The organism is Citrobacter sp. XY323, assembly GCF_025106035.1.
Lineage (GTDB): Bacteria > Pseudomonadota > Gammaproteobacteria > Enterobacterales > Enterobacteriaceae > Citrobacter > Citrobacter braakii.
The window spans coordinates 692,057-739,163 of the sequence record NZ_JANYUK010000001.1; the positions used below are offsets into that span (position 1 = coordinate 692,057).

Annotated in this window: 43 protein-coding genes, 1 tRNA gene and 7 pseudogenes (1 of these 51 only partly in view); 28 read left to right on the forward strand and 23 right to left on the reverse strand. The window is 51.3% G+C overall.

Annotation, left to right across the window (positions count from 1 at the left end; genetic code table 11):
• Positions 1-699, forward strand: the 3' portion of a protein-coding gene (gene gsiC / locus N0B36_RS03235; protein WP_016152391.1) for a glutathione ABC transporter permease GsiC. The gene continues 222 nt to the left of window position 1, outside the view; the window shows 699 of its 921 coding nt (coding positions 223-921); the start codon falls outside the window, past its left edge; its stop codon occupies positions 697-699.
• A gap of 2 nt (positions 700-701) precedes the next feature.
• Positions 702-1,613 (forward strand): glutathione ABC transporter permease GsiD, encoded by a 912-nt coding sequence (gene gsiD, locus N0B36_RS03240; protein ID WP_103766081.1) that lies wholly within the window; start codon positions 702-704, stop codon positions 1,611-1,613.
• Positions 1,614-1,670: 57 nt separating this feature from the next.
• Here the strand turns inward: gsiD and rimO are convergent, their stop codons facing one another.
• Positions 1,671-2,996: a 30S ribosomal protein S12 methylthiotransferase RimO gene (gene rimO / locus N0B36_RS03245; RefSeq protein ID WP_016152393.1), complete on the reverse strand. Its 1,326-nt coding sequence runs from the start codon at positions 2,994-2,996 to the stop codon at positions 1,671-1,673.
• Positions 2,997-3,226: 230 nt separating this feature from the next.
• Here rimO and bssR point away from each other — a divergent pair, with 230 nt between their 5' ends.
• Both bssR and N0B36_RS03255 read left to right on the forward strand, forming a co-directional pair.
• Positions 3,227-3,610 carry a biofilm formation regulator BssR gene (gene bssR / locus N0B36_RS03250; protein ID WP_235116573.1) on the forward strand — a complete coding sequence of 128 codons (384 nt, stop codon included), beginning with the start codon at positions 3,227-3,229 and terminating at the stop codon, positions 3,608-3,610.
• A 102-nt stretch (positions 3,611-3,712) separates the two neighbouring features.
• Positions 3,713-4,810 carry a PQQ-dependent sugar dehydrogenase gene (locus N0B36_RS03255; protein ID WP_259686060.1) on the forward strand — a complete coding sequence of 366 codons (1,098 nt, stop codon included), beginning with the start codon at positions 3,713-3,715 and terminating at the stop codon, positions 4,808-4,810.
• A gap of 5 nt (positions 4,811-4,815) precedes the next feature.
• Here the strand turns inward: N0B36_RS03255 and N0B36_RS03260 are convergent, their stop codons facing one another.
• Positions 4,816-5,442 (reverse strand): glutathione S-transferase family protein, encoded by a 627-nt coding sequence (locus tag N0B36_RS03260; RefSeq protein ID WP_259686061.1) that lies wholly within the window; start codon positions 5,440-5,442, stop codon positions 4,816-4,818.
• Between the two features lie 328 nt (positions 5,443-5,770).
• Between N0B36_RS03260 and dacC the strand changes: the two genes are divergently transcribed.
• Positions 5,771-6,973: a serine-type D-Ala-D-Ala carboxypeptidase gene (gene dacC, locus N0B36_RS03265; protein ID WP_065554553.1), complete on the forward strand. Its 1,203-nt coding sequence runs from the start codon at positions 5,771-5,773 to the stop codon at positions 6,971-6,973.
• Positions 6,974-7,018: 45 nt separating this feature from the next.
• On the opposite strand, the gene deoR is transcribed toward dacC, so the two are convergent.
• Both deoR and ybjG read right to left on the reverse strand, forming a co-directional pair.
• Complete coding sequence (deoR, locus tag N0B36_RS03270; protein ID WP_019076372.1) at positions 7,019-7,777, reverse strand: DNA-binding transcriptional repressor DeoR; 759 nt, start codon at positions 7,775-7,777, stop codon at positions 7,019-7,021.
• Positions 7,778-7,841: 64 nt separating this feature from the next.
• On the reverse strand, positions 7,842-8,450 hold the full coding sequence (ybjG, locus tag N0B36_RS03275) for an undecaprenyl-diphosphate phosphatase (RefSeq protein ID WP_181545950.1): 609 nt from the start codon (positions 8,448-8,450) through the stop codon (positions 7,842-7,844).
• 297 nt (positions 8,451-8,747) lie between these two features.
• Between ybjG and N0B36_RS03280 the strand changes: the two genes are divergently transcribed.
• Positions 8,748-9,980, forward strand: coding sequence for an MFS transporter (locus N0B36_RS03280; protein ID WP_047501216.1), 1,233 nt, complete (start codon positions 8,748-8,750; stop codon positions 9,978-9,980).
• A gap of 28 nt (positions 9,981-10,008) precedes the next feature.
• Here the strand turns inward: N0B36_RS03280 and N0B36_RS03285 are convergent, their stop codons facing one another.
• From N0B36_RS03285 to N0B36_RS03295, 3 genes are all read right to left on the reverse strand, one after another.
• Positions 10,009-10,290, reverse strand: a complete 282-nt coding sequence (locus N0B36_RS03285; protein WP_047415290.1) for a hypothetical protein — start codon at positions 10,288-10,290, stop codon at positions 10,009-10,011.
• A gap of 106 nt (positions 10,291-10,396) precedes the next feature.
• Positions 10,397-11,212 carry a Cof-type HAD-IIB family hydrolase gene (locus N0B36_RS03290; protein ID WP_049282702.1) on the reverse strand — a complete coding sequence of 272 codons (816 nt, stop codon included), beginning with the start codon at positions 11,210-11,212 and terminating at the stop codon, positions 10,397-10,399.
• On the reverse strand, positions 11,212-12,420 hold the full coding sequence (locus N0B36_RS03295; protein WP_259686062.1) for an MFS transporter: 1,209 nt from the start codon (positions 12,418-12,420) through the stop codon (positions 11,212-11,214). Before N0B36_RS03295 ends, N0B36_RS03290 begins: the two co-directional genes overlap by 1 nt.
• Positions 12,421-12,505: 85 nt before the next feature.
• Here N0B36_RS03295 and N0B36_RS03300 point away from each other — a divergent pair, with 85 nt between their 5' ends.
• Positions 12,506-13,066, forward strand: coding sequence for a TetR/AcrR family transcriptional regulator (locus tag N0B36_RS03300; protein ID WP_029139468.1), 561 nt, complete (start codon positions 12,506-12,508; stop codon positions 13,064-13,066).
• On the opposite strand, the gene N0B36_RS03305 is transcribed toward N0B36_RS03300, so the two are convergent.
• Positions 13,053-13,850: an SDR family NAD(P)-dependent oxidoreductase gene (locus N0B36_RS03305; protein ID WP_216403604.1), complete on the reverse strand. Its 798-nt coding sequence runs from the start codon at positions 13,848-13,850 to the stop codon at positions 13,053-13,055. The genes N0B36_RS03300 and N0B36_RS03305 overlap by 14 nt on opposite strands.
• Before the next feature lie 274 nt (positions 13,851-14,124).
• Entirely contained in the window at positions 14,125-14,436 is a 312-nt protein-coding gene (gene bamE, locus N0B36_RS03310) for an outer membrane protein assembly factor BamE (RefSeq protein ID WP_052951303.1), read from the reverse strand.
• Between the two features lie 916 nt (positions 14,437-15,352).
• On the opposite strand from bamE, the gene N0B36_RS03315 reads away from it, so the two are divergent.
• Positions 15,353-16,486, forward strand: coding sequence for an FRG domain-containing protein (locus N0B36_RS03315; protein ID WP_259686063.1), 1,134 nt, complete (start codon positions 15,353-15,355; stop codon positions 16,484-16,486).
• Between the two features lie 84 nt (positions 16,487-16,570).
• Here N0B36_RS03315 and N0B36_RS03320 read toward each other — a convergent pair.
• Positions 16,571-17,319, reverse strand: a pseudogene (locus N0B36_RS03320) (phage portal protein); the annotation flags it as partial.
• Here N0B36_RS03320 and N0B36_RS03325 point away from each other — a divergent pair.
• Positions 17,320-17,550 (forward strand): annotated as a pseudogene (locus N0B36_RS03325) (phage virion morphogenesis protein); the annotation flags it as partial.
• Here the strand turns inward: N0B36_RS03325 and N0B36_RS03330 are convergent.
• The gene (locus tag N0B36_RS03330) at positions 17,532-18,350 is read right to left on the reverse strand and encodes a DUF6216 family protein (RefSeq protein WP_259686064.1); all 819 of its coding nucleotides are present in this window, start codon (positions 18,348-18,350) and stop codon (positions 17,532-17,534) included. The pseudogene N0B36_RS03325 and the gene N0B36_RS03330 overlap by 19 nt on opposite strands.
• A 103-nt stretch (positions 18,351-18,453) precedes the next feature.
• On the opposite strand from N0B36_RS03330, the pseudogene N0B36_RS03335 reads away from it, so the two are divergent.
• The 4 genes and pseudogenes from N0B36_RS03335 to N0B36_RS03350 all read left to right on the forward strand — a co-directional run bounded on the left by N0B36_RS03335 (position 18,454) and on the right by N0B36_RS03350 (position 20,299).
• Positions 18,454-19,032 (forward strand): annotated as a pseudogene (locus N0B36_RS03335) (phage baseplate assembly protein V).
• Positions 19,029-19,387, forward strand: a pseudogene (locus tag N0B36_RS03340) (GPW/gp25 family protein). Before N0B36_RS03335 ends, N0B36_RS03340 begins: the two co-directional pseudogenes overlap by 4 nt.
• A 136-nt stretch (positions 19,388-19,523) precedes the next feature.
• A pseudogene (locus N0B36_RS03345) lies at positions 19,524-20,018 on the forward strand (contractile injection system protein, VgrG/Pvc8 family); the annotation flags it as partial.
• Positions 20,019-20,083: 65 nt separating this feature from the next.
• A complete protein-coding gene (locus N0B36_RS03350) occupies positions 20,084-20,299 on the forward strand; it encodes an ogr/Delta-like zinc finger family protein (protein ID WP_259686065.1) in 216 nt (71 codons plus the stop codon).
• A gap of 286 nt (positions 20,300-20,585) precedes the next feature.
• Here the strand turns inward: N0B36_RS03350 and N0B36_RS03355 are convergent, their stop codons facing one another.
• Entirely contained in the window at positions 20,586-22,271 is a 1,686-nt protein-coding gene (locus N0B36_RS03355) for an aspartate:alanine antiporter (protein WP_016152406.1), read from the reverse strand.
• A 269-nt stretch (positions 22,272-22,540) separates the two neighbouring features.
• Between N0B36_RS03355 and N0B36_RS03360 the strand changes: the two genes are divergently transcribed.
• Positions 22,541-22,921 (forward strand): inner membrane protein YbjM, encoded by a 381-nt coding sequence (locus N0B36_RS03360; protein ID WP_016152407.1) that lies wholly within the window; start codon positions 22,541-22,543, stop codon positions 22,919-22,921.
• Between the two features lie 34 nt (positions 22,922-22,955).
• On the opposite strand, the gene N0B36_RS03365 is transcribed toward N0B36_RS03360, so the two are convergent.
• Positions 22,956-23,219, reverse strand: coding sequence for a GrxA family glutaredoxin (locus N0B36_RS03365; RefSeq protein ID WP_016152408.1), 264 nt, complete (start codon positions 23,217-23,219; stop codon positions 22,956-22,958).
• A 172-nt stretch (positions 23,220-23,391) separates the two neighbouring features.
• Between N0B36_RS03365 and N0B36_RS03370 the strand changes: the two genes are divergently transcribed.
• Positions 23,392-23,682, forward strand: coding sequence for a YbjC family protein (locus tag N0B36_RS03370; protein ID WP_016152409.1), 291 nt, complete (start codon positions 23,392-23,394; stop codon positions 23,680-23,682).
• Positions 23,666-24,403, forward strand: coding sequence for an oxygen-insensitive NADPH nitroreductase (gene nfsA / locus N0B36_RS03375; protein ID WP_141875027.1), 738 nt, complete (start codon positions 23,666-23,668; stop codon positions 24,401-24,403). Before N0B36_RS03370 ends, nfsA begins: the two co-directional genes overlap by 17 nt.
• Before the next feature lie 411 nt (positions 24,404-24,814).
• Here the strand turns inward: nfsA and N0B36_RS03380 are convergent, their stop codons facing one another.
• Complete coding sequence (locus N0B36_RS03380) at positions 24,815-26,134, reverse strand: YadA C-terminal domain-containing protein (protein ID WP_259686066.1); 1,320 nt, start codon at positions 26,132-26,134, stop codon at positions 24,815-24,817.
• Positions 26,135-26,865: 731 nt separating this feature from the next.
• On the opposite strand from N0B36_RS03380, the pseudogene N0B36_RS03385 reads away from it, so the two are divergent.
• The 9 genes and pseudogenes from N0B36_RS03385 to rlmC form a co-directional block, all read left to right on the forward strand.
• Positions 26,866-26,943: pseudogene (locus N0B36_RS03385) on the forward strand (oxygen-insensitive NADPH nitroreductase); the annotation flags it as partial.
• Between the two features lie 59 nt (positions 26,944-27,002).
• A complete protein-coding gene (gene rimK / locus N0B36_RS03390) occupies positions 27,003-27,905 on the forward strand; it encodes a 30S ribosomal protein S6--L-glutamate ligase (RefSeq protein ID WP_047501202.1) in 903 nt (300 codons plus the stop codon).
• 89 nt (positions 27,906-27,994) lie between these two features.
• Entirely contained in the window at positions 27,995-28,471 is a 477-nt protein-coding gene (locus N0B36_RS03395) for a YbjN domain-containing protein (RefSeq protein WP_029139469.1), read from the forward strand.
• Between the two features lie 433 nt (positions 28,472-28,904).
• Positions 28,905-30,017, forward strand: coding sequence for a spermidine/putrescine ABC transporter substrate-binding protein PotF (gene potF / locus N0B36_RS03400; protein ID WP_016152414.1), 1,113 nt, complete (start codon positions 28,905-28,907; stop codon positions 30,015-30,017).
• A gap of 138 nt (positions 30,018-30,155) precedes the next feature.
• A complete protein-coding gene (potG, locus tag N0B36_RS03405) occupies positions 30,156-31,289 on the forward strand; it encodes a putrescine ABC transporter ATP-binding subunit PotG (protein WP_016152415.1) in 1,134 nt (377 codons plus the stop codon).
• Between the two features lie 9 nt (positions 31,290-31,298).
• Complete coding sequence (potH, locus tag N0B36_RS03410; protein ID WP_016152416.1) at positions 31,299-32,252, forward strand: putrescine ABC transporter permease PotH; 954 nt, start codon at positions 31,299-31,301, stop codon at positions 32,250-32,252.
• Entirely contained in the window at positions 32,249-33,094 is an 846-nt protein-coding gene (gene potI / locus N0B36_RS03415; RefSeq protein ID WP_016152417.1) for a putrescine ABC transporter permease PotI, read from the forward strand. The genes potH and potI overlap by 4 nt, the downstream gene beginning before the upstream one ends.
• Before the next feature lie 59 nt (positions 33,095-33,153).
• Positions 33,154-33,642, forward strand: coding sequence for a YbjO family protein (locus N0B36_RS03420; RefSeq protein WP_047501197.1), 489 nt, complete (start codon positions 33,154-33,156; stop codon positions 33,640-33,642).
• A gap of 41 nt (positions 33,643-33,683) precedes the next feature.
• Complete coding sequence (gene rlmC, locus N0B36_RS03425; RefSeq protein WP_259686067.1) at positions 33,684-34,811, forward strand: 23S rRNA (uracil(747)-C(5))-methyltransferase RlmC; 1,128 nt, start codon at positions 33,684-33,686, stop codon at positions 34,809-34,811.
• Between the two features lie 144 nt (positions 34,812-34,955).
• On the opposite strand, the gene N0B36_RS03430 is transcribed toward rlmC, so the two are convergent.
• From N0B36_RS03430 to N0B36_RS03440, 3 genes are all read right to left on the reverse strand, one after another.
• A tRNA-Ser gene (locus N0B36_RS03430) sits at positions 34,956-35,043 on the reverse strand.
• Positions 35,044-35,192: 149 nt separating this feature from the next.
• On the reverse strand, positions 35,193-35,870 hold the full coding sequence (locus N0B36_RS03435) for an isochorismatase family protein (RefSeq protein ID WP_016156101.1): 678 nt from the start codon (positions 35,868-35,870) through the stop codon (positions 35,193-35,195).
• Positions 35,871-35,886: 16 nt separating this feature from the next.
• Positions 35,887-36,747 carry a pirin family protein gene (locus N0B36_RS03440; protein ID WP_103766086.1) on the reverse strand — a complete coding sequence of 287 codons (861 nt, stop codon included), beginning with the start codon at positions 36,745-36,747 and terminating at the stop codon, positions 35,887-35,889.
• A 108-nt stretch (positions 36,748-36,855) separates the two neighbouring features.
• Between N0B36_RS03440 and N0B36_RS03445 the strand changes: the two genes are divergently transcribed.
• Positions 36,856-37,767, forward strand: a complete 912-nt coding sequence (locus N0B36_RS03445) for a LysR family transcriptional regulator (protein ID WP_016152423.1) — start codon at positions 36,856-36,858, stop codon at positions 37,765-37,767.
• A gap of 79 nt (positions 37,768-37,846) precedes the next feature.
• On the opposite strand, the gene infA is transcribed toward N0B36_RS03445, so the two are convergent.
• The 6 genes and pseudogenes from infA to trxB form a co-directional block, all read right to left on the reverse strand.
• Positions 37,847-38,065, reverse strand: a complete 219-nt coding sequence (gene infA / locus N0B36_RS03450; RefSeq protein ID WP_002211347.1) for a translation initiation factor IF-1 — start codon at positions 38,063-38,065, stop codon at positions 37,847-37,849.
• A pseudogene (locus N0B36_RS03455) lies at positions 37,993-38,350 on the reverse strand (hypothetical protein). The gene infA and the pseudogene N0B36_RS03455 overlap by 73 nt, the downstream one beginning before the upstream one ends.
• The gene (aat, locus tag N0B36_RS03460; RefSeq protein ID WP_046274664.1) at positions 38,351-39,055 is read right to left on the reverse strand and encodes a leucyl/phenylalanyl-tRNA--protein transferase; all 705 of its coding nucleotides are present in this window, start codon (positions 39,053-39,055) and stop codon (positions 38,351-38,353) included. It lies immediately after the preceding pseudogene.
• Between the two features lie 44 nt (positions 39,056-39,099).
• Positions 39,100-40,821 carry a heme ABC transporter ATP-binding protein/permease CydC gene (gene cydC / locus N0B36_RS03465; protein WP_019076386.1) on the reverse strand — a complete coding sequence of 574 codons (1,722 nt, stop codon included), beginning with the start codon at positions 40,819-40,821 and terminating at the stop codon, positions 39,100-39,102.
• Entirely contained in the window at positions 40,822-42,588 is a 1,767-nt protein-coding gene (cydD, locus tag N0B36_RS03470) for a heme ABC transporter permease/ATP-binding protein CydD (RefSeq protein ID WP_016156105.1), read from the reverse strand.
• Between the two features lie 114 nt (positions 42,589-42,702).
• Positions 42,703-43,671 (reverse strand): thioredoxin-disulfide reductase, encoded by a 969-nt coding sequence (trxB, locus tag N0B36_RS03475; RefSeq protein WP_016152427.1) that lies wholly within the window; start codon positions 43,669-43,671, stop codon positions 42,703-42,705.
• A 547-nt stretch (positions 43,672-44,218) separates the two neighbouring features.
• Between trxB and lrp the strand changes: the two genes are divergently transcribed.
• The gene (lrp, locus tag N0B36_RS03480; RefSeq protein WP_002439523.1) at positions 44,219-44,713 is read left to right on the forward strand and encodes a leucine-responsive transcriptional regulator Lrp; all 495 of its coding nucleotides are present in this window, start codon (positions 44,219-44,221) and stop codon (positions 44,711-44,713) included.
• Positions 44,714-44,847: 134 nt separating this feature from the next.
• The coding region (locus N0B36_RS03485) for a DNA translocase FtsK 4TM domain-containing protein (protein WP_259686069.1) at positions 44,848-47,107 on the forward strand (2,260 nt) is incomplete at its 3' end.

Below are 47,107 nucleotides of genomic sequence, written 5' to 3' on the forward strand. Positions count from 1 at the left end.
GGCGATTTTGGAACCTCAATGGTTTCTCGTCGCCCGGTCTCCGAAGAGATAGCCAGTCGTTTTATGCCATCGCTATGGCTGACCATTGCCAGCATGGCGTGGGCGGTGTTATTCGGCATGACGGCAGGGATTATTGCTGCTGTATGGCGCAATCGTTGGCCGGACAGATTGAGTATGACGCTCGCCGTCACCGGGATCTCTTTCCCGGCGTTTGCGCTCGGCATGCTGCTCATGCAGATATTCTCCGTTGAGCTTGGCTGGTTGCCCACCGTTGGCGCTGATACCTGGCGGCACTATATCCTCCCGTCTATTACCCTGGGTGCGGCGGTGGCTGCGGTGTTAGCCCGGTTTACCCGCGCTTCGTTTGTCGATGTGCTCAGTGAAGACTATATGCGTACCGCGCGGGCCAAAGGGGTGAGTGAAACCTGGGTGGTGTTAAAACATGGTTTGCGCAATGCGATGATCCCGGTGGTCACCATGATGGGGCTACAGTTTGGCTTTTTGCTTGGCGGCTCGATTGTGGTTGAGAAGGTGTTTAACTGGCCAGGGCTTGGGCGGCTGTTGGTGGACTCAGTCGAAATGCGCGACTACCCGGTGATTCAGGCCGAGGTGCTGTTGTTTTCTCTGGAGTTTATTCTTATTAACTTAGTGGTGGATGTGCTCTATGCCGCCATTAATCCGGCTATCAGGTACAAGTAAGGATGCGATTTTTTAACTGGCGCCGACAGGCGATTTTAAATGCGATGCCCCTTGTTAAGCCTGAGCAGATACGCACGCCGTGGCATGAATTCTGGCGTCGTTTCCGTCGCCAGCGCATGGCGATGTTAGCGGGGTTATTTGTCGTGCTGTTGATAATGGTGGCGATTTTTGCTCGCTGGTTAACGCCATTTGATGCCGAGAATTACTTCGATTATGACCGTCTGAATGACGGACCGTCGATGCTGCACTGGTTCGGCGTTGACTCGCTGGGGCGGGATATTTTTAGCCGTGTGCTGGTGGGGGCGCAAATCTCGCTGGCGGCGGGGGTCTTTGCCGTATTTATTGGCGCAGCGATTGGCACTGTGCTGGGGCTGCTGGCGGGATACTTCGAAGGCTGGTGGGATCGACTGATTATGCGTATCTGCGATGTGCTGTTTGCCTTTCCTGGTATTTTGCTGGCGATAGCCGTGGTCGCCGTGCTGGGCAGCGGCATTGCAAACGTGATTATTGCCGTGGCCATTTTCTCCATTCCGGCCTTCGCGCGGCTGGTGCGCGCAAATACGCTGGTGCTAAAGCAGCAGACCTTTATTGAATCCGCGCGCAGTATTGGCGCCAGCGATGCGACCATCATCTTCAACCATATCTTGCCGGGTACGGTTTCATCGATCGTGGTCTTTTTTACCATGCGAATTGGCACGTCGATTATCTCTGCCGCGAGCCTGTCATTTCTGGGATTGGGTGCGCAGCCGCCGACCCCGGAGTGGGGGGCAATGCTCAATGAAGCCCGCGCTGATATGGTGATCGCGCCGCACGTGGCGATTTTCCCGGCGGTGGCGATATTCCTGACGGTACTGGCGTTTAACTTACTCGGAGATGGTCTGCGCGACGCGCTGGACCCGAAAATTAAAGGATAAATCACAGGGCCGGATAAGGCGTAACGCTTATCCGGCCTACAGTTGGGTTGCGCTTATTTAAACGCGGGTGCCCCACAGATCGTATTCATCAGCGTTTTCGACCTTCACGCGGATGATATCGCCAGGTTTCACCTTGGTTTCGCCATTCAGGTATACCGCGCCGTCGATTTCCGGGGCGTCAGCCATGCTGCGGCCAATCGCGCCTTCTTCGTCAACTTCATCAACGATAACCAGAATTTCGCGGCCCACTTTCTCCTGCAAACGTTCAGCAGAGATTTGCTGTTGCAATTGCATAAAGCGGTTCCAGCGTTCCTCTTTCACCTCTTCCGGGATTTGGTCCGGCAGGTCATTGGCACCAGCGCCTTCTACCGGGCTGTATTTAAAGCAGCCCACGCGGTCCAGACGCGCTTCCTTCAGGAAGTCGAGCAGCATCTGGAAGTCTTCTTCCGTTTCACCCGGGAAACCGACAATGAAGGTTGAGCGCAGCGTCAGTTCAGGGCAGATTTCACGCCACTGCTTGATGCGTGCCAGTTGTCTGTCCACGGAGCCTGGGCGTTTCATCAGCTTAAGAATACGCGGGCTGGCATGCTGCAGCGGGATGTCCAGATACGGCAGGATTTTCCCTTCCGCCATCAGTGGGATCACGTCATCAACGTGCGGATAGGGATAGACGTAATGCAGACGAGTCCAGATCCCCAGTTTTGATAACTGCTCGCACAGATCAACCATGCTGGTTTTGACCGGCTCGCCGTTATGGAAACCGGTGCGATGCTTCACATCCACGCCGTACGCGGAAGTATCCTGAGAAATGACCAGTATCTCTTTTACGCCCGCATCCACCAGACGTTTGGCTTCGCTGAGGACGTCGCCAATCGGACGGCTCACCAGATCGCCACGCATCGACGGAATAATGCAGAACGTACAGCGGTGGTTGCAGCCTTCAGAAATTTTCAGATAGGCATAATGACGCGGAGTGAGCTTGACGCCCTGTTCAGGAACCAGGCTCAGGAACGGGTTGTGCTTTGGTTTGGGCACATAGTGGTGAACGTGCTCCAGAACCTGTTCGTAGCTATGCGGCCCGGTGATTTCCAGCACCTTCGGGTGGACTTCACGGATCTGATCGACTTTCGCGCCCAGACAGCCGGTGACGATCACCTTGCCGTTTTCGTTCAGCGCTTCGCCGATTGCTTCCAGCGACTCCTGAACCGCGCTGTCGATAAAGCCACAGGTGTTAACGATAACCATATCCGCGTCGTCGTAGCTTGGCACAACGTCATAGCCTTCGGTACGAAGTTCGGTCAGGATGCGTTCAGAATCGACGAGGTTTTTCGGGCAGCCGAGGGAGACAAAGCCGATTTTCGGCTGGTGGGTTACATTGCTCATAGCGTAAAAATTGTTCAGTTATTGGAATATTCAGGGCACGGATTCTACAGAGTTCTGAATAAAAATTGTATCGCAATCTCATACCATCAGTCGCCACGCCCGGCGTGGAATTAAAGATTATTTGTAAATTGTGTTAATTTTCGGTGATGGATTGATCCTGGACACGACTTTGTTCAAAAAATGACCATACTATTAAGTTGCACCATAGTTGGAAAGAGGAGGAACAAAGTATGGTTGTTGACAGACTGAGAACCGATCTTCTCAACAAATTGATAAACGCCCGTGTCGAACTTGCCGCTTATCTGCTGTTGAGAAAAGCGAAAGGCTACATGTCAGTCAGCGAGAGCGATCGTCTGCGTGATAATTTTTTTGCACTGAATCGCGAATTGCACGAGCAATCACAGCTTCACGGTAGGCATCTTGATCAGGAAGAGTGGAATGCCCTTCATCGTGCTGAAGGGGCGTTAGCCGCCGCCGCTGTTTGTCTTATGAGTGGACATCACGATTGTCCAACCTTTATCGCCGTTAACGCAGAGAAACTGGAAAACTGCCTGACAACGCTGACGCTAAGTATCCAGTGTTTGCAATCTTATTCAACGCTGGAACACGTCTGAATCAGGGGGAGGGCGCTCCCCCTTTTCGTTAATATTATGTAAATGTGGCGGGATAATTCCCCTTGCTGGCTACGCTTTATGCAGAGCCATTAAGGAGGTGTTATGCGTCGACTCTTTCTCTGTGCTGCCCCACTCGCGCTATTTTCCTCTTATGCCGCCGCGGTAGAGGTGGAAGTGCTGCAAACGAAACTCGATCATCCGTGGTCGCTGGCGTTTTTACCCGACAATCGCGGCATGCTCATTACGCTCAAAGGCGGCCAGCTTCGACTTTGGCAGACTGGAAAGGGGCTTTCCGACCCGCTAACCGGCGTACCCAAAGTCTGGGCGAATGGTCAGGGGGGATTGCTTGATGTGGCATTAGCACCGGATTTTAAACAATCTCGCCGGGTGTGGCTTAGTTTTGCTGAAGCTGACAGTGAAGGTAATGCCGGGACAGCGGTTGGTTACGGACGACTGAGCGACGATCTCAAACATCTGCAAGGGTTCCAGACCATTTTTCGCCAACAGCCGAAGCTCTCCAGCGGAAACCATTTTGGCGGACGTATGGTTTTTGATGGCAACGGTTATCTGTTTATTGGTCTTGGTGAAAATAATCAACGTTCTACCGCACAGGATCTGGATAAGCTGCAGGGCAAGGTCGTACGACTGACCGATGAGGGAAAAATTCCGCCGGATAATCCGTTTGTGAAGAGGGCAGGAGCGCGGGCAGAGATTTGGTCATATGGTATCCGCAACCCGCAGGGGATGGCGATGAATCCCTGGAGCGATACGCTGTGGCTTAATGAGCATGGTCCACGCGGGGGCGATGAAATCAATATCCCCGAGAAAGGGAAAAACTACGGCTGGCCGCTTGCGACCTGGGGCGTTAACTACAGTGGTCTTAAAATTCCCGAAGCAAAAGGCCCAATTGTTGCTGGAACAGAGCAACCCATCTTTTACTGGGAAAAGTCACCGGCGGTCAGCGGAATGGCTTTTTATAATAGCGATACCTTCCCACAGTGGCGGCAGAAGTTATTCATTGGCGCGTTGAAAGAGAAAGAAGTGATCGTGCTGAGCGTCAAAGGGAATGCCGTCACCGAAGAGGGTCGTCTGTTGCAGGAAAGGGGACAACGGATCCGTGATGTGCGCGTCGGACCAGACGGGTACTTATACGTACTAACCGACGAGTCCGACGGGGAATTACTGAAAGTGAGTCCCTGATTTAGTTAGCTGACCGGGATCATCACGACTTTTTGAAACGCCGGACGTTCGGTCAGTTGCTGATACCAGTGCTCCAGATGTGGGCGCGGGGTCCAGCTCAGGCCAACGTTGAACAGGTTATAGATAAACGGCGCAACGGCGATATCGGCAGTGCCAAATTCAGCCCCGGAGAACCATGGCTGGTCCGCCAGCGCGTTATCCAGAATGGCAAACAGGTTATCGCACACCTGACTACCCGCCTCGATTGCCGCCATGTCGCGTTTCTCGGCAGGGGTTCTGACCAGGCCAAACAAGATAACCCGATGCGTAGGACTTAGCGTCTGGTTTGCCCAGTCCATCCATTTTTCACCGACGGCGCGCGCGGCCGGGGTGTCAATCCACAAACGCTTTTGTCCGTACTGAGCTGCCAGATAGCGGACAATGGTATTGGATTCCCACAGAACAACGTCCGTTTCATCATCACGTAGCAGCGGGACCAGTCCGTTCGGGTTGAGTGCCAGATAGTCGGCATCGCGGTTACCGCCATGCTGTCCGCCCGCCAGAATTTGGTTATACGGCAGTTCCAGTTCCTCGAGCGTCCACAATACTTTTTTTACGTTGGTCGAGTTATTGCGACCCCACAGTGTAATCATAGTAACCCCGCAAATTAATTGAGCAGCTTTATGGCTGCAGATGCCATCTGACTAGCCCACATGGTGGGGTAAACCTAATATTTACGCAACAAAGTCTAAAAAAATCGTGCCGGGAGCAGCGCAGCGCGGTGTTATTGCATAAACTTTAAAAACTTTACCAACTTACGGTTTCTTTAAGCTCGTTAGTGCGTTATTACTCACCGCACTTATTTTACACGTCATCCATCAGACCTTTTCTGCATGGGTTGGCCAGGGTCGCTTGGCTGGTTTTGTGTAAACACGGTGTGGTATGACGTGGTTTTTTGGAATGGATACTCGGGTGGCATTTATGACGCAATACTTCTCTTCACTTCGCAGCTTTGCTGCAGGTTCTGCACTCTTAATCCTTTTGTCGCCGAGCGTACAGGCGGCGGAGCAACCAACGGCCCCACCGAGCGTCGACGCGCGCGCGTGGATCCTAATGGATTACGCCAGCGGTAAGGTACTGGCGGAAGGTAATGCTGATGAGAAACTGGATCCTGCCAGTCTGACCAAGATCATGACCAGCTATGTAGTCGGTCAGGCGCTGAAGGCCGGGAAAATTAACCTCAACGATATGGTCACCGTGGGCAAAGACGCCTGGGCGACCGGTAATCCGGCCCTGCGCGGTTCGTCGGTTATGTTCCTCAAGCCCGGCGATCAGGTTGCAGTGTCCGATCTGAACAAAGGCGTTATCATCCAGTCTGGTAACGATGCCTGTATCGCACTGGCTGATTACGTTGCCGGCAGCCAGGAATCTTTCATTGGTCTGATGAACGGCTACGCGAAAAAACTGGGGCTGACCAATACCACTTTCCAGACCGTGCATGGCCTGGATGCGGCAGGACAGTTCAGTACCGCACGTGATATGGCCCTGCTCGGGAAGGCGCTAATCCACGATGTACCGGAAGAGTACGCTATCCACAAAGAGAAAGAATTTACCTTTAATAAAATCCGCCAGCCGAACCGCAACCGTTTGTTGTGGAGCACCAACCTGAACGTGGACGGTATGAAAACCGGTACCACGGCCGGGGCGGGATACAACCTGGTCGCTTCCGCGACCCAGGGGGATATGCGCCTGATCTCCGTGGTATTGGGGGCGAAAACCGACCGCATTCGTTTTAATGAGTCAGAAAAGCTGCTGACCTGGGGCTTCCGCTTCTTTGAAACCGTTACGCCGATTAAACCGGATGCCACTTTCGTGACGCAGCGCGTCTGGTTTGGCGATAAGAGTGAAGTTAATTTGGGCGCCGGAGAAGCGGGCTCGGTGACTATCCCGCGTGGTCAGCTCAAAAACCTGAAGGCCAGCTTTACCCTGACCGAACCACAGTTAACCGCGCCGCTGAAGAAAGGTCAGGTTGTGGGAACTATCGACTTCCAGTTGAACGGGAAATCCATCGAGCAGCGTCCACTGATGGTGATGGAGGCCGTGGAAGAGGGGGGATTCTTTAGTCGCATGTGGGACTTTGTGATGATGAAATTCCACCAGTGGTTTGGCGGCTGGTTCTCTTAATCTTAGCGTTTGCCGGATGACGCTATCGCCATCCGGCAGTATCGCTTAATACATCAGTTTGATACGTTGCGCTTTCGCGTACTCAACAAACGCCTCGTCAGGACGGCTATCGCTGACGATGGTATTAAAGCGTTTTACTTCACCCATCCGCGCAGGACGCACCTTACCAAATTTGCTGTGATCGACCACCAGCACGTGATGCTGCGCCATCGACATCGCCCAGTGTTTCACCGGTAGCTCTTCCAGGTTAAAACAGGTCGCGCCTTTCTCAATATGAACGCCAGCTGCGGAATAAAAAGCGATATCCGGGCACAGGTTGTTCAGCGTTTCCTGGAAATCAAGCGGTTTGAAAATTGCGTTGCTGGCATGGAATTCGCCACCACACAGAATGACGCGGCACTGCGGTTTTTCCTGCAGCACCAGAAACGTATTCAGCGAGTAGCAGATTGCGGTGAAAGGCAATTCATTGTCGATAGCCTCAATGATCCACGGCGTGGTGGTACCACAGTCGAAAAAGATAGTCTGGTGTGCCTGCACGAGGCTTGCCGCCATCTGGGCGGCACGGCGCTTTTCATCAACCAGTCGGGATTTTTGATCGCTGATTAAATAGTGATTGGCGCTGCGGGGTTCCAGAACAATATAGCCCCCGAGCAAGACGACGGGAGCATCGTGATTATTCAGGTCGCGACGGATGGTCATCTCAGATACGCCCAGCAGCGTCGCGGCTTCTTTGAGGTGTAATTTATCGCTGCGTTTCAGCGCCTGCAGTAATTGACCAATACGCTCGTCGCGTCGAGTTTCCATAGTTCCCCTGGAGAGTAGAATAAGTGCTCAGTATCGCGCTTAATACTACTCTTTTTACCGTGGGTTAGTCACGCACCCAGCCTTTACGGATGGGCAGAGCGAAGCAGGCGCGATAGCAATTTTGTAAGCCGAGGTACAGGGGCGTACCAAACCGCTGCCAGATCATCTGGGCGCTCAGGCAGCCAATCAGTCCGGCGAGTAATCCTCCCAGCATATCCAGCGGCCAGTGTACGCCAAGGTAGACCCGCGACCAGGCAATCGCCACAGCAACGACCATCAGCAGAGCGCCCGTCCACAGGCGATGCCAGAACAGGAAAGCCAGTGCAAAGGTAAAGATAACCGTACCGTGATCGCTCGGGAAAGAGTCATCCGCCGCATGATGCAGGAAGTTGTAACCGATGTGGTTAACAAACGGACGATCGTGAGGAAACAGATGCCCCATCAGCCATGAAATCGTCAGACCGACGATCAGCGCAATCGCCATTTTTATAACTAACTGGCGCTGGAGAGTAACCTGGGCCCGCGGCCCCCAAAGCCAAAGCACAACGGCTAACAGCGGTACGATGTTAATCAGGTCTTTGGCAATAAAAATGGCAAGCGATATCATCCATTGCGCAGAGTCCGGCGTGGCATTGATGAGATAAAAAAGTGAGTTGTTCAGATTTTCCAGCATAACGTCCAGACTCAGTGTAATCGTTAAAAAGGCCCATGAGGGGAGAGCATAAAATTGCTTTCACGGGATAAAAAGCGGTCTTGTCTTATTTGTCTGTTAAATGACTATTTTTCAGACAATTAATGAGACTTATTGAACATGATAGCGGCCTCAACTTAAATTAACCTTAACGCAAAATGTTCCTGAGCAATTGAGTGTAAAAATGTGCGCAATTTGCTTGCAAATCACATAATTCACTATCACCAGTACGGCGCATTTATTACACTTTGCGCGATTTTCCTATAGTTAAGAGACTGCATGCAGAACCGTTTATCTTCAGGCGCCCGTTTGGGGCGTCAGGCATTACTTTTCCCTCTCTGTCTGGTGCTTTACGAATTCTCTACTTATATCGGCAACGATATGATCCAGCCCGGAATGTTGGCGGTGGTGGAGCAATATAATGCCGGATTAGATTGGGTGCCCACATCCATGACCGCCTATCTGGCTGGCGGCATGTTTTTGCAGTGGTTATTAGGACCGCTGTCGGATCGAATTGGACGTCGCCCGGTGATGTTAACCGGCGTGCTCTGGTTCATTGTGACCTGCCTTGCAACCCTGCTTGCGCAGAATATTGAGCAATTTACCTTCCTGCGTTTTTTACAAGGGATAAGCCTGTGCTTTATTGGCGCGGTGGGTTACGCCGCAATTCAGGAATCCTTTGAAGAAGCGGTGTGCATAAAAATTACCGCGCTGATGGCAAACGTAGCGTTGATTGCGCCCCTGCTGGGGCCGTTGGTCGGTGCAGCCTGGGTACATGTTCTGCCGTGGGAAGGGATGTTTATCCTGTTTGCCGCCCTGGCCGCCATCTCTTTTTTTGGTCTGCAACGCGCAATGCCGGAAACGGCAACCCGGCTTGGTGAAAAGCTGTCGATTAAAGAGCTGGGCAAAGATTATAAGCTGGTGCTGAGGAACGTGCGCTTCGTTGCAGGCGCGCTGGCATTGGGTTTTGTCAGCCTGCCGTTACTGGCGTGGATTGCGCAGTCCCCGATTATTATCATCAGCGGTGAACATCTCAGCAGTTACGAATATGGCCTGTTGCAGGTACCGATTTTTGGCGCGTTGATTGCCGGTAACCTGGTACTGGCGCGCCTGACCTCGCGAAAAACCGTACGTTCGCTGATTATCATGGGCGGCTGGCCAATCGCCGTCGGGCTGGTGATTGCCGCTGCGGCCACGGTGGTGTCATCCCATGCTTATCTATGGATGACGGCGGGTTTAAGCATCTATGCGTTTGGTATTGGCGTGGCGAATGCGGGACTGGTACGTCTGACGCTGTTTGCCAGTGAAATGAGTAAGGGCACGGTTTCTGCCGCCATGGGTATGTTGCAGATGCTGATTTTTACCGTCGGTATTGAGCTGAGTAAACACGCTTATCTGCTCGGAGGAAACGGCTTGTTCAGCCTGTTCAATCTGGCAAGCGGCGTACTGTGGGTGATTCTGATGGTTATCTTCCTGAAAGATAAACGGGTAGGGGATTCACGGGAAGGTTAAAGCCCGGTTGCCCGGGCCAGGCAAAAACTTAGTGGTGATCGTCAATCTGGTGTTCGATGATCATTCCTTCACCGACGCTTGCAACATGTCGCGCATAAGGATGTGCGCGATAGACAGGGGCCGGGGCAGGCGTCGGAGCAACATACACCGTTTGTGGCGCGGTGGTGACGCTGACCGCCTGCGGAACGCTGACGGAAGAGGGCACTACCACCACCTTATAACCGCTTGGTACATCAACGGTAACGCTTTGCGCAAATGTTGTCCCCGCAAAACCCAGCAACAATGTCGCTATCAGTACACTTTTCTTCATAATCCGCTCGTCTGAATATTCACTGGAGGTAATAATCCAGCGGGTTAATTTGAGGCGGATTATGAATAGATCATGCCATCATTTTGTTGCCGTCTGTGCTGAGGCGTTATTGCGTAAACGGTGCTTCATTCTTTAACACGCGGTCGATAATATCCAGCACGCCCTCTTCGTTGTTCGACCCCGCGCGATATTTTGCCGCCTGGATAACCGGCTCATGGGCGTTCGCCATTGCAAAACTAAATCCTGCCTGACGCAGCATCTCAATATCATTGCCGCCATCGCCAAACACAACAACCTCATCGTCGGTAATATTCCAGCGTTGTTGCAGCAGACGCAGACCGTTTGCCTTATGCACACCGGGTATAATTAAATCGATACTGCCGTAGCCGGTATGTACCGGCACCATAATGTCGCCAATCGCCTCATGGAGGTCAGCCTGCACCTGGGGGATACGATCGTCTGAAATATTTAGCCCGAACTTGAAGAAAATGTCGTTGAGGTTGTCAAAATTATCCACAAATTCAAGACGATGATAATACATGGCGGAGACAGTCTTATGCTCATCGCTGTACCGCTTCAGGGTATAGGCGCTATTTTTACCGCAGGCGATAATGTCGATGTCCGTACGGGTCAGCAGATGTTCCATGATGGCCTGGAAATCGTCTTTTGCCAGCTCACCGTTAAAGACATCTTCCCCTTCACTGACCACCCATCCGCCGTTTTCGGCGACAAATGAGATTTCACTGGCCAGTTCAGGGAAAAAGGAGATGAGCTGGTAATACTGGTTACCGCTGGCGACCACAAAGCGGATCCCTTGTTCTTTCATCTGGCGGTATTGCGCCATAAAGCGCTCACGATTATAGGTTTTTTGGTCGCTTAAAAATGTGCCGTCCATGTCGACTGCAATCAGTTTGATACGCATTAGCTGTTCTCCATCACAGTGGTGTTTTTGAGATCCGGTTTTGCCACCGCTTTCGCGACGATGGCGGCGACAAGCACCAGCGCCAGCACCACCAGCATAGCGCTACGCAGGCCGTAGTGTTCACCCAGGTAGCCCAGCAGCGGTGGTCCAACCAGGAATGCCAGATAGCCGGTAGTGGCGACAACGCTGACGCGGGTTGGCGCATCGGGGCCGGTGTCGCTGGCAGCCGAAATGGTCAGTGGGAATCCCAGTGATGCGCCGAGTCCCCACAGAATAACGGAAACACCCGCCACCCAAGTGCTGTCGACAAAAATAATCAGGCTAATCCCAAGAGCACCCATAAGCGCACTGGCGCGTACTACCGCGACGCGGCTGTAGCGGTCGATGAACCAGCCGCCAGTAAATCGTCCAACGGTCATGCCCAGCGTAAATCCGGCATAAATCAGCGAGCCTGATGTTGGGCTAAATCCATGTCCGTCCACCATCAGCAGCGGAAGCCAGTCGTTGGCGGAACCTTCAGCAAATGCCATTGCAAGCACCACGACGCCAATCAGCAATAGCTGAATATCGCGATAAAAAGGCAGTCCTTTTTCGCCAGAGTGAGACCCGTCAGCGGCATTTTTACCCGTGCCGTCAGGAATAGCTTTGATGGCGATGAAGATAGGGGTGATAGCCACCATCGCCGCCAGCAAGATATGCACGGTCGCCGGTACGCTGAAGGCGGTAAGCATCATCCCGACTCCGGCACCCGCCAGCGTTCCCAGGCTGTAAAAACCGTGCATCATCGGCAGTACGGTTTTATTCATTTCGCGCTCAACAGCCGCACCTTCGACGTTGATGGCAACTTCTGCTGCGCCAAAGCTGGCGCCGAACACGCCCAGACCAAATGCGAAAAGCCATGCGGAATGCAGCCAGAGCGCCACGCTGAGGATTGCCATTCCGAGGACTGCGCAAGACATGGTGGTGCGGATCACTTTACGCGTGCCAAATCGTTTCACCAGCCAGGCCGAACAAAGAATGCCACTCATCGAACCAATTGAAAGTCCAAACAGCACCGCGCCCATTTCGGCGGTTGAGATGGAGAGGATATCTCTGATGGCAGGGGTACGCGTTGCCCAGGAAGCCATTAATAATCCTGGTAAAAAGAAGAACGTGAACAGTGCCCAGGTGCGACGTCTTAAGGCTTTGCGTGATGAGATGCCAGTCATGAATTCGAGCCGAAGAAAAGAGGAAAGAAGACAACCTTAGCAAGGTTGTGTACATTTGTACACAAATGCAAGAAGAGGTAATGCAGTGCGACGTGCGAACGATCCGCAGCGGCGGGAAAAAATAGTTCAGGCGACTCTGGATGCGGTAATAGCCCATGGTATTCATGCGGTTACACATCGGAAGATTGCGACAATTGCTCAGGTGCCCTTGGGTTCTATGACCTATTACTTTTCGGGAATTGATGAGCTTTTAATGGAGGCGTTTGACCGTTTTACTGACAGGATGATGCTGCAGTATCAGGCTTTTTTTGCCGACGTTGCGGATGCGTCGCAGGCTTGCCATGCGATTACCGATATGATTTACAGCTCCCAGGTCACGACACCCGATAACATGGAACTCATGTATCAGCTGTATGCCTTCGCCAGCCGTAAACCGGCACTAAAAACGGTGATGCAAAACTGGATGTTACGCAGCCAACAAACGCTGGAGCAGTGGTTTGCTCCGGTTACGGCGCGGGCGCTGGATGCGTTTATTGAAGGGATGACGCTGCATTTTGTCACGGACAAAAAACCGCTGCGGCGAGAAGATATCTTGCTGATGGTGGAGCGTATTGCGGGGTTGCCCGCGACGGTCAGCTGTGCGTAGCGCCGCCGGTAATATTCACCACCGTTGCGGTGATTGCTCCGGCATGGTCTGAAGCCAGAAAGGTCATTACCTCAGCGATTTGTGCAAGCGTAGGCAGGCGCCCAAGCATGGTACTTTGCGCCGCACCACCTAACCATTGTGCGACGGTTATACCCATTGACTGCGCTTTAGCGGTAAAAATCTCCCCGGTATAGGAACCGGCCTGAACGGCATCCACAATCGCATGCGAGCGCACGCCGACGACCCGAACATTCGCCGGCCCCAGTTCGCTGGCAAGCGCTTTAATAAAGGCCTCTGTTCCCGCACAGCCGACGATGTGTCCCAGATGGCCAGGCATCGCCATCGGGGCCGCGGGCGCAACAACGGTGAGAATGACGCCCGCACGATTGCCGCCCATGTGTGGTGTTACGGCTTTTGCGATATTGAACTGCGCCGAGAGGAAAGGGGTGATACCGCTCATAAACTCAGAAAGGGATAACGCCTCGATGCGTTTGCCCTGTTCATGCATAAAGCCGGTTGCGTTAACCACCACATCTATTCCACCGGTTTGCTGCGCAAGGTGAGTAACTTGTTTTGAGGTGCCGTATTCGTCGAGTACATCGGCGACAAAGGTTTCGACTGCACCGCCCGCGGTTCGAATGCTACTGGCCGCCCAATCCAGCTTTTCCTGACTGCGCGCGCCCAGATACACATGGGCGCCTTCACGCGCCATGGCATGCGCAACTGCACTGCCTATGGCGCCGCTGCCTCCGAAGATTACCGCGACTTTGCCTGCGAGTAACATAGCACCCCCCATTACCATTTAGCTCTGACTAAAAGTATGTGTCATAACCAGCATGCTGCAAATGTGAGAGAGTTTCGGGGGAGGGAGTCAGCGATCGCAAAATTCAGGCAACAAAAAACCATTTATGTAAATGGGTTAATTAAAACAGCGAGTTGCATAATAATCAATAAGTTAGTTTAGTGGTGAGATGTGACGACTACGGGGCATTGCCAACCGCTGCCGCCACTTTGTCTCGACTAACGTTTAACTAACTAATGTCATAAGAGTGCGCGTATTAAAATACCACAACACCTTTGACGGGAGCGCCTGCACCACGGATTTCGCCGCTTCCATAAGAGACGACTTTCCCGTTTTCAAAGGTAACGTAGTAATCACCCTTATCCCATCCCCAACCAGATGTTAACCGGTTGCTGTACTGGATTTGTTCGCTGTTACCTTTAACTGCATCACCATCAGGGGTTCCAAGCAAATCAATTACTTGTTGTTTTGTCATGCCAACCTGAACGTTGTGGATTTTTTCACCAGTAGTACAGCTTGCTAAAACTGCCACGGTAAAGCCGATCATCATTAATTTTTTGAAGTTCATTTCTCAGTCTCTATGGATTGTGAGCAGTAATTATTTACCAACCAATATTATGTGACATTGATCACGCTCTAGAGGACTCAATGATTCCATGAATAATTTTTAATGAGCAGGTACAGGATGAACACCCTATAAAACCGAAGCGGCGGAAGGGGTACAAACAGCAGATTAGCAATCATCAGCGCCAGCAGCTTGATTCTGAGTTGAGGTCTAGGGGATTTGATGCGAGTGATACCGAGGTGGATCTGCTTCTGCGTGGTGGCAGTATCCCGTCCGGGGCTGGGCTGCGTTTGTTCTACCGAAATTAGCGCCTGCAGGAAGATGATAAATGGCGGCAGTGGTACTAAGAGGGCTGGAATGAGGCTATCTATTAATCAAAGGGTTAGCTGGTTAAAAAACTATTTCAGCTTTAAATACACATGATGTGCTGTATATATAAACAGTGATATTGGGAGGGAGTTGTGAACGATTTGTTCATGGAGTCACTTGCACAGCAGCGGATAGAACTTATGACCCTTCTGGTCGCCAGCTCAGATTGTAGCGATGACGACTAGGAGGTGGCGATCTCCTGGCTGTCGGAGTTGACGAGTGATCTGGTTACCAGGCTAAATGAGTACGGAGTAAGGCAAGATGAAAGCACGCATTAGTGATTTTTCACCGTTGGAATCTCCCTCCCATACAGCATACGGCGACTTGATAACGCAGTGCATGCCTATGGTGCATATATTCGCATGATCCAAAAAGGATCACAATGGGTCGTGGTCGCCAGAGCTGGCGCGCTTTCCGGCACGTCAGCACCTGCATGAAAACCACTACACAAAACGGGTAGGCGTGGCGGGGATACGAGCGCGCGCTGACTCTTGTAAGTATATGAAGCTAATGCAATGATATCCGAAGTTGAAATCATTGGAGGATGAAAATGATAGGGCAATGGTGCGGGAATTATACTGGTACAAATAATGGGTTTGCGATTCTAAATATTGAAGAAGAGAAAGGTCTTCTTTGTGGTGCTTTATATTTAAATGATAATTTGAATGGAACTCCAGGATTGGTATGTTGGATCTTAATTAATAAGGATCTTCAAACACAAACAATTAACCAGACTCAGCTTTACCCTATTAACCCAATGACATTTCTAGCTGAAGAAGATAAGGACCATTTTCTTTATGGATATAATAAACTATATCCTGACTATCGTTTTCCAGAAGAACTAATCATTGAGTTGAGCTTTGTTGACCAATCGCTTAATATTAAAGTGAAGTCTAATATCGGTAATGATATTGAGGCTAACTTGGAGAATAAGATCTCCGCGTGCGACTCTAAACTAAATGCTACTCGTATGTCGTGGGATGAATTTAAAGTGTACTCATCTGGTGTTGACTACCGTCAAGTAGTTTTTCGTGGACAGGCGGATATTTGGCCATTACGTACATCATTCCATAGAAATAAAAGATTTGATGTTATTAAATATGTACTGAAAGACATACCATTGCTTTATGGAAGATCTATTGGGTTAACATCTCATTTATTTGATTTGAAGAATGAAATGGAGAATGGTGCATTTTACAGCTTGCTTCAGCATCATGGTTACCCCACACCACTATTAGATTGGTCATATTCACCTTTTGTTGCGGCTTTTTTTGCATTTAAAAACATCGAAGCTGGCGTTGTAAGTAGTGGTAATTCAGAGAGAATGGTAAGGATATTTGTTTTTGATATTGTGAAGTGGAGATTTAGCTATGCCCAGTATAAAAATATTACTGATTGTAGGCTCCATGTATCTGTTGGTGAATTCCTTCCTATTAACAATGCGCGAGCCTTGCCCCAGCAAGCACTAACAACATATACGAACGTTTATGATATCGAAGGTTTTATTTATGAACATGGGGTTAAATCAGATTTTGAATTTCTAAAGACAATTGACATACCAGTTTCCGATTATTATAAAGCAATGAATGATCTTTCGTTGATGGGGGTGACTGCTTCTACATTATTCCCGGGCATTGATGGTATGTGCGAAGAAATGAAAAGGTTAAACTTCCCTCATGTTTAGATTTTTTCTGGCTGATTAGTATGGAGATAAGGCTGCACATATAGCGGCATGTACTGCTTTTTATAAAAGTTGTAATTGATAAGCTTAAAAGTTCAAAATTTTTTCGCCTAACCATTCATTTATTTCGCAAATACGTCTTTGAATTGGTAATAATTCATTGCGCACAAATACATTCGCCGCTTTCTCCACATCCCCAAAACCTCCAACATTACTCGGCATTATTCCCATCATTTGCGGCGGTACACGATGCGCCGCCATCATGTCATCACGGCTGACGTTCTTGATGTTCAGAAACTCATCCTTAGCAGCCACTTCTGACAGCGAGATGATCTGAATACCGTCTTTCTTCCCATTGGGCGAATACATAAACAAGTTGCGAAAGTTACCCGGTCCTTTGGCTCTTTTCATGGCCTGGCGGATATTGTTCACGTCCTCCTGGTTCTGCGCCGCGTCGGTCATGTACATGATAAAACCTGCATGACTGCCTTGATGTAATACTTGCGGCGGAATAGCGTGGTGGACTCGTTGAGCAGGGCGGAAGGGATGGCGAAAAGATATTCCGGCAGGCCGTAAATATCCTGGTTTAAATCCGGTTCCATTAGATTAAAGATGCTGCCTTTTGTGAACTCATACGGCTGTGTTGTCATGCTGTATTGCACAAACCAGTAGGTATCCAGATCCACGCCGCAGCGTGTATATTCCGCCTGCGATGGCACTTGTGACAAAATACCACCGAGCCGGTTGGTGCGTTTCTCCAGATAGGCGTTACCAAACACCAGATAGTCCTGCACGAACCGGCTGAATGCCTGCTGACTCAGCAGCGGGTGCGGGACAGCGGCTTTGAGCCGCGCCGGGTAACAGTCTGCAATAAGAAGGGGCGTATCAAAAGCCAGATGTTTGCGAAGCTACGCACGGCGAAATACCTGAATATTGTAGCCAGTGCCGACTCTGCCAGCGTGCAGTTTGAGGGCAAGGTGCAGCGCATTGCCCGTGTTCACCACTACGGCCTGCGTGATCGTGTAAGCAGGAAGGAACCGGAGGTGCGCTATGCTGAGCGCCGCCTGTGAGTCTTACTTTCTAACTCTTGATATATAGCATAGATTCCTTCTGTCTTGAATTCACCATTTGCCCAATGAATTGCACTTTTTTGTTCAGTTAGAATATATTTCCTGACTTTTTTAGAATAATGAATGGTCAACATAAAACCTAAAGAAAGCCATAATAGAATAAATATAGTCATTGGGGCAAAGGAATAGATAAAGAATTTGTCTTTAACGAACTTCTTGACTGCTTTATCAATGTAAACATTCCCTTCATCAGTGGTTAGTATTTTACAAAGAATTTCTTTATGTTCGATCGTTAATGATTTGTACTTCTCTGAACTAGCAGGGGATGACTTTTCGCAATCATCCTTTGATATTTCCCAGTCAGGAGTAGTTAATATTGTAGCCGAAGTCGCCAGTTTTTTTGACATGTAAAATGATTCACCGGACTTTATCCAATAAAGCAGTGTGCTATTTGGTGGGGTTCTAATGGTTTGGATGAAAACTGGACCAAAAATATAAATCGCATACAAAAAAAGAAGTGAAAAGAGAACCGCGATTGATTTTTCAGCCCATGTGATAGTAGGTAGCCTTTTTAATGATATTCGTATAAGGAAAAAATTTAAAATAAACGCAGGTATTCCTGATTTTTTCAAAATTACATCATGAGATTTTCTATATTTGAATAGTGCTCTTATAACTATCGTCACCAAAGTTATAGCAGCTCCAACAATGGAAATCCATGCGGCAAGTGCTGCTGCTGGGGAGTTTAAAAATTCAGCATTAAAAATATTAGAACTTATTGGATTCATAACACTCATTCATCTACCTGTTGGTTGTTTTTTATCCTTTAATCAATTTGTACCATCGATACCACAATTTGCAAGAAGTTATAAACAAGTTTTCAGCTGTCATCATATATCAATGAACGCACAACTTACTGAAATAATGCGCCTTATCACCAACCTGATCCGCACCGGCACTGTGATCGAAGTGGACCGGGAAAAGTGGCTGTGTCGGGTGAAGGTGGGCGAGCTTGAAACCAACTGGATTAACTGGCTGACGCTGCGCGCCAACGGTGCCCGTATATGGTGGTGTCCGTCGCCGGATGAGCGGGTGGTGGTGCTGAGCATGGGCGGCAATCTGGAAACCGCATTTGTGCTGCCCGCTATTTACTCCAATCAGTTTCCGCCGCCGTTGGATTCCGTGGACGGCTGCGTGACGGAGTACCCGGACGGGGGCTGGTTTGAGTATGAACCCGCCACCGGACGATGGCATGGCCGGGGTATCAAATCCATGGTGATCTAAGCGGCAGAAAATATCACCCTCAAAACCGGTGAGTTTGTGGTGGAGGCTGATACCACGCGCATTAACAGCGAGATGGTGATCAATGGTGGTGTCACTCAGGGCGGTAGCGCAATGAGTTCTAACGGGATCGTAGTTGATGACCATGAGCATACTGGTGTTCTGAAAGGCGGCGCTAACACGGGAGGTCTGGTATGACGTTGTATATCGGTATGAGCAGGAATGACGGGCAGGCCATTGCAGATACAGACCATCTGCGCCAGTCGGTGCGGGATATTCTGCTGACGCCGCAGGGCAGCCGTCTTGCCCGCAGGGAATATGGCTCCCTGCTGTCTGCCCTGATTGACCAACCGCAGAACCCGGCGCTGCGCCTGCAGATTATGTCTGCGGTCTATGTGGCGCTGAACCGTTGGGAGCCGGCCTTACGCTGGACTCCATCACCATCAACGGCAATTTTGACGGCTCTATGGTGGTTGAGCTTACCGGACAAAGCAATAACGGCGCGCCAGTTTCCCTTTCCGTATCAACAGGAGCAGACAATGCCAGTCATTGATCTTTCCCGACTACCGCCTCCGCAGATTGTGGATGTGCCGGACTTTGAGGCATTGCTGGCAGAACGCAAGGCCGCCTTTGTGGCCCTCCATCCGGCTGATGAACAGGAAGCCGTTATGCACACGTTAGCGCAGTCGGTTATCGCCATCACGCGCAAAGCCGGTGACGGTCATCGGTTCACCCTTGCTGATCGTGGTGCCTATACCGGTGTTATTGCCAGCTGGTTGCATACGCGTGAACCCAGGAAAAAAGAGACAACCAGTGTTAAGCGTCGTCGAAAGAAAACCACCACACCCAAAGAGCCGGAAGCAAAACAGGGCGATTATCTGGTGGGAACGGATGAAAACGTGCTGGTTCTTAATCGTACCTACGCCAACCGGAGTAATGCAGAGCGCGCAGCAAAAATGCAGTGGGAACGCCTGCAGCGCGGGGTTGCTTCATTTTCCCTGCAGCTCGCTGAGGGGCAGGCTGATCTCTATACGGAAATGCCGGTGAAGGTGACGGGGTTTAAGCAGCCGATTGATGATGCTGAATGGACTATTACCACCCTGACGCATTCTGTCAGCCCGGATAATGGATTTACGACCAGCATGGAGCTTGAAGTAAAGATTGATGAGTTCGCAATAGAATGATTAGTTCGCAAATTGCGAACAATGATGTATCATTATTGCGAACTGGTTAATAATGAGGGCTGATTATGATGAATTGTCCTATGTGCGGTCAGTCTGCACATACCCGCAGTAGCTTTCAGGTTTCCAATGAAACCAAAGAACGCTACAACCAGTGCACTAACATCGAATGCGGGCATACTTTCGTGACGCATGAAACTTTTGTGCACTCAGTATGCCGACCGCAAAAAATCAGCGCAGCACCGCCTCATCCAAAAGGTATGCAGGAACAATTTGCTTACTAATACTGACCCGCCGCTGGCGGGTTTTTTACGTCTGATGTGCCATAACAAAAGCGCTGTCGCCACTTTGTCGCCACACATGTAGAAGAAGTTATCTAAGTGGTTGATTGGAAGGGGGATGAATTTCAGGCAACAAAAAACCCATCAACCTTGAACCAAAACGGCGGGGTTGATGGGCTCCACAAATTGGGGACATCAAAGAAAAGCAGTGGCAATAGTTATGACTGACGTCTTGAAGAAAAGTTCTGCTTACCTGCAAAAAATTTTCGTTTAAGAGTAAATTTCAGCGCTAACCAAGCCCAGGCCAGACAATGACGATGAGTGTCCCCGCTAATGTCAGCAGTACGTTGGCAATTGCGTAGGTCCCGGCATAGCCTAATGCGGGGATGTTGCTGCGTGCTGTATCGCTGATGATTTCCATTGCCGGAGCGCAGGTACGCGCGCCCATCATGGCGCCAAAAAGCAGGGCGCGGTTCATGCGCAATACGTAAGCACCGAATAAGAAACAGATGACAACCGGCACCAGGCTGACAACCAGACCGGCAATCAGCATTTGACCACCCACGGCACCAAGGCCATTGCCAATGCCGCTGCCCGCGCTTAAACCGACGCCTGCCATAAATACCATCAGGCCAAACTCTTTGACCATGTTCAGCGCCCCCTGTGGGATATAGCCAAACGTTGGATGGTTGGCACGCAGGAAGCCCAACATGATCCCGGCGAATAGCAGTCCAGCCGCATTCCCGATGCCGAAGCTGAAATTACTGAACTGGAAGGTGATCATCCCGATCATCAGACCGATGATAAAGAAGGCGCAGAAGGCCAGCAGATCGGTCACCTGACTGTGAATGGAAATGAAGCCGATACGATCGGCAATGGTTTTGACGCGGCGAGCATCTCCACTGACCTGCAGCACGTCGCCTTTATTAAGCACGACGTTGTCATCGATAGGCATTTCAATCTGGCTACGGATCACGCGGTTGAGGAAACAGCCGTGATCGGTCAGCTTCAACTGGGCCAGACGGCGGCCAACGGCATTGTGATTTTTCACCACAATCTCCTCAGTAACGATGCGCATATCGAGGAGATCGCGATCGAACACCTCTTTACCATTACGGAAGCTGGGATCGAGGCGGGCATGCGCATCTGGATAACCCACGAGGGCTATCTCATCGCCCATTTGCAGTACCGCGTCGCCATCCGGATTGGCCAGAATGCCGTTGCGACGGATGCGTTCAATGTAACAACCGGTCTGGCGATAGATACCCAGCTCGCGCAGATTTTTGCCATCGGCCCATGCCACCAGTTCCGGGCCAACGCGATAGGCACGAATTACCGGCAGATAAACCTTACGGTTGGCATCAGTGTCCAGACCTCGTTCACGTGCGATTTGTTGGGCGCTGGTTTGCAGATCCTGATGCTGAAGTTTCGGCAGGTAGCGCGCGCCAACAATCAGACTGACCAAACCAATCAAATAGGTGAGCGCATAACCGAGGCTCAGGTTATCGAGGGCGGTTGAAAGCGATGTCCCCGACATTCCGGAATGGCGCAAGGTGTCACCCGCGCCGACCAGCACCGGCGTTGAGGTCATCGAGCCGGCCAGCATACCTGCCGTCAGGCCGATGTCCCAGCCAAATAGCTTACCCAGCCCCAGGGCGATCAGCATGGCGCTGCCGACCATCACCAGAGCAAGCATTAGATAATTTTTCCCATCGCGAAAAAAAATCGAAAAAAAGTTGGGACCGGCTTCGACACCGACACAAAAAATAAACAGCATAAAGCCGAGATTTAATGCATCGGTGTTAATACTAAAGTGCTGTTGACCTAATAATAGGGACACCACTAAAACGCCAATGGAATTACCGAGTTGGACTGAACCCAGACGTAACTTACCCAGACACAGGCCCAGTGCCAGGACCACAAATAATAACAGGATGTAATTCCCATTTAACAAATCTGCGACGTTTATATTCACGGAGACTAACTTCTTGTTTACTAGTAAGCTATTGAAAGAAATGGCAATTTACGCTAATGTTTTTGCCAGAAATTAAGGGGCGACAGCTTCGTACACAGCCCCGAATAATGCAGCATAACAATATATGCGGTTAGTTTAATCTCATTACGTATCAACGGCTATAAGAATCGTGTGAGTGTGTTTTTGGCATGGAATGCCTGGTTACTTTATCTGACTGGACGCCTGCGGGCGAAAAGAGTGTTCGATAGAGAATGTGTCAGGAGGAACAATTGAAACATAAGCAAAGTTGGGCGGGTGCGGTCTGCTGCTTTGTGCTCTTTATTGTGGTGTGTCTTTCATTAACGCTGAACGTTAAAGGGGCATTCAGAGCGGCAGGGCATCCTGAGGTCGGATTGTTGTTTTTTATCCTGCCTGGTGCTGCAGCAAGCTTTTTCTCCCATCGTCGGGAGGTGCTCAAACCCCTTCTTGGTGCCATGTTGGCGGCGCCGTGCTGTCTGTTACTGATGCGGTTCGTTTTTATGCCGACGCGTTCATTGTGGCAAGAGCTGGCGTGGTTGTTTAGTGCGGTGTTTTGGTGCGCGCTTGGCGCATTGTGTTTTTTGTTTATCAGCAACTTGTTCAATCAGCATCATCGACGGAAAAAGAACTGAAGACGCCCTCCAGCGGAGGGCGTAGAAACGGCTATCAGGCGAACAGATTCATGTTCTCTTTTGCCCACGCTTCAAAATCCGTGCAGCCGCCGATGTGTTTTTGATCAACAAAAATCTGCGGAACGGTTTCAACTGGTTTACCTACCGTCTTTTCCAGATCGGCTTTCGTAATACCTTCGGCATGGATATCAATGTAGCGGAAGTTAAAATCGTCATGCTCATTGCTTAATTTTTCTGCTAATTCTTTTGCGCGCACGCAATACGGGCACCCTGGGCGACCAAAAATAACGGCAAACATCTCTCTCTCCTCGAACTTATCAGGCCGGATGGCAATACTTGTTATGATGCCGCGATTTGTGACGGATGAAAAGCAGGTTCAGCCTGTTGCTTTGATATCCTCAAGCTATAACTGTTAAACACGACAAGCCGGAACGTTTTATAATGAAAGCCATTTCGCCGGGAGGCCGCTTATGCGCACAATTGGTGCATTACCCAAAAGCGTATTGATGCTGGAAATAATCGGGATGGTTTTGTTATCGCTGGCGCTGCTATCGCTTAACGATTACCTCACTTTACCCGCACCGCTTGGCAGTCCGTTAGCCTGCGTGGTGATGATATTTCTGGGGGTGCTGCTGATGCTTCCCGCCGCAGTGGTATTAACGTGGCGTATTGCTCAACTGGTTGCGCCGCAGCTGATGTCACGAACCCCCGGTGATTCTTCACGTTCAGACAGAGAAAAAAGAGATGACGCCAACCATTGATTTACTTCGTAGCCACCGTTCCATTCGCCATTTCACCGATGATGCCATTTCGGATGCGCAGCGGGAGGCGATTATTGCCGCCGCTCAGGGGACCTCAAGCTCCAGTTTTTTACAATGCACATCCATCGTTCGCATAACGGATAACGCTCTGCGCGAATCACTGGCTACTTTATCCGGCGGACAAAAACATGTGGCGCAGGCCGCCGAGTTCTGGGTGTTTTGCGCTGACTTTAATCGCCATTTGCAGATTTGCCCTGACGCGCAACTCGGGCTGGCGGAACAGCTGCTACTGGGCGTTGTTGATACCGCGATGATGGCGCAAAATGCGCTGACGGCGGCAGAGTCTTTGGGGCTTGGCGGCGTGTTTATTGGCGGTCTGCGAAATAACATTGAGCCGGTCACTGAACTGCTGAAGCTTCCGCAACATGTTCTGCCGCTGTTTGGGCTGTGCCTCGGCTGGCCGGACAAATCAATTCCTCAATATGAAAAAATTACAAAACCTCGTCTTCCCGCTGGTTTAGTTGTGCATGAGAATAACTATCAGACTGTAAACAAAGCGCTTTTACAAGAATACGATGAAGAATTAGCTCACTACTACATGACACGCGCGACAAACAACCGCCGCGATACGTGGACTGATCATATCCGTCGAACCATCATCAAAGAGAACCGACCGTTCATTCTGGACTACTTGCACAAACAAGGTTTTGCTATCCGCTAACCCCTTGCTGTTGGGCGGTGCTTTCGCCGCCCCTTCTAAATACCTGTATCAATCATCTAATACAGGTAACATCATGTTCCAGATTATCAGCTGGGAAATTCCGTAAACTAATATCTTCTAAAGTAATCGAACTTCTCTCCAGCGTGAAAGAGTCATTACACAATTCAATTTCATAAAATGATATTTCACCATTTCGACCAGCTAATGCTTTCATCACTAAAAATTTAGCTGAATCTTGGAATCGAAGACCGAATTTTCTTTCCTCTCATTCGGATTGTGTAACTTTGTCGAAAAGGATTATCTATAGGCTGTTTTATATCCTTGTCTTACTTTTTTCGATAAGAGCATCATATTTTTTTTGATAGTTCATAAAGATTCTCTTTTATTAAGGGAGATTCCACCATCCTTTATTTAAAAGCCCACAGCGATCCCTGTGGAGTACGCAACCTGTGTAGCGCTCGTGGTGGAAACACCTGCTTTAACCGCTACACGGTTGGAAACATTATAGTTAACACCAACCGCAATTGCTTGTTCACCGCTATAACCACCAGTTGCCGCACCTAAAGAGAATTTAGAACCCGCAACAGTAGGGAGGCCAGCCAGCGCCGCAACGCTTGCGATCCCCGCATTTGCTTTCTTCTCGTTACGGTCAACTTTAGCCTTCAGGTCAGAGAACGACTTGTTTAGCCCATTAACTTCCTGTTCAACACCAGTAATACGACCGTCGAACCCTGCAACCTGGCGTTGTGTGGTGTCTGCCATGTTGTAAGCGGTGTTAGCGGTGGTCTGGGCAACATCGGCTTTAACCGTAGCAATATCAACCTGTGATTTTGCTTCTGCTGCCTGGGTTGTTGCCTGGTTTACAGAATCAACAATGCTCGAAACCTGGGTAGAAACTACCTGAATATCAGTTTTCACGTTTTGAACATCGGTTGTGTTCTTATCAACCTTTGCGATCAGACCGATATCACCCGTTGAATCCGTACCCATCGTGGATGTTGCACCGTGCAAAATCTGGTTGATCTGGTCTGCTTTGCTGTGCGCTTCGTCCACGTCACTTTTATCCGCTTTGCCGCTAACAGCTACAGAAAGATTCTGTACGGTTTCTTTATCAGCTTTTTCCAGCATAGTCTTCTGTAAACCGCCTACCGTATCCGCTACGTCCTGAACGGTGTTTTTATCCGCTTTCGCATCCAGATCAGCTTTATCTGCTTTGTTGTTCATTTCCGTGTTGATATTGGTAAGGCTAACTTCGGTGGAGGTAACGCGATCAGAAACAGCAGTCAAATCAGATTGTTCAGCTTTACCGGAGACATCGACCGAAGTCATAGTATCCAGATGATGTTTAATTTGGGTGATATCACTGGTGTTGAGATCAATAATACCTTTGTAATCTTCAACCTTACGCAGCGCTTCCGTCGCGTTGGTGTTCGCGGTTTCAGCGATGTTTTGCACGTAACCAACATCATCAAGAATGACTTGGTTAGTTACTTTCTGTTTTTCCATATCGATTATAACCTGTTCGAGGTCATAACCCATCTGACCGATGTCCACCACTTTCACACCTGGAACAGCTACACCGTTGATCTGATATTCACCATTAACCATCACGCCATTCGCCATCAAGTCATATTCTGGCGTTCCTGGTTGATGCGGGATAATATACCCGTTAGCGTTAACACCAAAAGAAGCCAGAATAGTAAAAGCAACCAGAGTTTTTACAGCTTTCATACAAATATCCTTTTTGATAAATTAAATGTGAGTTTGGTCGGCCCCAAATCCAGAGGCTTTAATTGCTATAATTATTTCGGGTATTACGGGGTTGCTGCTTTTCGTAAAATGAAATCACATTATTAAAATCACCAGCATCATAAACAAGCGTTTTGGTTACGATGCTTGCACTATATTCAATCACGCTGCTGTCTGATGCGAAATTAATTTTTTGCTAAGAACTTCTTTGGTAAAAGCACAGTGTTAATATCAGCCAATGCCATATCAGAAATAATATCTCTGTGTTCTACTTGCGGTAATTAATGCAGAAATTACCAGGGCAATTAATTTAGAGTTGCTCTTCATTTATTTTTTGAGTCCGTGTAACAAAATGTAAATTGGTCGTACCACTTGCGGGGTATTCTAGTGATCTGTGAAAAATGAAATGTTGTTTTAGATCACACATCCTGACGTTACTTTATTACTCGAAACTGAATGATTGGAAAATGAACTGTTGCAGAATGAAACGATATCGATACAACACACCAGGATAAGCAGGAAAGGCGGGATTATCTGGAAGCGGGGCATCAGCCCCACACAGCGTTTCGCTTGTATCACGCCCTCCCAGTTAACCGTTTTGAGTAACTCGACGTGTGATACCAACCCGATAGTGTTGTTATTCGCCACGCCCTCAGGGGGGCGTGATAGCGGATCATCTCCTGTGCGTGGTCAAGAAATCCGACAACATCACTCTTCGCCGCACCATCATTAAAGAAAGTGGTCCCTTTATCCTGGAATATTTGCATAAACAGGGGTGGGCTACGCGCTAAAGATTTTAACGCAGTGTATGATATGCCAGCTTTTACCAGGTCATTCAGAGAGGTGCAGGGTGAAAATTGCCATTTTGTCCCGGGACGGAACGCTCTATTCTTGTAAGCGCCTGCGTGAAGCGGCGATGCAGCGTGGTCACCTGGTTGAAATTATCGATCCCCTTTCTTGCTATATGAACATCAGCCCGGCGGCGTCCTCTATTCATTACAAGGGCCGCCAGCTTCCTCATTTCGATGCAGTGATCCCAAGGATTGGTTCAGCGATTACCTTTTATGGTACCGCGGCGTTGCGCCAGTTTGAGATGCTGGGTAGCTATCCGCTGAATGAGTCGGTAGCGATTACGCGTGCGCGCGATAAGCTGCGTTCGCTGCAGTTGCTGGCGCGTCAGGGAATCGATTTACCCATCACCGGGATTGCTCACTCTCCGGACGATACCAGCGACATGATTGACATGGTTGGCGGCGCGCCGCTGGTGGTGAAACTGGTTGAAGGTACGCAGGGGATCGGCGTGGTACTGGCGGAAACGCGGCAGGCCGCAGAAAGCGTGGTGGATGCCTTTCGTGGGTTGAATGCCCATATTCTGGTTCAGGAATATATCAAAGAAGCGAAAGGGCGAGATATTCGCTGTTTCGTGGTCGGTGACGAGGTGGTGGCCGCCATTGAGCGCCGGGCCAAAGAAGGTGATTTTCGTTCTAATCTCCATCGCGGTGGGGTTGCCACTCTTGCGAATATCACGCCGCGCGAAAGGGAAATTGCGCTCAAAGCCGCTCAGACAATGGGTCTGGACGTTGCTGGCGTTGATATTCTGCGTGCTGAACGTGGGCCGCTGGTCATGGAGGTCAACGCTTCTCCTGGCCTTGAAGGGGTGGAGAAAACTACCGGAATAGACATTGCCGGCAAGATGATCCAGTGGATTGAGCGTCACGCTACGCCTGAATTTTGCCTTAAAATCGGCGGCTAAGCACAATATCGATTGTGATCGTAGTATGACACGCTCTTTTTGCGTAAGCTGTGCCGGTATTTTTTCATCAATAGAGGTCGCACATTATTATGACATCACTGGTCGTTCCCACTCTGGATACGTTGCGTCAATGGCTCGACGACCTGGGCATGAGTTTTTTTGAATGCGATACCTGTCAGGCGCTGCATTTGCCGCACATGCAGAATTTTGACGGCATCTTTGATGCAAAAGTTGATTTGGTAGATAACGTCATTCTGTTTTCCGCGATGGCAGAAGTCAGACCTTCTGCACTACTGCCGCTGGCCGCCGATCTGTCTGCGATTAACGCCAGTTCACTGACGGTGAAAGCCTTTCTGGATATGCAGGATGATAATCTGCCAAAGCTGGTGGTCTGCCAGTCTTTATCCGTTATCCCGGGCGTGACGTTTGAGCAGTTCGAATATTTTGTTCGCCAGAGTGAAGAGCAAATATCGATGGTGATCCTCGAGGCCGGTGCGCATCAGCTGTTATTTAACGCTGAAGAAGAAGCGCAAAACAGCAACGCCGAAGTTCATTTCCTCCATTAATTCTTCCTGAATCTGGACATATATTGCGCAGCCGCTGCCAAAGCGGTTGCGTATTGCCTGTTTTTATTCTGCATTTAACCGTTCATTAAAGAATTATTCACCTCCATTCAGCGACTTCCGCTGTATGTCATAGACAATTCATGCATAAAAAATTGATAAAAGACGTTTTTTAATCTGGGCTATATCCACAAATCCTGGCTAAAGTTATTCTTGCGAAGCTGATCAACGTCATCATTCAAACAGCCCCTTGTGGCCTGACCTGTGGCCACAATGCATATTGAATGCATGGGCGGATAACAGCGCGCAATAGCGGCGTGAGGAGAGGCCTCTCTTTTCATGGGTGCCGCTTGAAAGAATATGCACGTTTCTTGCATATCATTTGAGTGTGACATTTTTGTTCGTTTGTTAACGAACTTTCAGAAGGAAAGAGATTATGACCGCCTTAAATAAACGATGGTTACCAGGCCTGGTTGCGGGTGCTCTGATGGCCATCTCTGCTGGCACGCTCGCTGCTGAACAAAAAACGCTGCATATTTATAACTGGTCTGATTATATTGCCCCGGATACGGTGGCTAATTTTGAAAAAGAGACCGGAATTAAAGTTATCTATGACGTATTTGATTCCAATGAAGTGCTGGAAGGTAAGCTCATGGCTGGCAGTACCGGCTTTGACCTTGTCGTTCCATCCGCCAGTTTCCTTGAGCGTCAACTGACCGCGGGCGTCTTCCAGCCGCTGGATAAGAGCAAATTGCCTGGCTGGAAAAACCTCGATCCTGAGCTACTGAAGCTGGTGGGTAAACACGATCCGGACAACAAGTTTGCGATGCCGTATATGTGGGCAACAACCGGTATTGGCTATAACGTGGATAAAGTGAAAGCGGTACTGGGGCCAGATGCGCCGGTTAATAGCTGGGATCTGATCCTCAAGCCAGAAAATCTGGAAAAACTCAAAAGCTGCGGCGTTTCTTTCCTCGACGCGCCCGAAGAAGTGTTTGCCACCGTGCTGAATTATTTGGGTAAAGATCCAAACAGTACCAAAGCGGATGATTACACCGGACCGGCAACCGATCTGCTGTTGAAACTGCGCCCGAACATTCGCTACTTCCACTCCTCGCAGTACATTAACGACCTGGCAAACGGTGATACCTGCGTGGCGATTGGCTGGGCTGGGGATGTATGGCAGGCGGCAAACCGGGCGAAAGAAGCGAAAAATGGCGTCAATATTTCCTTCTCAATTCCTAAGGAAGGTGCGATGGCCTTCTTTGATGTGTTCGCGATGCCAGCCGATGCGAAAAACAAAGACGAAGCCTATCAGTTCCTCAACTACCTGCTGCGCCCTGATGTAATTGCGCATATTTCTGACCACGTGTTCTATGCCAATGCCAACAAAGAAGCGACAGCACTGGTCAGCCAGGACGTGCGCGACAACCCGGGCATTTACCCGCCTGCAGATGTTCGCGCCAAGCTGTTCACGCTGAAAGTACAGGATCCGAAGATCGACCGTGTACGTACTCGCGCCTGGACGAAGGTAAAAAGCGGGAAATAACCCGATGTACGGGACGTGACCCGGCAGGATTTACGCCTGCCGGGCAGTGTTGATCCCGGACACATATAACCCGGCAATACGCACCACCGTGGTGCGTTATTTGCACCGTTTCTTTGTTTTATGCCGGAGAGCGCCTAATTGAATGATGCAACCCCACGCCCACAAGCGAAAATCCGCAAGGCGCTGACCCCGCTGCTTGAAATTCGCAACCTGACCAAGTCCTTTGACGGTCAGCACGCCGTTGATGACGTCAATCTTACTATCTATAAAGGCGAAATATTTGCTCTGCTCGGGGCGTCCGGCTGCGGTAAATCGACCCTGTTGCGGATGCTGGCGGGATTTGAACAGCCAACAACCGGGCAAATTATGCTTGATGGCGTCGATTTAGCGCATGTTCCGCCTTATCTGCGTCCGATTAATATGATGTTTCAGTCCTATGCCTTGTTTCCGCACATGACGGTAGAGCAGAACATTGCCTTTGGTCTCAAGCAGGACAAGCTGCCGAAGGCTGAAATCGCCAGCCGGGTGAGTGAGATGCTGGGACTCGTGCATATGCAGGAGTTCGCCAAACGTAAGCCGCATCAGCTTTCTGGCGGTCAGCGTCAGCGCGTGGCGTTGGCGCGTAGCCTGGCGAAACGCCCGAAGCTGCTGCTGCTGGATGAACCGATGGGGGCGCTGGATAAAAAGCTCCGTGACCGCATGCAACTGGAAGTGGTGGATATCCTTGAACGTGTCGGCGTGACCTGCGTGATGGTGACGCACGATCAGGAAGAAGCCATGACGATGGCGGGCCGCATTGCGATCATGAACCGTGGCAAATTTGTCCAGATCGGCGAGCCTGAAGAGATCTACGAGCATCCGACTACGCGTTACAGTGCAGAATTTATCGGTTCGGTTAACGTCTTTGAGGGGCTGCTGAAAGAACGTCAGGAGGATGGTCTGGTTATTGAGTCTCCAGGATTGGTACATCCGCTGAAAGTGGACGCAGACGCTTCCGTTGTCGATAACGTCCCGGTGTATGTTGCGCTGCGCCCGGAAAAAATCATGCTCTGCGAAGCCCCTCCGCCAGAGGGATATAACTTCGCGGTAGGCGAAGTGGTGCACATTGCCTATCTGGGGGATTTGTCGGTGTACCACGTACGCTTGAAAAGTGGCCAGATGCTGAGCGCTCAGCTACAAAATGAACATCGTTATCGCAAGGGATTACCAACCTGGGGTGACGAAGTCCGTTTATGTTGGGATGCGGACAGCTGTGTGGTGTTGACGGTTTAAGGAGCGAAGATGAGTACACTTGAACCTCCGGCGCGCGTGGATAACGTGGGGCGTTTCACGCTGTTTATGTCGCGGCTGCAAATGAAGCACGGGCGCAAGCTGGTCATCGCGCTGCCGTATGTGTGGCTGATGCTCCTGTTTCTGCTGCCGTTTCTGATCGTCTTCAAAATCAGTTTGGCTGAAATGGCGCGGGCTATTCCGCCGTATACCGACCTCATTTCATGGGCTGACGATCAGTTATCCATCACCCTCAATTTAGGCAATTTCCTGCAACTGACGGACGATCCGCTCTATTTTGATGCGTATCTGCAATCTTTGCAGGTAGCGGGGATTTCGACTGTCTGTTGCCTGCTGTTGGGATATCCGCTGGCATGGGCGGTCGCGCACAGCAAACCCTCGACACGCAATATTCTGTTGCTGCTGGTGATCCTGCCGTCCTGGACGTCATTTTTGATTCGCGTATACGCCTGGATGGGGATCCTGAAAAATAACGGTGTCCTGAACAACGTTCTGATGTGGCTGGGCGTTATCGACCAACCGTTGACGATTCTGCACACCAATCTGGCGGTCTATATCGGTATTGTTTACGCCTATTTGCCCTTTATGGTGCTGCCGATTTATACCGCGCTGACGCGTATTGATTACTCGCTGGTGGAAGCGGCGCTGGATTTAGGTGCCCGACCGTTGAAAACCTTCTTTAGCGTGATCGTGCCGTTGACCAAGGGCGGGATTATTGCCGGTTCAATGCTGGTATTTATCCCGGCGGTTGGGGAGTTTGTGATCCCGGAACTGCTGGGCGGCCCGGACAGCATCATGATTGGGCGTGTGCTTTGGCAGGAGTTTTTCAATAACCGTGACTGGCCGGTGGCTTCTGCCGTCGCCATTATTATGCTGCTGTTACTGATTGTGCCGATCATGTGGTTTCATAAATATCAGCAAAAAAGCGTGGGGGAACACGGATGAATAACTTACCGGTCGTTCGCTCGCCGTGGCGTATTTTTATCCTGGTACTGGGTTTTACCTTCCTGTACGCGCCGATGCTGATGTTGGTTATCTATTCGTTTAACAGCTCCAAGCTGGTGACGGTCTGGGCGGGGTGGTCAACGCGTTGGTATGGTGAGCTTTTCCACGATAGCGCGATGATAAGCGCCGTCGGCATGAGCTTAACGATTGCCGCCTGTGCTGCGACGATGGCGGCAATTCTCGGTACCATCGCCGCCGTGGTGATGGTGCGCTTTGGTCGTTTTCGTGGATCAAATGGTTTCGCCTTTATGATCACCGCACCGCTGGTGATGCCGGATGTCATTACCGGTTTGTCGCTGCTGCTGCTGTTTGTGGCTTTGGCGCACGCCATCGGCTGGCCAGCGGATCGCGGTATGTTGACCATCTGGCTGGCGCACGTCACATTCTGTACAGCGTACGTGGCGGTAGTGATTTCCTCGCGTTTACGCGAACTGGATCACTCCATTGAGGAAGCGGCGATGGATCTTGGTGCCACGCCGCTGAAGGTTTTTTTCGTCATCACGCTGCCGATGATTATGCCGGCGGTGATCTCAGGGTGGTTACTGGCCTTTACGCTGTCGCTCGATGACCTGGTCATTGCCAGTTTTGTCTCTGGTCCTGGCGCCACAACGTTACCCATGCTGGTGTTCTCCAGCGTACGTATGGGGGTCAATCCGGAGATCAACGCGCTGGCGACGTTGATACTTGGCGTAGTAGGAATTATCGGATTTATCGCGTGGTATCTGATGGCGCGAACAGAAAAACAACGGATTCGCGATATCCAACGTGCAAGACGCGGCTGAAAAAACTAAAATCTGCCAACCTGTCTATACGGCGCAGCTGCGGTGGCTGCGCCGTTTTCATGGAAGACGACGCGTTGGGATTTTTTAAGAAATCATCCACATCACATGCCCGTTTAAACGTCCCTACTTTAGTGCAGGTGGCGGCGCTGGCTATTATCATGATCCGCTGTCTCGATCTGTTGATGATTTTTAATACGCTCGGGTTTCGCGGAACCAGCGAGTTTATTCATCGCAGCGTCCAGACCTGGAATTTGACGCTGGTGTTTCTGGGTAGCCTGGTGCTGCTGTTTATCGAAATTTACTGCGCATTTTCGCTGGTTAAAGGTCGGAACTGGGCACGCTGGGTCTATCTACTGACCCAGATTATCGCCAGCTTCTATCTGTGGGCGGCCTCATTGGGCTATGGATATCCGGAACTGTTCAGTATTGCGGGAGAGTCCAGACGTGAAATCCTGCATACGCTGGTGATGCAAAAATTACCGGATATGCTGGTGTTGCTACTGCTGTTTGTTCCTGCGTCCAGCAGGCGGTTCTTCCGCTTGCAATAACGTGTATAATCTTCGCCCCCTGTTAATTTGTAGGTTTTTGTATGCAGTGCGCACTTTATGACGCCGAACGCTGCCGCTCTTGTCAGTGGATAACGCAGCCTGTCGCCGATCAACTCTTCGCCAAAACAGCCGATCTGCAGAATCTGCTGGCCGCTTATCCGGTCGGAGAATGGTGCGCGTCGGTCAGCGGCCCGGAGAGCGCTTTTCGTAATAAAGCCAAAATGGTGGTCAGCGGCAGCGTGGAAAAACCGCTGCTGGGGATGCTGCATCGTGACGGTACGCCGGAGGATTTGTGCGAGTGTCCGCTCTATCCTGAGTCTTTTGCGCCGGTGTTTGCCGCACTTAAACCGTTTATCGCCCGTGCGGGGTTGACGCCCTATAACGTGGCGCGCAAACGCGGGGAGCTGAAATATCTGCTGTTAACGGAAAGCCGGTTTGATGGCGGTATGATGCTGCGTTTTGTTCTGCGCTCCGATGCGAAACTGGCACAACTGCGTACGGAGCTGCCATGGTTACAGGCGCAGCTTCCGCAGTTAAAAGTGATCACCGCCAATATTCAACCTGTGCATATGGCGATTATGGAAGGGGAGAGCGAAATCTTCCTGACGGAACAACAGGCGCTGGCTGAACGCTTTAACGATGTGCCATTGTGGATACGCCCACAGAGCTTCTTCCAGACCAACCCCGTGGTGGCTGGGCATTTATATGCCACGGCGCGCGACTGGGTGCGTCAGCTTCCGGTTAATCACATGTGGGATCTGTTTTGCGGCGTCGGGGGTTTTGGTTTGCACTGCGCCACGCCGCAGATGAAACTGACGGGTATTGAAATTGCGCCAGAGGCCATTACTTGCGCGAAACAGTCGGCGCAGGAGCTTGGTTTGAAGAATCTGCATTTTCAGGCGCTGGATTCAACCCAGTTTGCTACCGCGCAGGGAGAAGTGCCGGACCTGGTGCTGGTGAATCCGCCTCGTCGGGGGATTGGGAAGCCGCTGTGCGATTTTCTTTCCCGCATGGCGCCGCGTTTTATCGTTTACTCCAGCTGTAATGCACAAACCATGGCGAAGGATATCCGCGAGTTGCCTGGATATCGCATTGAACGCGTCCAACTTTTTGATATGTTCCCACATACCGCGCATTACGAAGTGTTAACACTGCTCAGCCGACAATAACCGACATGCCTGATGGCGCTACGCTTATCAGGCTACGCAGAGATGTTGAAATGTAGGCCGGATAAGGCGCATGCGCTGCATCCGGCGGCAAATGCAACATGCGAAAAAAAAGCCCGTACTTACGTACGAGCTCTTTCTCGAATATGGCGGTGAGGGGGGGATTCGAACCCCCGATACGTTGCCGTATACACACTTTCCAGGCGTGCTCCTTCAGCCACTCGGACACCTCACCATATTGTATTGCTGCCTGACCGCTTGGGGGGCAACGGGGCGCTACTATAGGGAGTTGCGCTAAAACGGTCAAGCAGAATTTACGTGTTAACTCTCGTTTGGTTACGCAATGTACATATTCCTCCGCCCGGACAGGCGCGGAGAATATGATTAGCGCTGCGAGTCCAGTTTTTCGCCGTTGGTCACGACTTCCTGGGCCTTGCTATAGCTCTCGATCAGCAACTGATAAGCCGGGAAGATTTTGGTATACACTTCCGCCCATTCAGCGGCGTCTTCCCGGTTCCATGTTCCCTGAATTTCAGAAGCGACGGCGGCGGTATCCATCGGTATCACGCCAGCCTGAACAACACGTGCCAGGGTGATTTCCTGCGCCATTTTGCTGTAAGTACCGGAAGCGTCGATCACTGCGAAGACCTTGTATCCCTCCGCAACCGCGCTGATGGCCGGGAAAGCCATGCACACGCTGGTGATCGTACCGGCGATAATCAGCGTCTTACGACCCGTAGCTTTGACCGCTTTCACGAAGTCTTCGTTATCCCAGGCGTTGATTTCGCCTTTACGTGCTACATATTGGGCATGTGGCGCATTGGCATGGATCTCTGGGATCAACGGGCCGTTAGGCCCCTGCGGTACCGATGCCGTGGTAATTACCGGCATCTTCGCCAGGGTTGCGATTTTAGCCAGCGCGGCGGCACGCGCACGCAGTTCCGGCATTGGCATATCGCCGACGGTCTGGAACAGCCCACTCTGATGATCGATAAGCAGCATGACGGAATCATTCACATCGATGACCGGACGTGAACCATTAAAGTTTGCAGGACTGGACATATTCTCCTCCTTCGATTCAGATTTGGCCAAAGCGGCCGGAGTTAAAATCGCGGACGGCTTCAGCGATTTCTTGTTTCGTATTCATCACAAACGGACCGTAACCTACAATCGGCTCGTTCAACGGTTCGCCAGACAGCAGCAGCACGCTGGCGTCACTGGTGGCTTCAATGTGTAGCGTTTTCCCCTGCTGGCTTAGCACTACCAGTTGTGCTTCGCCGGCAGGCGTGGTGCCGTTTACGGTGATATTCCCTTTTAATACCACCAGGGCGGTGCTCCACCCTTCAGACTGGGACAACGTCAGCGGACGATTACGTTGCAGGCGCATATCCCAGACGTTCAGCGGTGAAAAGGTGTGTGCCGGGCCTTTCGTATCCTGATAGCTGCCCGCAATCACGCGAACGCTGCCTGCATCATCGGGCAAGGCGACGGTGGGTATAACATCGCTGCTGATGCCCTGATAACCCGGTACGGCCATTTTGTCTTTTGCCGGCAGATTGACCCACAGTTGCACCATTTCCAGTTCACCGCCCTGACGGGTAAATTCCGGGGAGTGGAACTCTTCGTGTAATATTCCTGCACCAGCGGTCATCCACTGCACATCGCCAGGGCCGATAATGCCGCCGCGACCGGTTGAATCACGGTGTTCAACTTCGCCGCTGTAAACGATAGTCACCGTCTCAAAACCGCGGTGAGGGTGTTCACCTACGCCGCGTTTTTCGTTACCCGGCGTGAACGTATGCGGACCCGCGTAATCAAGCAGCAGGAACGGGCTTAATTGCTCAGCATGAGACTGGTAAGAGAACATCGAGCGAACCGGAAATCCATCGCCAACCCAGTGTGGGCGAGGTGCGGTGTAGACGCCTGTTACTTGTTTCATATGTGTCTCCTCAGTGGCGTTGTTTTGATGTGAATAAGCTTATATTCATGACAGCGAGCTGAGTAGTAGCTAAAATAGCTCTCACTGTCTCAAAAATAGGACAATGAAATGACAAGGCCGGATCTCAATGATTTTGCATGGTTTGTGCATGTTGTAGAGGAAGGGGGATTCGCGGCGGCGGGTCGGGCGCTTGATGAACCAAAATCAAAACTGAGCCGACGAATAGCGCAACTCGAAGAGAGGCTGGGGGTACGACTGATTCAGCGAACCACCCGGCAATTTAACGTGACTGAAGTCGGGCAAACCTTTTACGAACACTGTAAGGCGATGCTGGTGGAGGCGCAGGCGGCGCAGGATGCCATTGCCGCGTTACAGGTTGAACCGCGTGGCGTTGTGAAGCTGACTTGTCCTGTTACGTTGCTGCATGTGCATATCGGGCCAATGCTTGCCCGTTTTATGGCACGTTATCCTGACGTATCAGTACAACTGGAGGCCACTAACCGTCGTGTTGACGTCGTTGGAGAAGGTCTGGATGTGGCGATTCGCGTCAGACCTCGGCCATTTGAGGATAGCGACCTGGTGATGCGCGTCCTGGCGGACAGAGGACATCGCTTGTATGCCAGCCCGCAGTTAATTGAGCAGATGGGGGCGCTACACTCTCCGGCAGAGCTGACCCGTTGGCCAGGTTTGAGTCTGGCCTCTGGTAAACATGTGCATCGTTGGGAGTTATTCGGCCCGCAGGGCGCGCGGGCGGAGGTGCATTTCACGCCGCGTATGATCACCACCGATATGCTGGCGTTACGCGAAGCCGCAGTCGCCGGCGTAGGTGTTGTTCAACTTCCACAGTTGATGGTAAAAGATCAATTAGCTGCGGGTGAGTTGGTGGCGTTGCTCGACGGTTGGGAACCTAAGCGAGAAATTATTCACGCAGTATTTCCATCACGCAGGGGATTATTACCGTCAGTGCGCGCATTAGTGGATTTCTTAACGGAAGAATATGCGCGGATGATTGAGGATTAAATACCAGGCTTCAGCCCACAAAAAAGGCCGGTTAAACCGACCTTTTATTATCTGGACGCCATTCGGGCGTTAAAAACAATCAGCGACTACGGAAGACAATGCGGCCTTTGCTCAGGTCGTACGGGGTCAGCTCAACAGTCACTTTGTCGCCCGTCAGGATGCGGATATAGTTTTTACGCATTTTACCGGAGATGTGTGCAGTAACCACGTGACCGTTTTCTAACTCTACGCGGAACATGGTATTAGGTAACGTATCGAGAACGGTACCCTGCATTTCAATATTGTCTTCTTTGGCCATCTAATCCTCTGGGGTATCACTACCGTAATTTGAACCGGCAAGATAATGCCGAAGTTCTTTTAATAAGTAAAGATTTGTGCGTTTAAAACACAGCAAATCGGGTTTGGCGCATTACTCTATCCACACACGGCAAAGCCGCACTTAAAGCGCAACGTGTAAGGGAACGAGGAGATAAACGATAGGCGTTGCCTGACGCGAACTGTTCCTTAACGGCGGCGGGGTAATGGGCTAAACCAACTCTGCGCGACAATTATAACACCCCGACAAAAAATGTGCCGAAAACATTCACTCCTGAGGTGAAAATAACATCCTGGGAATCCAGAAATGGCTCGGTAGCCGCTGCTGGCGCAGTCTGCTCAGGTGCTCAAGGTACTCCCGACGCGGTGTTTCGACGGCGCCCAGCGAGGCTGTGTGGCTATTTAATACCTGGCAGTCGATTAATTTTCCGCCCTGACGGATAAATTCAGCGCAAAAAACAAGCAGTGCGGTTTTGGACGCATTTTCCTGACGGCTGAACATCGATTCGCCACAAAACAGCGTACCTTGCGCCACGCCATACATACCGCCCACTAATTCATTTTGTCGCCACACCTCAATTGAGTGGGCATGCCCCAGTTCGTGCAGCCGATGGTAAGCATCCACCACATCATGCGTTATCCAGGTGCCCTCTTCCCGGTCATTCGCGCAGCCTTCAATCACCTGACCAAACGCGTAATTGAGCGTCACGCGATAAGGCGAATTTTTATGAAAGCGTTTCATGCTACGGCTGAGGTGAAATTTCTCGGGCCAAAGAATGGCGCGCGGATCGGGCGACCACCAAAGGATGGGGTCGCCAGGTGAAAACCATGGGAAAATACCGCGCTGATAGGCCATCAGCAGGCGGGCAGGGCTGAGATCGCCGCCAAGCGCCAATAAACCGTTAGGCTCGCGTAAAGCGCCTTCCGGTGACGGGAAGGCTATGGAATGGCGGGACAGTTGCACCAGGCGCATGACAGCGAAACTCCACTACGCGAGTTTGATCGTTCAATAATAGCTTACAGACGTTGCTTAAACTGGTAATAACGCCCCTGCCTGGCTAACAGATCTGCGTGATTACCTTGCTCAATAATTTGTCCGTTGTCCATTACTATTATTTGATCAAAACGTGACAGCCCACGCAGACGATGTGTAACCATTAATACGGTTTTGTTGCGCATGACATCGCTAATTAATTCAAGCATTTGACTTTCCGTTGTGGCATCCAACCCTTCGGTAGGTTCATCCAGTAGCATCAGCGGAGCATCGTGCAATAAGGCGCGGGCGATAGCCAGACGACGGAGCTCGCCGCCAGAAAGCTGACGACCGCCTTCGCCCAGCCATGCGTTGAGTCCATCATCCTCAAGCAGTTTGTCCAGACCGACGCGGCACAACATCGCGGCTAATGCGTCATCGCCGGCGTGCGGTGCCGCCAGCAACAGGTTATCGCGAAGCGTAGCGCTGAACAGATGCACGCGCTGTGGCACGACGCTGATACTCTGGCGCAGCGTGGCTTCACTAAGGGTCGCAATCGGCTGTTCGTTAATCAGGATCTCGCCACTCTGCGGATCCCATGCGCGGGTTAGCAATTGCAATAACGTTGACTTACCACAGCCGGTGCGACCGAGAATCGCAATGTGTTCACCGGGGTTGGCCTGCAGGGAAAGTGTATCGAGCGCCTTTTGCGCCTGTCCTGGATAGCTGAATGACACATCGCGTAGCGTAAGGGTTACCTGCTCTGAAACCGAGGAACCCGCATCCGGGAAGGTCACTTCTGGCTGCTGTTCGGTCAGTTCGGTGATGCGCAGCGCAGAGGCAATAACCTGGCCGAGATGCTGAAACGCGCCGGTGACAGGCGCTAACGCTTCGAACGCGGCTAGTGCACAGAAGACAAACAGCGCGATCAGTGCGCCTGGCTGGGTGTTACCGCCCACGCCGCCTGAGGCCATCCATAGCATCATAATCACTGCCAGCGCGCCGACTAACAGCATGACCGCCTGCGACAACGCCGTTAATTCAGACTGGCGTCTCTGGGCTTCGTGCCATTGCAGCTCGGTGGCTTCCATTTGAGCGCGGTAGCGTTCACTGGCACCAAAAATGGTCAATTCAGCCTGGCCCTGTAGCCAGGAGGTTAACTGCTGACGATATTGCCCACGCAGATGTGTCAGACTTTGTCCGGTGCTTTTGCCTGCCTGATAAAAGAGTGGGGGCAGAATAAATAAGGTCAGCAGCATAATACCGCCGAGGGTGATAGCCAGCGTGAAATCGAGAACGCTTAGCCCCAGCGTGACCACCATGATGACGACAAAAGCCCCTACCAGCGGGGAGATCACGCGCAAGTACAGATGATCGAGCGTGTCGACATCAGCCACCACGCGGTTAAGTAATTCACCCTGTCCATAACGGGACAGGCCCGCAGGAGAGAGCGGCAGCAGTTTGCTGAAGGTATAAATACGCAAATGCTGCAGCACACGGAACGTTGCGTCATGGCTGACCAGTCGTTCGAAATAACGCCCCGCGGTGCGGGTGATCGCTGCGCCGCGTACGCCTGCGGCAGGGAGCATATAGTTAAAGCTGTAAATTCCGGTGACGCCAACCACCGCAGAAGCCGACAGGAACCACCCTGAAAGCGTCAGCAAACCAATACTTGCCAGCAGCGTGACGATCGCCAGAACGATCCCCAGCGTTAACATCCATTTGTGACGTTTATACAGCGTCAGATAAGGTAGCAAAGCGCGCATTTAGATGTCCTCCTGACGATGAGCCAGTAATGTCGCAAAAGCCCCGTTGGCTGAGCTAAGTTCGGTCCAGGTACCTTGTTCAACGATCTGTCCGTCCTGCATCACCCAGATAGCGTCCCAGTCGGCAAGATCTTCCAACTGGTGCGTCACCATCAACGTGGTCTGGCGGCGAGATGCCGCGTTCAACGCCTGCATCACGCGTTGTTCGCTGTGCGCATCAAGGCTGGCGGCGGGTTCGTCCAGAAGCAGTAACTGACAGGGATTGAGTAAGGCGCGAGCGACGGCAACGCGCTGCGCTTGCCCGACGGAAAGTCGGGCCGCCTGATCGCCGACTGGCGTATCCACGCCCTGCGGCAGCAGCGGTAAAAACTCGCTGACCCAGGCGCTGTCGAGTGCGGCTTGTAGCTGTTCTTCGCTGGCATCGGGGCGAGCCAGCAGAACGTTTTCGCGTAACGTGGCGGCAGGAAGTTGCGGATTTTGCCCGACCCATGACAGTTGTTTACGCCAGGAATCAGGTGACAGGTCGCGAAGTTCAAAGCCGTTAATTCGCAGCGATCCCCGATAAGAGAGGAAACCGGACAGGACATTAAGCAGCGAACTTTTACCGGAACCGCTGCGTCCAACCAGCACTGCGCGATGACCGGCTGCCAGGGTAAAGTTGAGCGGGCCGGCCAGCACTTTACCTTCCGGCGAAGTGATAATCAGATCGTGTGCCTCAAGTGAAACAGCGTCTTTCGTCGCCAGCTCAATGTCGCCACGTTCTGGATGAGCCAGCGGGGTTTCCATGAAAGTTTTCAGACTATCAGCTGCACCAACGGCTTGCGCTTTGGCGTGATAAAACGTGCCCAGATCGCGCAGGGGCTGGAAAAACTCCGGCGCCAGAATGAGCGCGAGGAAGCCTGCTGCCAGCGTGACGCCCGTCCCGTAGTGGCCGAAATCGAGCTCTCCGAGGTAGGAAAAACCGAAGTAAACCGCCACCAGCGCAATAGACAGAGAGGTAAAGAACTCAAGGACACCAGATGACAGGAAGGCCAGGCGCAGGACTTCCATGGTGCGCTGGCGGAAATCTTGCGACGCAGCGCGGATGCTTTCCGTTTCGGCTTCACCGCGACCAAATATTCTTAGCGTTTCCATGCCCCGCAGACGATCGAGGAAATGACCGCTGAGGCGGGCAAGAGCCTGAAAATTGCGGCGGTTAGCATCGGCAGCGCCCATTCCGACCATTGCCATAAATAACGGGATCAGCGGGGCTGTTCCGAGCAGAATAAGGGCGGCTACCCAGTTTGACGGGAATACCGCCGCCACAATCAATAATGGGACGCATACGGCCAGCGCCATTTGCGGCAGATAACGTGCATAGTAATCATGCATATCGTCAATCTGCTCCAGGATCAGCGTGGCCCAGCTCCCGGCCGGTTTGCCCTGTATCCAGGCCGGACCTGCCTGTTGCAGACGGTCAAGCACCTGGCGGCGAATTTCAAAGCGAATATGTTGCCCTGCGTGAAACCCGACCCGTTCGCGTAACCAGACGACCCATGCCCGCAGGATGAAAATCAATACCAGCACGATGAACGGAAGCAGCAGCGCCTCTCGGGGAATATTGGCCATGATCATATGGTCCAGAATGCGGGCCATGAGCCAGGCCTGAGCGACGATTAACAGACCACTCACGAACCCCAACAGGCGTGAAATGTTCAGCCATCGTTGGGAAATTACACTTTGCTGTTTTAACCAGCGGGTCAGCTCTTTTTGACGGGTTTTATTCATTGCACGCTTAGCAGGTGAGTTATTGGAATTTTTGGGCAGGGCAATGTTACAACGAGGCAAAAATAAAGGCGACTTATAGTCGCCTTTTTTACTTTTGTTACTGATTTGTAAAACTTATTTGCAAGCGTCCGCCAGACCGTCGAGATAACGTTCTGCATCAAGCGCGGCCATACAGCCTGTGCCCGCAGAGGTGATCGCCTGGCGATAAATATGATCCATCACGTCACCGGCTGCGAAGACCCCCGGAATGCTGGTTTGTGTGGCATTACCGTGAATACCGGACTGAACTTTGATGTAGCCGTTTTCCAGTTCAAGCTGACCGTCGAAAATGGCAGTATTCGGGCTGTGACCGATAGCGACAAACAATCCGGCAACGTCAAGTGACTCCACATTGTCAGTGTTTTGCGTATCGCGCAGGCGCAGCCCGGTTACGCCCATTTGATCACCGGTTACTTCTTCCAGCGTGCGGTGGGTGTGCAGCACGATGTTGCCGTTTTCAACTTTATCCATCAAACGCTTGATGAGAATTTTCTCAGCGCGGAAACTGTCGCGACGGTGAATCAAATGCACTTCAGATGCGATATTCGCCAGATACAGCGCTTCTTCAACCGCAGTGTTGCCACCGCCAATCACCGCAACTTTTTGGTTACGGTAGAAGAAACCGTCGCAGGTTGCGCAGGCGGAAACGCCGCGGCCTTTGAATGCTTCTTCTGAAGGCAGGCCCAGGTAACGTGCTGAAGCGCCGGTAGCGATGATCAGTGCGTCACAGGTGTACTCTCCGCTATCGCCGGTCAGACGGAAAGGGCGGTTTTGCAGATCAACTTTGCTGATGTGATCAAAAATGATTTCTGTATCAAATTTGGTCGCATGTTCGTGCATACGCTCCATCAGCAGCGGGCCAGTGAGATCGTGCGGATCGCCAGGCCAGTTTTCCACTTCTGTTGTTGTGGTCAGTTGACCACCTTTTTCCATACCGGTAATCAGTACCGGTTGCAGGTTAGCGCGTGCAGCGTAGACCGCAGCGGTATATCCCGCAGGGCCTGAGCCCAGAATAAGAAGTTTACTGTGTTTGGTTGCGCCCATGAGATCCCCATAGTTGTTGGCAGGCAATGAGCAGGATTGTAGGGAATTTACAGGCGTAAAAAAAGAGTATGGCGATTTTGTTAACAATTTGTGTAATAGCAGAAACCGATGAGCGGGGGAATAAGTCGTAATACTATAACGATTTCTACTAAAAATCGGTCAGTTATAAGGTGATAAAATGACGATTTTCCATCACTGCGAATGAATAACTGGCATGTTGTACTAAAAATCGATGTTTTACTTTGACAATCACCTGCTGTTTTGCGAAAACAGTCAAGGAAGAAAAAAAATGTGTCATGTATGTGCTGCATAATCATGCATGTAGATACCATGTTTACCGTGTTAGCGAAATCTACGCATGGTGTGGACAGATGCCATTCGTGATGTCGATAGCCGCCGACAGGCAACGGTCTTCTCACCATAAGCCCAGGCATTACAAACCGAAAATCCCTCTGGGTTGCGGTTTATTTTGATGGGTAGCGACTCTGAACAGTGATGTTGGTAGAGTCAGGCAGGAGTAGGGAAGGAATACAGAGAGACAATAATAATGGTAGATAGTAAGAAGCGCCCTGGCAAAGATCTCGACCGTATCGATCGTAACATTCTTAATGAGCTGCAAAAGGATGGGCGTATTTCTAACGTCGAGCTTTCTAAACGTGTGGGACTTTCACCAACGCCCTGCCTTGAGCGTGTGCGTCGGTTGGAAAGACAGGGTTTTATTCAGGGCTATACAGCGCTGTTAAACCCGCATTATCTGGATGCATCACTTCTGGTTTTTGTTGAGATTACTCTGAATCGTGGCGCCCCGGATGTGTTTGAGCAATTTAACTCTGCAGTACAAAAACTTGAAGAAATTCAAGAGTGTCATTTGGTTTCCGGTGATTTCGACTATTTGTTGAAAACACGCGTACCGGATATGTCGGCGTACCGTAAGCTGTTGGGGGAAACCCTGCTGCGTCTGCCTGGCGTGAATGACACACGTACTTATGTCGTAATGGAAGAAGTCAAACAGAGCAATCGTCTGGTAATTAAGACGCGCTAACACGGAACAGGTGCAAAATCGACGCAGTTTGATTACACTCCTGTTAATCCATACAGCAACAGTGCCGGGGCAACCCGGTGCTGTTGTCCGTTTTAGCATCGGGCAGGAAAAGCCTGAAACCTGGAGAGCCGTTTTTGAGCCAGGAATACACTGAAGACAAAGACGTCACATTGACGAAGTTAAGCAGCGGGCGCCGACTCCTGGAAGCGCTACTGATCCTTATTGCCCTTTTTGCCGTCTGGTTGATGGCTGCCTTACTCAGCTTTAACCCTTCGGATCCCAGTTGGTCGCAAACCGCGTGGCACGAACCTATCCATAATCTGGGGGGAATACCCGGAGCATGGCTGGCAGACACACTGTTCTTTATTTTTGGCGTCATGGCCTACACCATTCCCGTCATCATTGTCGGCGGCTGCTGGTTTGCATGGCGACACCAGGCCAGCGACGAATACGTCGATTATTTTGCCGTTTCGCTGCGTATTATTGGCGTTCTGGCGCTGATCCTTACCTCCTGCGGGCTTGCCGCAATCAATGCCGATGACATCTGGTATTTTGCCTCTGGCGGCGTGATCGGCAGCCTGCTCAGCACCACGTTGCAACCATTACTGCACAGTAGCGGCGGTACGCTGACGCTATTGTGCATTTGGGCTGCGGGATTAACGCTGTTTACCGGCTGGTCATGGGTGAGCATTGCGGAAAAACTGGGCGGCTGGTTACTCAATATCCTGACGTTTGCCAGCAACCGTACCCGTCGCGACGATACCTGGGTCGATGACGAAGAATATGAAGATGAAGATGAGTCTTTCGACACCGCTGATGGCAAACCTCATGAATCGCGTCGGGCGCGTATTCTGCGCGGTGCGTTAGCGCGCCGTAAGCGTCTGGCGGAGAAATTTACCAACCCGCTTGGCCGTCATACTGATGCCGCGCTATTTTCCGGCAAACGCATGGATGATGAAGACGAAATTGAATACAGCGCTCGTGGCGTGGTTGCCGATCCTAACGATGTGCTGTTCTCCGGTAATCGTGCGACGCTGCCTGAATATGACGAACTTGATCCGCTGCTGAATGGTCATTCGGTGACAGAGCCAGTTGCCGCCGCAGCGGCAGCGACAACGGCAGCTCAGGCCTGGAGCGCACCGGTTGATCCGCTGCTGCAAACATCGCCAGTGACCAATACCGTTATGGAACAACCGGCCCCAGCCGTAGCCTGGCAAGCCGTGCCTGGTTTGCAAACCGGTGATGCGGTGATTGCGCCAGCGCCTGAGGGTTATCCTCAGCCAGCCCACTACGCTCAGCCACCGGTGCAGCAGCAGTATGAACCATGGCAGCAGCCGGTTGTGGAGGAGAGTCCGCAGCCGCAGGGATTTACCGCGGAGCACAACTGGCAGCCGGAACCTGCTTATCAGCCGGAGCCCGTGCAGCAACCTGATTATCAGCCGGAATCAACCTTTCAACAAAACGCCGCGTTCCAGCAGCCTGCGGTTGAACAACCGCCTGTAGTGGAACCTGAGCCGGTAGTTGAAGAGGTTAAACCGACTCGTCCGCCACTCTACTATTTTGAAGAAGTTGAAGAGAAACGTGCACGTGAGCGCGAGCAACTGGCCGCCTGGTATCAGCCGATTCCAGAGCCTGCTCAGGAGCCTGAACGTGTTAAGCCGTCTATGCCGACGGCAGCATCCATACCGCCCGTTGAGTCAGTTGCTGCCGTTGCGCCGCTGGCCGCCGGGGTGAAAAACGCCGCTTTAGGGGCGGGTGCGGCTGCCGCAGCACCTGTCTTTAGTCTTGCGGGTAGCGGTGCGCCGCGTCCACAGGTGAAAGAGGGGATTGGTCCGCAGTTACCGCGTCCGAATCGTGTGCGCGTGCCTACTCGTCGGGAGCTGGCGTCGTATGGCATAAAACTGCCGTCACAACGTATGGCTGAAGAGAAAGCGCGCGAAGAGCATCTTGATACAGATGCGTACAGTGACGAAGAAATTGACGCAATGCAGCAAGATGAGCTGGCGCGTCAGTTCGCCCAGTCGCAGCAGCACCGCTATGGCGAGGAGTATCAGGATGATGCCAGTCAGACTGATGATGATTCAGCCGCAGAAGCGGAACTGGCTCGCCAGTTTGCCTCTTCCCAGCAGCAGCGCTATTCCGGTGAACAGCCTGCCGGAGCGAATCCGTTCTCGCTTGATGACTTTGAATTTTCGCCAATGAAAACGCTGGTGGATGATGGTCCGCATGAGCCGCTATTTACTCCAGGCGTAATGCCGGAGCCTGCGCCGCAGTACCAGCAGCCTGTCGCACCGCAGCAGCATTACCAGCAGCCAGCGCAGCCTGTCGCACCGCAGCAGCATTACCAGCAGCCAGCGCAGCCTGTCGCACCGCAGCAGCATTACCAGCAGCCAG

Bases quoted from the DNA above. Each gene is read 5' to 3' on its own strand.
- N0B36_RS03330 (WP_259686064.1), bottom strand. From the start codon at position 18,350: ATGAGTGTTATGAATCCAATAAGTTCTAATATTTTTAATGCTGAATTT.
- N0B36_RS03435 (WP_016156101.1), bottom strand. From the start codon at position 35,870: ATGTCCAGTCCTGCAAACTTTAATGGTTCACGTCCGGTCATCGATGTG.
- bssR (WP_235116573.1), top strand. From the start codon at position 3,227: ATGGTTGTTGACAGACTGAGAACCGATCTTCTCAACAAATTGATAAAC.
- N0B36_RS03285 (WP_047415290.1), bottom strand. From the start codon at position 10,290: ATGAAGAAAAGTGTACTGATAGCGACATTGTTGCTGGGTTTTGCGGGG.
- N0B36_RS03440 (WP_103766086.1), bottom strand. From the start codon at position 36,747: ATGAAACAAGTAACAGGCGTCTACACCGCACCTCGCCCACACTGGGTT.
- N0B36_RS03315 (WP_259686063.1), top strand. From the start codon at position 15,353: ATGATAGGGCAATGGTGCGGGAATTATACTGGTACAAATAATGGGTTT.
- lrp (WP_002439523.1), top strand. From the start codon at position 44,219: ATGGTAGATAGTAAGAAGCGCCCTGGCAAAGATCTCGACCGTATCGAT.
- trxB (WP_016152427.1), bottom strand. From the start codon at position 43,671: ATGGGCGCAACCAAACACAGTAAACTTCTTATTCTGGGCTCAGGCCCT.
- N0B36_RS03370 (WP_016152409.1), top strand. From the start codon at position 23,392: ATGCGCACAATTGGTGCATTACCCAAAAGCGTATTGATGCTGGAAATA.
- N0B36_RS03295 (WP_259686062.1), bottom strand. From the start codon at position 12,420: ATGACTGGCATCTCATCACGCAAAGCCTTAAGACGTCGCACCTGGGCA.
- N0B36_RS03365 (WP_016152408.1), bottom strand. From the start codon at position 23,219: ATGTTTGCCGTTATTTTTGGTCGCCCAGGGTGCCCGTATTGCGTGCGC.
- N0B36_RS03280 (WP_047501216.1), top strand. From the start codon at position 8,748: ATGCAGAACCGTTTATCTTCAGGCGCCCGTTTGGGGCGTCAGGCATTA.
- deoR (WP_019076372.1), bottom strand. From the start codon at position 7,777: ATGGAAACTCGACGCGACGAGCGTATTGGTCAATTACTGCAGGCGCTG.
- gsiD (WP_103766081.1), top strand. From the start codon at position 702: ATGCGATTTTTTAACTGGCGCCGACAGGCGATTTTAAATGCGATGCCC.
- cydD (WP_016156105.1), bottom strand. From the start codon at position 42,588: ATGAATAAAACCCGTCAAAAAGAGCTGACCCGCTGGTTAAAACAGCAA.
- potH (WP_016152416.1), top strand. From the start codon at position 31,299: ATGAGTACACTTGAACCTCCGGCGCGCGTGGATAACGTGGGGCGTTTC.
- rimO (WP_016152393.1), bottom strand. From the start codon at position 2,996: ATGAGCAATGTAACCCACCAGCCGAAAATCGGCTTTGTCTCCCTCGGC.
- N0B36_RS03290 (WP_049282702.1), bottom strand. From the start codon at position 11,212: ATGCGTATCAAACTGATTGCAGTCGACATGGACGGCACATTTTTAAGC.
- infA (WP_002211347.1), bottom strand. From the start codon at position 38,065: ATGGCCAAAGAAGACAATATTGAAATGCAGGGTACCGTTCTCGATACG.
- N0B36_RS03395 (WP_029139469.1), top strand. From the start codon at position 27,995: ATGACATCACTGGTCGTTCCCACTCTGGATACGTTGCGTCAATGGCTC.
- nfsA (WP_141875027.1), top strand. From the start codon at position 23,666: ATGACGCCAACCATTGATTTACTTCGTAGCCACCGTTCCATTCGCCAT.
- N0B36_RS03445 (WP_016152423.1), top strand. From the start codon at position 36,856: ATGACAAGGCCGGATCTCAATGATTTTGCATGGTTTGTGCATGTTGTA.
- N0B36_RS03305 (WP_216403604.1), bottom strand. From the start codon at position 13,850: ATGTTACTCGCAGGCAAAGTCGCGGTAATCTTCGGAGGCAGCGGCGCC.
- rlmC (WP_259686067.1), top strand. From the start codon at position 33,684: ATGCAGTGCGCACTTTATGACGCCGAACGCTGCCGCTCTTGTCAGTGG.
- potF (WP_016152414.1), top strand. From the start codon at position 28,905: ATGACCGCCTTAAATAAACGATGGTTACCAGGCCTGGTTGCGGGTGCT.
- cydC (WP_019076386.1), bottom strand. From the start codon at position 40,821: ATGCGCGCTTTGCTACCTTATCTGACGCTGTATAAACGTCACAAATGG.
- N0B36_RS03380 (WP_259686066.1), bottom strand. From the start codon at position 26,134: ATGAAAGCTGTAAAAACTCTGGTTGCTTTTACTATTCTGGCTTCTTTT.
- dacC (WP_065554553.1), top strand. From the start codon at position 5,771: ATGACGCAATACTTCTCTTCACTTCGCAGCTTTGCTGCAGGTTCTGCA.
- potI (WP_016152417.1), top strand. From the start codon at position 32,249: ATGAATAACTTACCGGTCGTTCGCTCGCCGTGGCGTATTTTTATCCTG.
- ybjG (WP_181545950.1), bottom strand. From the start codon at position 8,450: ATGCTGGAAAATCTGAACAACTCACTTTTTTATCTCATCAATGCCACG.
- aat (WP_046274664.1), bottom strand. From the start codon at position 39,055: ATGCGCCTGGTGCAACTGTCCCGCCATTCCATAGCCTTCCCGTCACCG.
- N0B36_RS03350 (WP_259686065.1), top strand. From the start codon at position 20,084: ATGATGAATTGTCCTATGTGCGGTCAGTCTGCACATACCCGCAGTAGC.
- N0B36_RS03255 (WP_259686060.1), top strand. From the start codon at position 3,713: ATGCGTCGACTCTTTCTCTGTGCTGCCCCACTCGCGCTATTTTCCTCT.
- N0B36_RS03420 (WP_047501197.1), top strand. From the start codon at position 33,154: ATGGAAGACGACGCGTTGGGATTTTTTAAGAAATCATCCACATCACAT.
- bamE (WP_052951303.1), bottom strand. From the start codon at position 14,436: ATGAACTTCAAAAAATTAATGATGATCGGCTTTACCGTGGCAGTTTTA.
- N0B36_RS03260 (WP_259686061.1), bottom strand. From the start codon at position 5,442: ATGATTACACTGTGGGGTCGCAATAACTCGACCAACGTAAAAAAAGTA.